Source organism: uncultured Bacteroides sp. (genome assembly GCF_937912035.1).
Lineage (GTDB): Bacteria > Bacteroidota > Bacteroidia > Bacteroidales > Bacteroidaceae > Phocaeicola.
Genome location: NZ_CALDPF010000051.1, coordinates 1 through 57,004 on the forward strand (window position 1 = coordinate 1; position 57,004 = coordinate 57,004).

A 57,004-nucleotide genomic window follows, 5' to 3' on the forward strand; every position below is an offset into this window, starting at 1 on the left:
GGATATTCCACACACTCGATGCTCTTGATGTTGTTCTGAGCAAGGATAGCTGCAGGACCACCGATAGAACCAAGATAGAAACCACCGTGTTTCTTACAAGCGTCTGTCACAGCCTGGCTACGGTTACCTTTAGCAAGCATAATCATGCTGCCTCCATGGCTCTGGAACAGATCAACGTATGGGTCCATACGTCCGGCTGTTGTAGGTCCCATAGAACCACAAGCCATACCTGCCGGAGTCTTGGCAGGACCGGCATAATAGATAGGATGATCTTTGATATACTGTGGAAGGTCTTCACCACGGTCAAGACGTTCTTTCAGTTTTGCGTGTGCGATGTCGCGACCTACGATGATAGTACCATTCAAAGAAAGACGAGTAGCTACTGGATACTTGTCAAGTTCTGCAAGGATTTCCGGCATAGGACGGTTCAAGTCAATCTTAACAGCGTTACCTTCACCTGCCTGACGCAATTCTTCAGGAATCAGTTCGCCCGGGTTTGAATCAAGTTTTTCAATCCAGATACCGTCTTTGTTGATTTTACAACGGATGTTACGGTCAGCCGAGCAAGAAACGCCAAGACCTACAGGGCAAGATGCTCCATGGCGTGGCAAACGGATGATACGTACATCGTGTGCATAGTATTTACCACCGAACTGTGCACCCAAACCGATACGGTGAGCTTCTTCCAATACCTGTTTTTCAAGTTCCACGTCGCGGAAAGCGCGTCCGTATTCATTACCTGTAGTAGGCAGATTATCGTAGAAACGAGTAGAAGCAAGTTTCACTGTCAGCAAGTTCTTTTCAGCTGAAGTACCACCGATTACGAATGCGATGTGATATGGAGGACAAGCTGCTGTACCCAAAGTCTTCATCTTTTCTACAAGGAAAGGAACAAGAGTAGCCGGGTTAAGGATAGCCTTAGTTTCCTGATAGAGGTAAGTCTTGTTTGCAGAGCCACCACCCTTAGTCACGCAGAGGAATTCGTATTCCATACCCTGAGTAGCTTCGATGTCAATCTGAGCAGGCAGGTTGCAACGTGTATTTACTTCTTCGTACATTGTAAGAGGAGCGTTCTGTGAGTAGCGCAGGTTCTCTTCAGTATATGTCTTGTAAACACCAAGTGACAGAGCCTCTTCATCGCAGTATCCTGTCCATACCTGCTGACCTTTTTCACCATGGATGATAGCAGTACCTGTATCCTGGCAGAAAGGAAGTACTCCCTTAGCCGCAACTTCAGCGTTACGAAGGAATGTCAAAGCTACGTATTTATCGTTGTCGCTGGCTTCCGGGTCAGTAAGGATTTTTGCAACCTGTTCGTTGTGCGAACGGCGAAGCATAAAAGATACATCGCGGAAAGCCGCATTAGCCATAGCTGTCAAACCTTCTTTTTCAATCTTCAAGATAGGTTTACCTTCAAACTCGCTTACTGATACATAGTCCTTAGTAAGCAGATAATACTCTGTATTGTCATGTCCATGTTCGAACATTGGCTGATACTTAAATTCTGGTGTTGCCATATTCTTTTAAGTTTTTGAGTTATTGAGTTTCTAGTTATTAGTTACTTTGTCTTATTCTTCGCTTTCGTATGTCTGATAGAGGAAGTCATTATAAGGATACTTCTGAACATGCAGTTCGCGTACCTTCTTGTACAGCATATTCTTGAAATCCTCCAGGTTCGACTTGTCCTTGGCAGAGATAAAGATACAGTTGTCGTCCATCTTTGCCATCCATGTATTCATCAGTTCCTCCAGCGTAATGTTTTCCTTCGTCTTCGGAGTCAGGTCATCCTCTGCCTTTTCCACATAGCTGTAGGCATCAATCTTGTTGAATACTATCATACTCTGCTTTCCTCCGGCACCTATATCTGATATGGTTTTCTCCACAACCTGTATCTGTTCTTCAAAATCAGGATGTGAGATATCTACCACATGTACCAGAAGGTCTGCCTCGCGCACCTCGTCAAGAGTCGATTTGAATGACTCTACCAGGTCGGTAGGCAACTTGCGTATGAAACCTACAGTATCGGAAAGCAGGAAAGGAAGATTTTCAATGATAACTTTTCTCACAGTAGTGTCAAGTGTGGCAAACAGTTTGTTTTCTGCAAACACTTCACTCTTTGCAAGAAGGTTCATTATTGTTGATTTTCCTACGTTGGTATATCCCACGAGCGCCACACGTATCATGCGTCCGCGGTTCTTTCGCTGTGTAGATTTCTGAGTGTCTATTTCTGCAAGTCTCTGTTTGAGCAACGCCATACGGTTAAGGATGATACGGCGGTCCATTTCCAGCTGGGTTTCACCAGGTCCACGAAGTCCCACAGAACCTTTACCACCTCCGGCACCGGAACCACCACCCTGACGTTCAAGGTGCGTCCACAGACGTTGCAGTCTTGGCAACATATATTTATACTGTGCCAGCTCTACCTGAGTCTTGGCATTTGCTGTCTGTGCCCTCATGGCAAATATATCAAGAATAAGCGAAGTACGGTCAAGAATCTTCACCTTCAGTTCGTTTTCAATGTTTCTGAGCTGCTTGGCGGAAAGTTCGTCATCGAATATCACCATACCTATCTCCGTTTCCTCGTCTTCATTCATCTGCAGAAGATATTCCTTTATCTCCTGAAGTTTTCCCTTACCCACGTATGTCACTGAGTTTGGAGTATCAAGCTTCTGGGTGAAACGTGTCACGACTTCTGCACCGGCAGTCTCTGCCAGGAATGCCAATTCGTCAAGATATTCATTTGTCTTTCTTTCGTTCTGGTTTTGGGTTATCAGGCCCACCAATACAGCCTTCTCGGTCTGTGCTTCGGATATTACAAATTCTTTCATTAATGATATATGTATATTCTGGATGCAAACTTAACTAAAAATCTCCGTTTATTTTCATTATAAAGATAAAATAACGCATCATAAAGCTGTTATTTTTTCATTCTTCCTTTTTATTCTATATCTTTTTTATTATCTTTATACCACAACAAACGTTTTAAAGCCTTAAATTATGAACAACATTTCCGACATTACAATCCTTGTGGCAGTCCTTGCATTAGCATTATGGCCGGCGATAATAGTTTACCTTTCATGGAGAAGGGAAAAGAAGATAATAAGTAGTTTAAAAAACGGATTTCCTGCTGCCGATACACCTAAAATATCTACAGAGGAACTTATTGTTTCCACACTGAAAAAAATGGGATGCAACCCCGAGAAGAATGAAGACGGTAATATAGGATTCATGTATCAGGGTGACGATTTCTACCTGTCGTTCCAGGATGAAGTACCTTTTGTAATGATATGGTATCCGTGGTGGGGAACAATTAATGCCGACAATCCTGTTCTGCCATATCTGAAAGAAGTCATCAATGCAGTGAACATAAGCTCGTTCATCACTACGGTTTTCATGGCCGAGAATGAAGGCGACAAAGAAATCGGTATTCACTCGCACTGCCATACATTCTTCACAGAAAGTGTTCTGGAGCCCGAAGAACATCTGAAACTGATACTTGACAGTTTCTTTGACACAAGAAACGCGATAAAAGAGAACATAGACAAACTAGGATCTGCCATTTCCGAAGAAGACGAAGGAGCGAAGAAGGAAAGGGTAATAGTGAAAGGGTTCTCTGCTTACAAGGAAAATTCCAAACCGATTGAGAAAAAGGAAATAAAAGAAGAGGAAAAACAGCAATAAATTATTATTGATCCAGACACAAAAAAAACGGGCTGTCATTCGATGTAAAACGGGCTGTCATTTTACATCGAATGACAGTTCATTTTTTTATAACGTATCATCAGCTGTTTTACGCATGCTGAACTCACACCCGCAATACTGCTGATTATAAAAATTATATTCCTTTATTATGGCAATTCGGCGCTCGCTCAAACCACCCTTACGCCAGTTCTGTTCCCACCAAACTACATCAGGATAAGGCTCTACAGCATAATGTCCGGCCTCGTTTATCTGTTCAAGGCTTTTCCATCGTGATGAAGCCAAAGTTGTGGTTATAACGGTAAAGCCATGCTCATGTGCATAACGTGCCGTATCACGCAAGCGCATCTTGAAACAGCGAAGGCAGCGTCCTCCCCTCTCAGGCTCATTCTCCATACCTTTTATACATTCCAGCCACTGCGGATGATCATAATCGGCATCTATGATATCGAGTCCCAACGACTTGGCATATCTGGTACACTCATCCTTGCGGATATTATACTCCTCAAGAGGATAAATGTTGGGATTGCAATAATATATGGTAGGACGCACTCCATGCTGCATCAGACATTCTATTATTGCTGACGAACATGGAGCACAACAGGTGTGAAGCAGAACCTTGTCCGCTCCTCCCGGCACCTCTATCTGAAACTTGTTTTTCTTCATAAACCGTTATTTATTATTGGTGTTCCTCTGATATGCTATCCGCGGTGTTCCGTTTGCAACATAAATTATTCCGCATCTCACAAAACCATTCTTCTCAAGAAGATGCTGCATTACCTTATTGTCATGATGAGTATCAACACGCAGACATGGGGATATTAAAGAGCTCCACTCTATACACATTGATGCTATACCCTTGACACTACCGTCCGATGCCAGACGATGTATGACATAATACGGTTCATTGTCAGGCCAATCACCATCTTCTATGTAGGAGTATGTAGGATCGGGACCTTTAATAAGACAGAACGTGGCAACAATATTTCCGTTTTCCTTATTTACACAGACGAAACAATGTCCGTCTGCTATTTCCTTACAGATAAATTCCTCTTGCGGATAACCGTTTATCCACTGATTAGGATTTCCGGAAGATTTCATAAACTCTCTGGCTATGGAAAATATCTGCATCAGCCTGTCAATATCAGCAGTAACGGCTTTTCTTATTTCTATGTTCATTATATCTGGATAAATTACGGATACAAAAGTAGTTTTTTAATACGTATTCACCTTTATATTTACCAACTATTTACTCAACCATATCAAAAAAAAATCACAAAAATAACTAATTATACTTTTTGAAACAAAAACATAAAGGTATCAGACATTTACATACATATATTTTTACGTTTATACAAAATTCTTTTGACATGTTTTATTATTTTTGCATCGAAAACAATTTATTGAAATGAATTTTACACATTTAAAAACTACCATTATGAAAAAAAATGTATTCTTTTGTCTAATCAGCCTTATGTTTCTTTCATTAAATTTCGCATTTGCACAAGAAAAAAGTGCTAAAGAAATTATGGAAGAAAGAAAGGAAATTGCAAAATTATCAAAAAAAGCATTAAGTGAAAGAGCATCAAAGGATGCAAGAAGTGAAGCTAAAAGACTAAAAAAACAAGGTTGGCAGATTGCTCCGGGAGCACTTCCACTTGACAAACAACTCGACAAATCATACTTGATGCAATATGAGTATGATGAAAACGGATATCAGAAATACCTCATGGGAGAAGCTATAAGTACAGGTGAAAACTATGACGGTGCGAAAATGCAGGCATTGGAACTCGCCAAACAAAATCTTGCAGCACAGGTTCAGACTGAAATTACCGCTCTTGTAGAGAATCAGGTTGCTAACTCACAATTGTCAGCAGAAGATGCTGCAACTGTTACAAAAAGTATCATGTCAAGCAAGAACCTCATTTCTCAAAGCATAGGAAGAACTATTACAGTAATGGAGGTTTACCGTACTTTAGAAAACAAGAATAAAGAGGTACTTATAAGAATAGCATACAATAGTGCAATGGCTAAGCAGGTTGCAAAAAATGCCGTAAGAAAATCTCTTGAAAGCGAAGGTGATGAAATGAGTAAAGATCTTGACAAACTGCTTAACTGGTAATTCATAATGAGAAAGTTCCTTTCAATATTTATATTGATATTTATACCGTGTACTTTTTTTGCCCAAAAGACAAAAAAGGTATGCGGTGAATATATATATTACGTTCCTTCAAACCAATCACTTGAACAAGCCAAAAACATAGCTTTGGACAGAGCAAAGCTGCAAGCCTTGGCCGATGAATTCGGAACAATAGTCAGTCAGACCAACTCAACAGTCATAACAAACGAAAATGGTAAAACCGACAACCGTTTCTTCTCTCTTAGTGGAAGTGAAGTCAAGGGAGAATGGCTTGAAAACGATGGAGAACCACAATATGAAATAACATACGAACAGAATATGCTCGTAGTGAAATGTAGCGTGTGTGGTAGAGCCAGAGAAATAAAGAATTCATCCATTGATTTCAAGGCTATGATTCTAAGAAACGGTACAAGCGAAAGATTCATAAGCAAGGAATTTCATGACAACGACTATATGTACCTTCTTTTCCAGGCACCAGTGGACGGATATGTAGCAGCATATCTTATTGATGAAACACCAACAGCATTTTGTCTTTTACCTTATCAGAATGACAGCGACGGACAACAAAAGGTAATACACGGTCAGCAGTACGTATTCTTCTCGCCGGAAATGGCAAAAGAAGAGATTAATCTGGTAGATCAGTATTCATTGGCTTGCTCAGGAACAGTAGAGCATAACCAGATATATGTAATTTTCTCGCCTACACCTTTCGTAAAAGCTGTAGACAACGTAGGAGGGAAATATATGCCAAGACAGCTTGATTATATGAAATTCAAAGAATGGCTGTCCAACTGTAAAAAGCTCGATCCTAAAATGAGTGTAAAGATATTACACATGGAAATCAGACCTTAACATTAGATTTAGATATGAAAAAGCCCGTTCTTATATTAGTATTAGGATTATGTTGCTTGTATCTTTCACCTGTAAAATCACAAAACCAAAGTCCGGATGAAATATACAAACAATTCAAACAACAGAAAGTAGAAGAATACATAGAATTCAGAAATGAAATAAACAAGAAATATTCTGAATTCATGAGAAACAGATGGGCCTGGTTTAATCCGGAAGAGTCAATAAAGGATAAAGAAAAGGATATTAAGCCTATGCCTGCTCCTGAGGCTCCGGATCAAAACGAACTTAAAAATCAGAAAAAGGAGATTTTAAATTATAAGAATATTATAAAAATAAAAGGGGAAAAAGGAAAAGAACAACCTAAACCGATATGTCCAATCAGGGAAGTCACACAAGACGAAACTTATTTCAAGTTTACCGCATACGGTACAGACATGAAAGTAAGATTCAAGGAAATGTCGAAATACAAACTTAAAGGTGCTGGAGAAAATGATGTAGCCGACATGTGGAACTATCTGTCAGGCAATGCATTCAACAATCTGATAAGAGACTGTCTGACATTGAGAATAAAACACAACCTGTGTGATTGGGCCTATCTTAATATTTTAAAAGAATTAAGCAGTCAGTATTATGGCGCTGAATCAAATGAAGCCGTAGTGTTACAGACATTCCTGTTCAACCAATCGGGATACAAGACAAGAATAGGAAGGTCTAAATCAAACAGACTATACATAATGATAGCAAGCGACAATACTATTTATGGCAAACGTTACTTCAATATACAAAATGAGATGTTCTATCCACTGGATTTTGAGGAAAACGGATTATTCATATTCGCAAAGGATTTTCCCGGAGAAACATCAATGAATCTGGATATCAAAAAAGAACAGAAGTTCGACGTAGCAATATCAGAATCACACCTGATAAAATCAAAAACAAAAGATTCTATCAGTGTTGACTTAAAATTCAATACCAACCTGATGAACTTCTATTTCTCTTATCCTCAATCTCATTCGAATAATGATGAAATGACAAAATGGATAGTATATGCTTCCACACCATTAAGTGAAGAGACTAAAGAACAATTATATCCTATACTTAAAGAAAAAATAAGCGGAAAGAACGAAGTTGAAGCAGCAAATGTATTGATAGGATTCGTACAAACAGCTTTCGAATATCAGCTGGACGACCTTGTATGGGGACAAGACAGACCATTTTTCCCTGAAGAGACATTATTCTATCCTTTCAGCGACTGTGAAGACAGATCAGCACTGTTTACCACACTGGTGAGAGATTTACTTGGACTGGAAACAGTACTATTATACTATCCGGGCCATCTTGCTTCGGCTGTGAAATTCAACGAAAAAGTTGAAGGAGAAACATTGGTAATCGACGATTGCGAATACACTTACTGTGAACCGACATGTAACAGTTATGTGCCAGTCGGATGGTGTCCGCCTAATCTTAAGAATTTAAAACCAACCGTAATAAAATATTAAAGATAAAATAAGAATATAGTATGAAAATCGATTTAACTTTTAAAGGCAAAAGCCTATTTGCCTGTATGCTTACTGCTACTTTAGGTATAAATGTAGCAAGTGCCCAGATTAATTACAAGAAGGAATTTCCGTCACAGTATGAAATAAAAATGTTTGATAATACAACTTATTGTATTGCATACCTGTCAAACGGTGAATTGCTTGCATTGAGAGACAATCCTATCACCACATACACTAAACTGAACAACATGGTATTCAATCCAACCGGAAGTTCCATAGCTGTTTCAAGACCAGGTAAAGATATAATGATTTTCTCTTTCTATAAAAAAGACAGAAAACTGTTTACTCTAAAAGAGAAGAGAAAAGAATATAAAAAGGCTGAAACAACAAGTATGTGCTATTCGGACAACGCAAGACATTTCATCGAAGGTACATCTGCTAATGAAATTATCATTTACGATACTAAAGAATACCTGCCTCAGGCATATATAAAGACAAGTTCACCAGCAACATCTCTTGAGATGAGTTCGAATAATTATTTCATTGCTTCAAGCCATGGAAATGAAATAAACATTTGGAATTTCAATACTAAAGAACTTAGAAAAAACATAAAGACAGGCGCTACTTTAACAGGTAGTTGCTTTAATAAAGACGCATCTCAATTTGCTGTTACCACAAAAGAAAAAGGGCTGGAAATATTCGACACCAAGACATGGACAGTGTGTCACACTTTCGACAGTATTGGAGGAACATTGAGAAATCCATATTTTCACCCGGACGGCAAGTATATAGCAGTAGTAAAAGACGATAGCAAAGTGATTGTTATCAACCTGAAGAACAACAAAATAGAGCAAGAAATTGATGAAGCCGACAAAGGAATTTCAAGACTGAAATTCTTTATGGATAATCAGAGCAAAGACGTTTTCATGATTTCAGGAAGAAAGAAATCCATATCTTTCTGGGATGCTAACGGACTAAATCCATTCTATGGAAAATTGGTAAACAGCGAAGTTGATGCCAAAATGAATGAATGGATGAAGATGATGCAAGGCGAAACAATGGAAGAATATGCTATCCGTGTGAACGACGAAACACGCCTCAAGCAACAGATTTTATTTGAAAATGAGGCTGCAACAAAACTTGCCGGCGACAGAATCTCTTTGGAAAATCCGTTCATAGGTAATTATGACACAACAAACGGAATGCTTAACGTAGGGTTCAACACTATGTCGTCTATCGCACTTGAGGTGCCTATGGAAGATCTGGACTCATTCAAAGACAGTAAAGACCTGAAATTTGAAAATGCAGTTTACTACCTGAATGAGAATGATGAATTCGAACTGGCATACGTGGAAGTTAAAAACGAAACTACTAACAAAGTTTATATTTATGATAATCTTGGAAGACAAAAAATGTCTGCTATACAAGATGACAGTAATTTCGTTCCTCTGGAAATCATACAACAAGCCAGCCAGGAAGAAGCCAAACTGGAAGCAATCAAAGAGAATGTTGTAGCTGAAAACAAGCAGGATGAACTGATTACAGATAATACACAGATTAATGTCAAGACAGAAGTCGTACCTGATGTTAATGCCAACGGAGAAAAAATTCTGAACTACAAGGTCGGCTACCAGTATGAGGTTATAAATAAGGAGTTCTCCGCAAAAGAAGACTTCCCGTCAGGTGGATATGACATACAAAACTCAAATGCGGCAATGTCATTGATGAAGATTATCAAGAACGCCTTTGAAGGCGAATTTGCAAACTATCTGGGTGAAGGAAAACAGGTTAAAATCATAATTACCGGTTCTGCAGATGCAAGCCCAATACGAAGCAAGATTGCATATAAAGGACAATATGGTGAATTCGTCGATGAGCCATACTACAAAGACGGTAATCTTGATAACATAACAGTGACAAAAGAAAGCGGAATTACAAGAAACGAACAGTTGGCGCTTCTTAGAGCTGCCGGAGTTATGGACTATATAAAGAACAATGTCAACACACTGAAAACTACGAAAAACGAATTTGAATATCACGTTGAAGTAGCAAAAGAAAGAGGTGGTGAATTCAGACGTATAAATATCGAGTTCCTTATTGTGGATGCTTTCCCTAACGCTAAAAAATAATTATTGATTAATATCACATGACATACTAAAGAAGGGCTGATAATATTCATTACAGTCCTTCTATTTTAATTTCTTTATATTATGGTTAAATTAATTTTTTCATTCTTACTGCTGGTATCTTGTTCGATATGTACATTTGCCCAAGATGCAGGCAGCTTATACAAGAAAGCAAATCAGCAATATGTTCTTTTTGAAAGTGAAAAGGACAAAGGCAACAACATGAACAGCATGTATGCTTATTTATGGGAATCATACAGAGACTTTGCCGAACTTACAAGAACAGACAATAATTCAAGCTATATTAACGGTACAAAAAACAGATTGCGCTCAATGTATCCGTTCCTTTTGAATGCCGCACTGTATTATTATGAGCAGAAGGAAACATCAAAAGCTTTTGACTTTGCTTCGGCTTATATCGATGTAAGATACATGCCAATTTTCAGAAGCGAGATGCTTCCAAAGGATGACAGATACAATTCAATAGTATATTTTGCAGCCGTTTCGGCTTATAATCTGCAAAAACTGGAAATAGCAAAAAAGTATTTCAATCTATATCTTGAGACTGGAGACCAGACACAGGAAAAAGACTGTTACGTTTATCTGAACATGATTTATATGAATCAGAAAAACTATGCAGAACAGGAAAAGATACTGGAAAAAGCAATTCAAAAGTACCCTGTTTCACTTGATTTCCTATACAATCTTGTCAATGTACATATTGCCACAAACAATATGCCTAAACTACTGAATGCTATTGACAGAATTCTTACTATAGATCCAAACAACTTACAGGTTCTGCCTATTAAAGCCAGAATATTGGAAAAACAGGGAAACAACATAGAAGCCCTTGACATATATAAAAGACTATATGCACTTGCTCCTAACAATTTCGAATTACTGACAGGACTGGCACGTGCCAACTTTAATGTTGCAACAAAAATAGTAAACGACGGAGCAACTATAGCCAGCGACACGGAATATGCACTGGTAAGACAAAAGGCAGCTACATACCTGCTTGAAGCCCAGAAACTGTTCCTGCAGATTTTGAAACAGAAACCTGAATCAAAGATGTATATGCAAGGACTTGCCGGAGTATATCAATATATGGATATGAAGAGTGAATATGAAGTACTAAATAAAATAATAGCCGACGGTGCTTCGTTTACTACATTTGAACCAAGATTGATGGCTTATAATGAAGCATTAAAGAAAGTTGAAAACGTAGCAGACAATACAACTTCAACACCTGTTCCTTTAGATCCGGCACAGCTTGTAATCAGAGTGGACAGTTTCATCGATGGAAATAACAATAGGGTTATTGATGCAGGTGAAAGCTTTGCTGTTAAATTTACCATAGAAAATAAAGGTAAAGGCGATGCTTATAGTATTAGGTTAAGACTTTCAGAGCAACAGGGATATGACCAATATTTTGAAGGTCCGAGAGAAATTGACGGTGGAAACATAGAAGCCGGAAAGTCGAAAGAATACACTTTCAGATATCTTGTAAAGAAAGAAATGCCAACTGTTCTTACAAAAATCAACATCTATGCTTTCGAGGCCAACGGATTCGACGCAGATCCTTCGGAACTGATTGTAAACGCTCAGGAATATGCCATGCCAAGACTTAAAATTGCCGACCATCAGTTCTTTGCTTCTAACGGTTCTTCAATCACTCTAGGTTCCAACGGTAAACTGACTATTGCTTTACAAAACTTCGGTACGAAGACTGCTAAGAATGTAAAAGTAAACTTCAGACTTCCAAAGAATGTATATACTACAGATTCACCTGAAATGATAATAGACAGTATAGCTCCTGGAGATGTGGCTACATTGGATTATGGATTTATTGTAAACAAAAGATTCGCAGAAGACTCTGTAGCCGTAATGCTGACTGCTGTAGAAGAAACCCAATCGTCACATATCAACGAAGCATATAAAGTTAAAGTCGGAGAATATCTTACAGCTGCAAACTCTATAAAGATAAACGGTAAGATTGCCAACAGAAAAGTAAATGTACAGGATTTCCAACTGTCGTTCAAGAGCGAACTTCTTGAAGACATTCCAGAAGGAGCTGTAAACAATCACAGATATGCCTTGATTATCGGTAATGAAGACTACAGTATGACAGGAGCAAATGCTGAAATCAATGTACCATACGCTGTAAATGATGCCATGATATTCAGAGAATACTGTGTAAGAACATTTGGTATCCCGACAGGACAAATTAAGGTAATACCAAATGCCACTGCCGGTATGATGCATGAACAGCTCGACTGGTTGCTCAACATGGCAAGTACAGACCCAGAGGCTGAACTATTCTTCTACTACTCCGGACACGGAAACAATGATGAAGCGACAAAACAGGCATATCTCCTGCCAGTAGATATCACCGGTAAGAACATACACCTTGGTATTTCTCTTGCCGACCTGTATCAAAGACTGGCTACATATCCTGTAAAAGGTGCGTATGTATTCCTTGACGCATGTTTCAGCGGTGGTTACAAGAGTGCTGCTCCTCTGATAGCACAAAAGGGTGTTCGTGTCGTTCCTAAATTAGGAATGCCACAGGGAAATACAATCAGTTTCTCTTCAAGTAGCGGTGACCAGACATCCAGTGTATATCATGACAAGAAACAGGGATATTACACTTACTACCTGTTAAAGACAATTAAAGATGCAAAGGGCGATATCACTATGCAGGAACTATTTGAAAGAACAAATGCCGAAGTGAAGAAAGCTACAGCTCTATTGGGTAAAATGCAGGAGCCACAATATATTGTATCTCCTACATGGAAAGACTGGAGTAATATCCAACTAAAAACTCCGGAAACATTATCTATACCTGTAAATAATTCACCTGCAAATTAATATATCAACTTTAATATTATATGAAACTCGGCCGCTCTTGTAGCAGCCGAGTTTTTTTATGGTATAAAAAAAGGACAGCCTTAACTATCACAGATAGTCAAGACTGCCCTCATAATTATTTCAGAACGGAATGTTACCGCTAAAACTGTAGTCTAAAATTATTTACCGCTCAACTGTTTGTCCATTGCCGCTGCGGCACGACGACCGTCACCCATGGCAAGGATAACTGTAGCACCACCGCGAACGATGTCACCACCTGCGTAAATTGTAGGAATTGAAGACTGCATATCTTCATTTACTGCAATTGTACCTTTACGTCCAAGTTCCAAGCCAGGAATAGAATTTGGAACGATAGGATTAGGAGATACACCTACGCTGACGATAGCCATATCGATATCTATTGTTTCGATAGCTCCAGGTATGGCAACAGGACTGCGACGACCTGAAGCGTCAGGTTCGCCAAGTTCCATCTTCTGAAGAACAACCTGTTTCACACGACCTTTTTCGTCGGCAATATATTCAATAGGGTTATGCAGTGTAAGGAACTCTACTCCTTCTTCCTTGGCATGCTTAACTTCTTCAAGACGTGCAGGCATTTCAGCTTCCGAACGGCGATAGATTATCATTGCCTTTTCTGCACCGAGACGGCGTGCTGTACGGACAGAGTCCATAGCAGTGTTACCACCACCGATTACAGCTACTCGCTTACCGAATGTGACAGGAGTATCAGAATCTTCGCTTGCAGCATCCATCAGGTTGACACGTGTCAGGTACTCATTCGATGACATGATATTGATAGAGTTCTCACCCGGAATATTCATAAAGTTAGGCAGACCGGCACCTGATGCAACAAAGACACCTTTGAATCCTTCTTTCTCGAGGTCTTCCACACTTACAGTCTTACCGATAATACAGTCCTTAACGAATTCCACACCCATCTTAGAAAGGTTGTCTATTTCTACGTCAACAATCTTGTTAGGAAGACGGAATTCAGGAATACCGTATTTCAACACACCACCAATTTCATGCAAAGCCTCGAACACCGTTACATCGTAACCCATCTTTGCCATATCGCCAGCAAATGAAAGACCTGCAGGACCAGAACCAACAACTGCTACTTTGATTCCTTTCTTTTCAGCTATTTCAGGTACAGAAATCTGTCCGCTTTCGCGTTCATAATCGGCAGCGAAACGTTCAAGATAGCCGATGGCTACAGCCTCGTGTCCCATCTTCAGGTGGATACATTTAGACTCGCACTGTTTTTCCTGTGGACATACACGACCGCAAACAGCCGGAAGTGCACTAGTCTGTTTCAATACACGTGCAGCTTCAAGGAACTCACCACGCTCTATATTCTTTATAAATGTCGGTATATTGATTCCTACAGGACAACCTTCCATACATGAAGGATTGGCACAGTCAAGACAACGTTTAGCTTCTGTCAGAGCCTGTTCTTCATTCAAGCCCAGGTTAACTTCTTCCTTACGGCTGTGTGAACGGTATTCAGGATCAAGCTCGTTCATATGTACACGTGGGATAAGCGTACGTTCTTTCGGTTTCATACTCTTACGCAATTCTTCACGCCACTGTGCAGAACGGTCGTCAGCCGGTTTTACAGCCTCGCATGTATCCGGTTTAGGATCGAGCTTGTGGATTTCCTCTACTTCAATATCCTTGAACGCCCCCATACGTTTCAACATTTCATCGAAATCAACCTGATGTCCATCGAACTCAGGACCATCCACACAAACGAACTTAGTCTTGCCTCCTACAGTGATACGGCATGCACCACACATACCTGTACCGTCAACCATGATAGTATTCAAAGATACATCTGTAGGAATTTCGTATTTCTTTGTGAGCAGACAAACGAACTTCATCATGATGGCAGGACCAATGGCAAAACACTTATCTACCTTTTCGCGCTTGATTACTTCTTCAATACCTTCTGTAACCAGACCTTTCTTTCCATATGAACCATCGTCAGTCATGATAATTACTTCGTCAGAACTTGCACGCATCTCGTTTTCCAGAATGATAAGTTCCTTTGAACGTCCGGCCAGTACTGTAATAACCTTATTCCCGGCAGCCTTCAGAGCCTGAACGATAGGAAGCATAGGAGCTACTCCTACTCCACCTCCGGCACAAACTACAGTACCAAAGTTTTCAATGTGTGTAGCTTTACCCAAAGGTCCTACTACGTCTGTGATATAATCTCCCTCGTTCAACTCACAAAGACGAGTTGAAGACAATCCCACTTTCTGAACCACCAATGTAATTGTACCTTTCACAGGATCTGCTTCGGCTATGGTAAGAGGCATACGTTCACCCTTATCGCCTACACGTACAATGACAAAATGACCTGCTTTACGAGATTTTGCAATCAGAGGAGCTTCAATAACAAGCTTAAAAACTTTCTCTGAAAAATGTTCTTTTGAAATAATTTTGTTCATTTTAAACTCTTAAAGTTAGTTATATTTCAGATTCTCATTCTTTTTGTTTCAACCTCGCAAAGGTATAACAAATAAAAATACTTACAAAAGAAATATATAAAATAACAACAATACACACAAAAAAAGGACAATCGATGACTATTTATTCTTAAAAAAAAGACTTTGATATTAAATAAAATGTATCTTTGCATACGTCTTAACATTTTGTATTTTGATGAATAATATACTGGAGAACATAAAAATAATGATTAAAGACGGCCGTATAGCCGAAGCCAAGGAAGCTCTGGACAGAATTATTGAACAGAACACAGAATACGCTGACAGAGCTTATTATCTTAAAGGAAATGCATGTAGAAAACTTGGTGACTGGCAAGGCGCGCTCAACAATTATCAGGAAGCCATAAACATCAATCCGGAAAGCCCGGCAAAAGATGCCAGAGCCATGATGATGGATATCCTGAATTTCTATAATAAAGATATGTTTAATCAATAAAACTCTAAATACGTATATATATGGCTAAAATGAAAGGAGTGGTGGTAGTAAACACCGAGCGATGCAAAGGATGTAACCTTTGTGTTGTTGCTTGCCCGCTTAAAGTATTGGCTCTTACTCCAAAAGTAAATCAAAAAGGATATAATTATGTACAGCAGGTGGTAGAAGACACTTGCAACGGTTGTTCATCATGCGCTATCGTATGTCCAGACGGTTGCCTGACTGTTTACAGAGCAAAATGTGAATAACCATACTATTAAGAATAAACGATAAATAAAGAAAAATATGGCAGAAGAAGTAGTTCTAATGAAAGGTAACGAAGCCATAGCACACGCCGCAATACGTATCGGTGTGGACGGATACTTCGGTTACCCTATCACTCCGCAATCAGAAGTGCTTGAAACACTGGCTGAACAGAAGCCATGGGAAACAACCGGAATGGTGGTTCTGCAGGCAGAGAGTGAAGTTGCCGCAATAAACATGGTATATGGTGGTGCGGGAACAGGAAAAATGGTAATGACATCATCATCAAGTCCCGGAGTCAGCCTTAAACAGGAAGGTATATCTTATATAGCAGGAGCAGAATTGCCTTGTCTTATCGTAAACGTAATGCGTGGAGGTCCGGGACTGGGAACAATACAGCCAAGTCAGGCAGACTATTTCCAGACTACAAAGGGAGGAGGACACGGTGACTATCGCCTGATAGCACTTGCACCGGCATCAGTTCAGGAAATGGCTGATTTCGTAAAACTAGGTTTTGACCTGGCATTCAAATACCGTAATCCGGCAATGATACTTGCAGACGGTGTAATAGGTCAGATGATGGAAAAGGTGGTATTGCCTGAGCCACGCCCAAGACGTACAGATGAAGAAATAATCGAACAGTGTCCTTGGGCATCGACAGGATGTAAAGGACGCAAACCTATCGTAATCACTTCTCTGGAACTTGATCCTGCCGTAATGGAACAGAGAAACTTACATCTGCAGAACAAATATGCGGAAATAGAAGCCAACGAAAGACGTTATGAGGAAATAGAATGCGAAGATGCAGAATACCTGATAGTAGCATTCGGTTCATGCGCTCGTATAGCACAAAAGGCAATGGAACATGCACGCGAGGAAGGTATAAAGGTAGGTCTGTTCCGTCCTATAACATTATGGCCGTTCCCATCTCCGGAAATTGCAGAAAGAGCAAAACAAGTCAAAGGTATATTGGTGGTAGAACTCAACAGCGGACAAATGATTGAAGATGTAAAACTGGCTGTAGAGTGCAACGTACCTGTACACCATTTCGGCCGTTTGGGCGGTATCGTACCTGATCCGGACGAAGTGGTAGATGCTTTGAAAGAAAAACTCATTAAATAACCCCAGTAAGAAGAAATAATGGACAACGACAAGATAAGAAACATATTGAACATTCTGTTCATGCTTGGAGCACTGGCATCTATTATCCTATATTTCACTTTAGGCGATGACAAAACCGTATTCTTTTATGTGTGCGGCGCTTCACTGTTCCTGAAGATGATAGAATTCGTGTTCCGCTTCTTACTATGACAATTACGGAGGAAAATAATATGACAAAAGAAGAAATAATGAAGCCGGAAAATCTGGTTTACCAGAAGCCGAAACTGCTTAACGATAATCCGATGCACTACTGCCCGGGATGTAGCCACGGTGTGGTACACAAGCTTATTGCCGAAGTAATAGAAGAAATGGGAATGAGCGAAAAGGCTATAGGAGTCAGCCCTGTGGGATGTGCAGTATTCATGTATAACTACCTTGACATTGACTGTCAGGAAGCGGCCCACGGACGTGCGCCTGCACTAGCCACTGCAATAAAGAGACTATGGCCTGACAGACTGGTATTTACATATCAGGGAGACGGCGACCTGGCATGTATAGGTACAGCAGAAACAATACACGCACTCAACAGGGGTGAAAATATTACCATTATCTTCATAAACAACGCAATATACGGTATGACAGGCGGACAGATGGCTCCTACTACACTGGTGGGAATGAAAACAGCTACTTGTCCTTACGGACGTGATCCTGAAATACACGGATATCCGCTTAAAATGACTGAAATTGCCGCCACACTGCAAGGAACCTGTTATGTTACAAGACAGTCAGTTCATACTGTCGCAGCCATCCGCAAGGCAAAGAAAGCCATAAGAAAAGCATTCGAAAACTCTATGCAGGGAAAAGGCTCGAACCTGGTGGAAATAGTATCTACATGTAACTCCGGTTGGAAAATGTCACCGGAAAAAGCCAACAAATGGATGGAAGAGAACATGTTCCCATTCTACCCGCTAGGCGACCTGAAGGACACTACTTTATAATATTCAATCACTCTATTATTCAAAAAGAAAATGAAGCATGAAATAATTATAGCCGGATTTGGAGGACAGGGAGTTTTGTCCATGGGTAAAATTCTTGCTTACTCCGGATTGATGGAAAACAAGGAAGTGACCTGGATGCCGGCATACGGACCTGAACAGAGAGGTGGAACTGCAAACGTAACGGTTATTGTGAGCGACGAAAGAATATCATCTCCTATATTAAGCAAATATGACTGCGCCATAATATTGAACCAGCCATCACTTGCAAAATTTGAGAGTAAGGTAAAACCTGGTGGAATACTTATCTACGACGGATATGGAATTATCAATCCTCCTACCAGAAAAGATATAAAAGTTTACCGTATTGATGCCATGGATGAAGCAAACGAACGCAACATGGCGAAGACTTTCAACATGATAGTACTTGGCGGATTGCTGAAACTGATGCCGGTAGTATCAACAGAAAGTGTAGTAAAAGCATTGCGAAAGACTTTGCCTGAACGTCACCACCACCTCATACCGATGAACGAAGAAGCTATACGCATTGGTATGGAAATAATAAAAGAAGCATAAAAAATCATTATTATATCCTATATGTTAAAAAGGAGGAATAATCTCTTAACGATTATCCTCCTTTTTTCGTTTTTATATTGTATCTTTGAATAAGATAGACTGAACCTCGGATTTACAAACCGAAAACTATATTTTCGTTTTGTACTTCTCTCGTTTTGCACTATCTTTGCCACGATATGAGAAAGATACTTATTACAGCTATATTTATACTTGCGTGCATAAGCATGTTTGCACAGGCACAGAACATGATGCAAAACCAATACGGTTCTTCTGCGTCAGGGGTTAGCAGTAATCGTTTCGACAGAAACGGTAATCCCATAGACACAACTGCTGTTAACGACGCAAGCACTATACCTGTGGGACTCAGCTCATGGGTTATCGAAGAACGCTTTGGAAATAAAACCACAATACCTGTGGACACTCTTCAATTCGGATTCCAAAACACAAACGACAATGGCGGACCTACAGGACACTATACATATCTTGGAAATCTTGGTTCACCACGTATTTCACACGTATTTTTTGAAAGAGCAGAGACTACACAGGAATTCTTCACAGACCCGTATGACTTTGCATACCTTACTCCTGAAAAAATAATATATACAAATACAAAATCACCATTTACAAATCTAACATACTACAAACATGGTTCAGGTAGAAGAGCTGAGGAAAGATTCAAGGCTTATTTCGCAGTAAATGCCAACAAAAGACTCGGATTCGGTTTCAACATTGACTATATTTACGGTAGAGGTAAATACCTAAACCAGTCTACCGCACTTTTCAATGGGAACCTGTTCGCTTATTATCATGGTGACAAATACGAGATGCACTTCAGCTTCTTGAATGATAATATGAAGATCACTGAAAACGGAGGTATCGCTGATGACAGATATGTGACACAACCTATAGAAATGGCTGAGGGAGGAAGAGTTTTCAAGTCATACGAAATACCGACAAACTTGCAGGATATATGGAATAAAAACACTGGCTATCATGCATTTCTGACACACAGATACAATTTAGGTTTTTATAAAGATGAAACAAACGAAAATGATACAATAGCGAAAGAGATTTTTGTTCCGGTGACCAGCTTCATACATACCGTAAAGGTAGATATGAACACACGCCGTTATATTTCTTATAATGATACACAAAACAGAGAGTATTTCCAAAATCATTATCTAGGGAATGACTCTACAGACATTACCAAATACATGTCTGTAAAGAACACTGTAGGAATATCCTTGAGAGAGGGATTCAACAAATGGGCGAAAGCAGGGCTGACAGCTTTCGTCAGTTTCGAACATAGAAGATTCTCGATGACTGACAGTATAGAAGGGAAAGCCGGACAGTTCATGAGAGATTACAAGGAGAATGTCCTATCAGTAGGAGGACAGCTTATAAAATCACAGGGTAAGACATTGCATTATGATGTGCTTGGCGAGATAGCTGTACTTGGAGAAGACATAGGACAATTTAATATTGAAGGAAAAGGTGACTTGAACTTCAAGCTGTTCAATGATACCGTAAGACTTGACGCTAAAGCATACATAAAGAATCAGAACCCTGCATTCTACTATCGTCATTTCCACTCAAAACATTATTGGTGGGACAATGACTTGTCAATGATTACACGAACTAAGATTGAAGGCAAACTGAGTATTGACAAATGGAAAACCCAATTACATGCAGGTGTGGAGAATATAACAAACTACACTTATCTAGACAATACTTCGGTGGCATACACAGGTGGTGAAGGAGAGGCTACGACCTACAAAAACGACATAGCTGTGAAACAACATTCGGGTAACATACAGGTGTTCAGTGCAAAACTGAGACAGGACTTTAAATTTGGAATATTGCATCTGGACAATGAAGTAATTTATCAGAAGAGCAGCAACAGCAACATATTACCACTACCTGAACTGGTTCTTTACCATAACCTATATATCAGAGCCGGACTTGCCAAGAAAGTTCTGACTGTAGAGTTGGGTGCGGATGTCAGGTATTTCACACAATACTATGCTCCTGATTATGCACCAGCAATTGGTCAATTCTATCTACAGAACAAAGACACAAGATATAAGTTGGGAGGATATCCGCTAGTAAACGGATACATAAATCTACATCTTAAACGTACACGTTTTTTTGTAATGATGTATAATCTTGTTCAGGGCACAGGAGAAAGAAGTTATTTCCTTGCTCCACATTATCCCCTAAACCCAAGAGGCCTGAAACTAGGTATTTCATGGAATTTCTTCGATTAATTTCAAATAAAGACAGTTTGATTATATGGTAAGAAAACTTCTGAAATATATAATATCCATAATAGTCGTATCGACTGTTATAATACTATTGTTCTCCAGAAAAAAGCCGGAAGAGAAATTCTACTCTAGAGACTATCCCGGAATAATGGAATCAGGAGTTATAAAGGCTGTAACTGAATATAATGCCCTAAGTTTTTATATATTTAAAGGAGAGACCTATGGGTTTGATTATGAAATCTTAAATGCTTTTGCAAAAGAAAAAGGACTAAAACTTGAAATGACGCCTGAAATGAGTTATGAGAAAAGAATCAAAGGTGTCATTGAAGGAAGGTACGATATGATTGCATTGGGAACAGCTACAACCTCAGAACTTAAAGACAGTATTTTATTTACAAATCCTTTCGCTATAGGAAAACAAATTCTTATTCAGAGAAAGGATGAAAACAATCATATTGACAGTCCTCTTAAACTTGCAGGAAAGACTATAAATATAATAAAGGATTCACCCGCACTGATGAGAATAAATAATCTAATGGACGAAATAGGTGATTCCATATATATAAAAGAAATAACCGATTATGGTCCTGAACAACTCTTGGCTATGGTATCAGCAGGAGACATTGATTATGCGGTGTGCGATGAGAGGACAGCAAAAATGTATGCCAAAAGATTTAAGAATCTTGATCTGAACACAAACATAAGCTTTAACCAATTTTACTCATGGGGAATTAACAGAAATGCACCAATACTGCTGGACAGTATAAACTGTTGGCTGGAAAGATATATCAAAACTAAAGAATATAAAGATTTATATAAAGAATACTTTAACCGAAATTATTAGCTCCGTTATGATGAAATTTGACAAGGTAAATTGGGGTTTCATAGGATGCGGTGAAGTAACAGAAAAAAAGAGTGGCCCCGCATTCAATATGGTAGAAGGATCCAAAGTAGTTGCAGTGATGAGCCGCGACGAAGAAAAGGTAAAATCGTATGCAGAAAGACATAACATACCCAAATGGTATACTGATGCACAGGAACTTATTGGAGATGAAGAAGTAAATGCCATCTATATAGCCACACCTCCTTCATCACATGCCACATTTGCAATAATGGCGATGAAAGCCGGTAAACCTGTTTATATAGAAAAACCAATGGCTGCATCGTACGAAGACTGTGCCAGAATAAACAGAATATCGAAAGAAACAGGCATTCCATGTTTCGTTGCATACTACAGACGATACCTTCCTTACTTCCAGAAAGTCAAAGAGCTGGTAAAATCAGGAGAAATAGGTAATGTAATAAACGTTCAGATAAGGTTTGCACAGCCTCCAAGAGCATTGGACTATAACACCAAGAATCTTCCATGGCGTGTACAACCTGTAATATCGGGAGGTGGATATTTCTATGACCTGGCTCCTCATCAACTTGATTTACTCCAAGACATGTTCGGTTGTATACTTGAAGCCGAAGGTTATAAAAGCAACAGAGGAGGGCTTTACGAAGCCGAAGATACTATAAGTGCATGCTTCAAATTTGACTCAGGATTGCCTGGTTCAGGATCATGGTGTTTCGTAGCTCATGAATCAGCAAAAGAGGACAGAATAGAAATTATAGGTGACAAAGGTATGATATGTTTCTCAATATTCACATACGACCCTATAGCGCTTCATACGGAAAGAGGACGTGAGGAAATTGTTCTCCAGAACCCGCCACACGTACAGTTACCTTTGATAAAAGCAGTAGTGGAACATCTGCAAGGAAAATCTATCTGTACATGTGATGGAGTAAGTGCAACACCTACAAACTGGGTTATGGACAGGATTTTAAATAAACTATAAAAGTGCGAATTAGAGCTCGTGTAACAATATTAACATTATTATACCTCATTCCAAGCTTTCTTTTCGCTCAGGAAATGAGGAAGGATTTAGTGCGAATACACGATTCTATTCCTACAGAAACAATATTGAAGAAACAATCATCAGCTCAGACTAAGAATTTTATAAACAAAGCCGTAGACTGGTTTAATAAAACCGACACATCTTACATCCTACCCAATAAGTATAACCTTACTTTTATGCTGGAACAAAGTACATGGTTTGAACATTATCACTTAGGAAGTACAAATAATGATGGTAACAAGATACTAGGATTTGCTCCCAAAGTAAATACAAAACTGGGATTTTATTTCGGTTGGAGATGGATTTTTCTGGGATATTCATTCGATTTAGGTAGCTTATTCAACAATAAAAAAGACCAAAAAAGGACAGAGACAGTTTTCAATCTCTATAGTGCAAAATTTGGTCTGGACCTATATTACAGAAAAACAGGCAGTAATTTCAAAATCACAAAATGTAAGAATTTCAACTTGTCACAAGACTACATTGGAGTTGATTTCGATGGTTTCAACAGTAGTATAAAAGGATTGAACGCATATTACATATTCAAAAGCGACAAATACTCTTATCCTGCAGCATACAGCCAGTCCACTAACCAAAAGAAAAGTTGCGGTTCACCAATGGTGGGATTTGCTTATTCACAACATAAGATATCGTTTGACAATACAAAATTGCCACAGGAAATACAAAATCAGATAACTCCTTCACTCAATTTTAAAAGTTTGAGCTACACCGATTTTAATCTAAGTGTAGGATATGGATATAACTGGGTTTTCGCAAAAAACTGTCTTCTAAACATATCTCTCCTTCCGGCTATAGGATATAAAAAAGCTAAAATAAACGGCATACCTACTAACTTATACTCCGACTGGACACAATGGGTAAAAGATATAAACTTTGACCTTATCACCAGGGCCGGTATAACATGGAACAACAGTAAATACTACGTTGGAGCCACATTTCTTCTGCATACTTACGACTATAGAAAAGACAATATTTCCATGACAAACTCTTTCGGAAGCCTAAAAATATATGCAGGATTCAATTTTTGGAAAAGAAAACAGTATCGCCGTTCTGAATAAATCGTTCAAGAAACAAAAACAATATTCAAATCATGCTCATCTCAATTCAACTTAAAGACTATAGGTCATTATATTGAATTTTCGAACAACTTTTATTAATTTTGCAACCGATTATACATTTCGTAAAAACAAATAATAATTATATATAAATCATGGAATTAGCAAGTAAGTACAATCCCGCAGATGTGGAAGGAAAATGGTACCAGTATTGGCTGGACAACAAACTTTTCAGTTCTAAACCGGACGGACGAGAACCATATACCGTCGTAATCCCACCACCAAATGTGACCGGAGTACTCCACATGGGACACATGCTTAACAATACTATACAGGACATCCTCGTACGTCGTGCCCGTATGATGGGTAAGAACGCATGCTGGGTTCCTGGTACAGACCACGCATCTATCGCTACAGAAGCGAAGGTTGTGAACAAACTGGCTCAGCAGGGTATAAAGAAAACTGACCTCACAAGAGAGGAATTCCTGAAACATGCCTGGGAATGGACCCACGAACACGGAGGCATCATCCTGAAGCAGTTGCGTAAACTTGGAGCCTCATGCGACTGGGACCGTACTGCTTTCACTATGGACGAAGAAAGAAGCAAGAGTGTGATAAAGGTGTTTGTTGATCTTTACAACAAGGGACTTATCTACCGCGGTGTACGTATGGTTAACTGGGACCCTAAAGCCCTGACAGCTCTTTCGGACGAAGAAGTCATATATAAGGAAGAACACAGCAAGCTATACTACCTAAGATATAAGGTTGAAGGTGATGCTGAGGGACGTTACGCTATAGTCGCCACTACACGTCCTGAAACAATCATGGGTGATACAGCAATGTGTATCAATCCTAATGACCCTAAAAACGAATGGCTGAAGGGTAAAAAGGTGATTGTTCCGCTAGTGAACAGAGTAATACCTGTTATCGAAGACGACTATGTAGATATAGAGTTTGGTACTGGATGCTTGAAGGTTACTCCCGCACACGATGTGAACGACTATATGCTGGGCGAAAAATATAACCTCCAGTCAATAGATATTTTCAATGACAACGGTACTATCAGCGAGGCTGCAGGAATGTATGTAGGCATGGACCGTTTCGACGTTCGCGAACAGATTGAAAAAGATCTTGCTGCAGCAGGTCTGCTTGAAAAAGTTGAAGCATACAACAACAAGGTCGGTTTCTCTGAACGTACAAACGTTGCCATCGAACCTAAACTGTCAATGCAGTGGTTCCTCAAGATGAAACACTTTGCAGACATGGCATTGCCACCTGTAATGAATGATGAACTGAAATTCTATCCTGCCAAATACAAGAACACTTACAAGTATTGGATGGAAAACATCAAGGACTGGTGTATAAGCCGTCAGTTGTGGTGGGGACACAGAATTCCTGCTTACTTTTTGCCTCAGGGTGGATTTGTTGTAGCAGAAACAGCTGAAGAAGCTTTGAAACTTGCCATTGAGAAAACAGGCAACAAGGATATGAAGATTGAAGACCTACGTCAGGATGAAGACTGTCTGGACACATGGTTCTCTTCATGGTTGTGGCCTATCTCTCTGTTCGACGGAATCAACAATCCGGGCAACGAGGAAATAAAATACTACTACCCTACTGCCGACCTTGTAACAGGACCGGACATCATATTCTTCTGGGTGGCACGTATGATTATGGCAGGATATGAATATATGGGCGACATGCCTTTCAAGAATGTTTACTTCACCGGTATCGTACGCGATAAAATCGGCCGTAAGATGTCCAAGTCACTGGGTAACTCACCAGACCCACTTGAACTGATAGACAAATATGGTGCCGACGGTGTACGTATGGGTATGATGCTTGCTGCACCTGCAGGAAACGATATCCTGTTTGACGACGCTCTCTGCGAACAGGGACGTAACTTCAACAACAAGATATGGAACGCATTCCGTCTGGTTAAGGGATGGAACGTAGAAGGCAACGAACAGCCTGAATACGCACGCCTGGCAACTGAATGGTTCGAAGCTATGCTTGCCAAAACTACAGCTGAAGTAAACGACCTATTTAGCAAATACCGTCTGAGCGAGGCTCTTATGGTGGTTTACAAGCTGTTCTGGGACGAATTTTCAAGCTGGTATCTTGAAATGGTGAAACCTGCATACGGACAACCTATTGACAGTGTGACTTACGAAAAGACTTTGAGCTTCTTCGATACATTGCTCAAGCTTCTGCATCCGTTCATGCCATTCATTACTGAAGAGTTGTGGCAGCACATCTATGACCGCAAGGATGGTGAAAGCATCATGACTCAGACTCTTAATATGACAGAGACTTACGATGAAACTATCATAAACAAATTTGAAGCTGTAAAAGAAGTTATCGGTGGCATCCGTACTATCAGACTTCAGAAGAACATTGCTCAGAAAGAGGCTTTGAATCTTGAAGTGGTTGGAGAAAGCCCTGTAGCAGACTTCAATGCTGTGATAGAGAAATTGTGTAACCTGTCTGAAATAGCACAGGTAGATGCAAAGGCAGAAGGTGCAGCTTCGTTCATGGTTGGTACAACTGAATATGCAGTTCCTCTGGGCAACCTTATCAACGTGGAAGAAGAGCTGAAGAAACTTGAAGCAGACCTGAAATATCAGGAAGGATTCCTCATGAGCGTAATGAAGAAGCTAAGCAACGAGAAGTTTGTAAGCAAGGCTCCGGCTAACGTTATTGAAATGGAACGCAAGAAACAGGCTGATGCAGAAACCAAGATTGCAGCACTGAAAGAAAGCATCGCTGCCTTGAAAAAATAATCAACCGAATATATTTCTATAAACAAAAAATGAACAGTCCGAAAGGCTGTTCATTTTTTGTTTATAGAGGTGTATCCCGTTTTTCCAAGAAAACAGATTCTATCTGATATGATGTAATTTAACCACTTCACCCAATTCAGGAATCATGACATCCATATTCCTTTTTCTGGCCTCAGCAGCAAATACATGAGGCGGATCAAATAAAGGTTCATCTGAAAGGTCGAAAGTGCCATAATGCATCGGTATAGTCATTCGTGCACCCATCTCAGCAGAAGCAGTAAGGGCATCGTATGGAGATATGTGGTTGGGTTTCATAAACCATCGTGGCTTATATGCACCTATTCCAATCATACAATAGTCAATGTGTGGGAAAATATCAGATAACTCCTTAAAATGGTGAGCGTATCCCGTATCACCGCTATTATAAATAGTTATTCCGTCTGCCTGTATCATAAAAGCTCCCCAAAGGCGCTCACCGCCATCACTCACTCCTCTTTTGCTCCAGTGCTGTGCCGGAAGGAAGGTCAGACAAAGACCGTCATCCTTATGCTGCTGGTACCATCCGGCTTCGATTACCTCCATTTCAGGAAACCATCCTTTTATCAGTTGTCCGGTACCGATACCACAAAACAATTTCATTCCGGGATTTTCGGAAACCAGACGAGCCACACTCGGTTTGTCAAGATGATCGAAATGGTCATGACTGATAAGCAAATAATCTATATTCCTGAATATTGAAGGATCGGCAGGAAAAGTACTCCTTCTCTTCACAAAAGGTATGCTTCCGAAAACAGGATCAATCATGAAACGTTTTCCACCTAATTGAAGAAAGAAAGAATTATGCCCCAACCAAATCAGCGAATTACCTGTTACCGAATCAAGATTATGGAGATACCTAACATTAGGATTCCACTTTATCCTACGCTTTTCTTTCCTTTGCGGATTAGGCGAGAATCTCCACTTCAATATACTTCCCATTCCAGGACGCCATCTATGCTGACGGTTAAAGAATTTACCTTTAACGGAAGGATTGCCACGCCAACGTGGATTCACAGTATGTAATTGTTCATTCTTTCTAAATGAAATCCTTTCTCCCATAAGCTTTGTTTAAGATAAAAAAAAGGGGAAAGATTATATCTACAAGTATATAATCTTACCCCGATTATCAAAATATCCTCATTATTTTTCCAAAAGGTCTTTCAAGAATGCGTCTAGTTCCTCATCAAGTCCTTTCAATAGTTCATCATTAAGCAATAAAGTATCTTCATCATCAACTAACATCAATTCAGCCACAGTCTCTTTGTCCTCATCTACCAAAACAAAAGAATATGGCTTAAGCAAAGACAGTTTTTCAAAATATCCCTGATCACTCAATGCTGCGATTTCTGAACGCAGAACAGGTTCGATGTCTTTCATAAAATCCTCAGATTCACATTCCACCCATTCATCTATAATAGTACGAGCCAATTCTTCATCATCGTCATTGAATATCAATAGTTCTCCACTATCCTGCTTCGGTTGCAAATGTATATCTGTAACAACAGTATTCTCATCGCCCGAAACATATCTGCATAATGCTTCTCTTATAGATGACGATATAGCTGCACGTGTTTTTTCACTAACATTCATAGGCATAAAATATTTATTACCTCAAAATTACTAAAAATTATAAAGTTTCAAAACAAACAGCTCAGAAATTGTTATTAAAACGACCCATTTGGACATTCAAGTTACCCAATTCATTTTTTCTCTTATTGAACTGAGCAGTATAATACTTTAGAACCATCTCCTCTTCAGAACCCGTAGCCACGCAATCAGCTGCTTTTTTCAACCACTCTTCCGCCTTTTCCATATCTCCTGTCATCTCAAACGAAAGCGACAGGTTATATGCTGCCCTAAACTTTGTATTTCCTTTTTTCTGACGATTATAAACCTTTGTCCACAATTCTCTGGCTGAACTCCAATCATCCTCTCTTACGTAAACACCGGCATCCCTCATTTCGACACATCCCCCGTCAAAATAAATTCTGTTAACAGTCTGCCAATAAGGAACTATTTTATTACAAATAACAGATGAAGCATGTCTGGTACATTCATCAATAAGCTCCTTCTCTGATATTTTATTTACAAGATCGAAATACAAAGTATCTTTAGAAACTAGTTCAGCAACCGGTTTTTGTCTCTGAGGAATATATAACCGTACAACAGGTACAACCTGCGCCTGCAAAACAGGAATGGAAACATCCCAACCAGGATTAGTGAGCTCTTTCTTTTGTACATCTAAAAATAATCTTTCAAATGAAATTATCATATCAACTCCCAACATTGAAGAAAGTCTGCTTACTTCATCAGTTGAAAGACTTACAGAATGAGAATCTGAACAAAGAGCCGAGTCACAAATTATGACTTGATTAAAATACTTACTGTCAGCCAAATAACTGGATAGTGTTTCTGCGGCTTGCTTTCCTTCAGCTTCTATTTGTCCCAATGTGAGAATATTCTTTTTGGGTGCGGGACGCGATGGCATGTTGTTTACCACTCCAACTACCGAGATTTGATACGGAAAATTAACCTCAGCTGGTGATAACTGATCGAAAGTAAGTGTTTTTACAGTACTGCATGATGAAAGAAAAGCACTTACAAGGCCAATAATATATAAAGCATATTTCTTCATAATATGTTTAGTTTTAATCTGTACAAAATTAATATATTTCTGAATATTATGAAGTTAAAAGGTAATAAAGGTATAATAATAAAGGCCGTCCCTTTGTTAAGAGACGACCTTTAAAAGGTGGGTTTTATTAAAATTCTTATACTTTACCGTGACAATTTTTGTATTTTAAACCACTTCCACAAGGACATGGATCGTTTCTTCCAACAGTTTTATCTGCCTTGTAAGGTTCGTTTTTCACTTCACGAGTATCCTTACCAGCAGCATTCTGCTGAGCCTGATCATTTAAATCAACTTTTTCTTCCTTGTATTGCTGTTTTCTTGGAGCTGGTTCTGGTGCAGCCTCACGTACCTGTTCTGGTTCCTGCACCGGTATCTGACCACGCATAAGAACAGAAATTGTATTATTATTGATCTTCGAAACCATATTATCGAACAGTTTCACTGACTCAAGCTTAAAAATCAATAATGGATCTTTCTGTTCGTAGCTTGCGTTTTGTACAGAATGTTTAAGCTCATCAAGTTCACGAAGATTCTCCTTCCAAGCCTCATCAATAGTATGAAGAAGTATAGCCTTTTCGAAAGCCTTCACAATCTCTTTTGATTCTGATTCGTATGCAGCCTTCAGGTTTACAGGAATATTATACATACGTTTTCCGTCAGTAATAGGAATCATGATGTTTTCGTACATCTGTCCCTGATTTTCATATACCTGCTTGATTACAGGATTAGCTATTTGTGCCATACGTTCAGTTTTACGCTTGAAGATTTCCATAGCAGCATCGAATGTCTTTTCAGTAAGTACATTCTTATCCTTAGATGTGAATTCTTCTTCCGTAAACGGAGTTTCCATTGCTAATGTCTGTAGAATTTCCATCTTAGCTTCATGATATGTTGCCATATCCAAGGCATTGGCACAGCGTTCCCAAATCATATTTACGATATCCATACCGATACGCTCACCCATAAGAGCATGACGACGTTTAGTATAAACTACATTACGTTGCTTATTCATCACGTCATCATATTCAAGCAGACGCTTACGGATACCAAAATTGTTTTCTTCGACTTTCTTCTGTGCACGTTCGATAGAATTAGAAATCATCTTGTGTTCTATCATCTCGCCTTCCTTGAATCCCAACTTGTCCATTACAGATGCTATACGGTCAGAAGAGAACAGACGCATCAAATCGTCTTCGAGTGAAACGAAGAATACAGAAGAACCCGGGTCTCCCTGACGTCCGGCACGACCACGCAACTGACGGTCAACACGACGAGATTCATGACGCTCAGTACCAATAATAGCCAAACCTCCGGCTGCTTTTACTTCATCGCTTAACTTGATATCGGTACCACGACCTGCCATGTTTGTGGCAATAGTAACGGTACGTCCCAAACCGGCTTTAGCAACAATATCAGCTTCTTTCTGATGTAATTTGGCATTAAGTACGTTATGTTCAATCTTACGGAGAGTAAGCATCTTGCTCAACATTTCAGAGATTTCTACAGATGTAGTACCGACCAATACAGGACGTCCCATTTCAACCATCTTTTCAATCTCTTCGATTACAGCCTTATATTTTTCACGCTTAGTCTTATAAACACGGTCGTTCATATCCTTACGCGCGATAGGACGGTTAGTAGGGATAGTCACAACATCAAGTTTATAGATATCCCAGAATTCGCCTGCTTCTGTTTCTGCAGTACCTGTCATACCTGACAGTTTGTGATACATACGGAAATAGTTCTGAAGAGTGATTGTAGCGAATGTCTGTGTAGCTGCTTCTACCTTTACACCTTCCTTGGCTTCGACAGCCTGATGCAAACCGTCGCTCCAACGACGACCATCCATTATACGTCCAGTCTGTTCGTCAACGATTTTAACCTGACCATCCATTACCACATAGTCAGTATCTTTTTCGAACATTGTATATGCCTTAAGCAACTGGTTGATAGTATGAACTCGTTCAGACTTGATAGCGTAATTGGTCATCAATTCATCCTTCTTAGCCAACTTTTCTTCGTCAGACAAGGAAGTTTCGTTTTCAAGTTCTGACAATTGTGCCGCTATATCAGGAAGAACAAAGAGCGTAGGATCCTGAGAATTACCTGTAATAAGTTCAATTCCCTTATCAGTAAGGTCTGCACTCTTCATCTTTTCATCAATAACGAAATAGAGAGGTTCTACAGCCTCAGGCATACGCTTGTTGTTTGCTTCCATATAAATGGCCTCTGTCTTCAACATACCAGCCTTGATACCCGGTTCGCTGAGGAATTTGATAAGAGGTTTGTTCTTTGGAAGAGCCTTATGGCTACGGAACAAAGAAAGGAATCCTTCTTCCACCTCTTCCTTCTTGTCTGAAGCTATAAGACGTTTTGCATCAGCCAGATATTGTGTAGCAAGTTTACGCTGAGCCTCTACCAGACGTTCTACCAACGGACGAAGAACTTCGAACAACTGCTGGTCGCCTTTAGGAACAGGACCTGATATAATAAGAGGAGTACGTGCATCGTCAATCAAAACCGAGTCAACCTCATCGACAATAGCATAGTTATGTTTGCGCTGTACAAGATCCTTAGGGCTGTTTGCCATATTGTCACGCAGATAGTCGAAACCGAATTCGTTGTTTGTACCGAATGTGATATCTGCCATATATGCACGACGACGTGCAGCAGAGTTCGGCTGATGCTTGTCAATACAGTCAACGCTCAATCCATGGAACATATAGAGAGGACCCATCCATTCAGAGTCACGTTTTGCTAGGTAGTCATTGACTGTAACCACATGAACACCGTTACCTGTCAATGCATTAAGGAATACAGGCAATGTAGCCACAAGAGTCTTACCTTCACCTGTTGCCATTTCCGCGATCTTGCCCTGATGAAGAACTACACCACCAAAGAGCTGTACATCGTAGTGTATCATACTCCATTTCATATCGTTACCGCCTGCAACCCAATGGTTCTTCCATATAGCCTTGTCACCTTCAATGCGGACAAAGTCTTTTCCCATTGCTGCCAGTTCGCGGTCGAAATCAGTAGCAGTAACTTCTATCTCTTCGTTTTGGGTGAAACGTCTTGCTGTATCTTTTACTATAGCAAAAGCTACAGGAAGCACATCATTAAGTGCTTTTTCATATTTGTCAAGAACTTCTTTCTCCAGTTTATCTATCTGTGCGAATATAGGCTCACGCTTTTCGATGTCTGTAGATTCGATTGTAGCTTTAAGCTCTTCAATTTTCTTGTTTTCCTCTACGGCAGAATCTTTGATATATTTTTTCAATTCTTCCGTTTTGGCACGCAACTCATCATTACTCAGCTTCTCTATTTCAGGGTATGCAGCTTTAATTTTTTCTACCCATGGCTGAATTTCCTTCATGTCACGAGAAGCTTTGTTCCCGAACAACTTGCTTATAAATTCATTAAATCCCATTATATATTTTATTTTTTATTTACCGATTAATGCCGTTAAATAAATTCAACGGCGTACAAAGATAATTAAAAACCGTCAAAATGCGGTAATTGCAAAGATTTATTTACGTATTCCTGTCAAAGGAGCCACTACACTGGCGTTAGGAGCCCTTATACGCATGAAATGTGCCAGCGTTGGAGCAACAGCTGCCACTTTTACAGGTGAATATAGAATTTCTGGTTTTATATTATATCCAAAAAAGAATACAGGAACCGAAGTATATGCTTCACGTTCAACTCTAATAGTATTAGTATATTCATCTACAACTTTCCAACCCGGTAATATTTCTATATATAAATCTCCGGAACATTCTCTGGTAAATGAATTCCTAATCTTTTCAATTTTAGGATCCCATGCCCCAAGCAAAAGACGCTGTGAAGAGTATGCAGAACGTATGCCGCTCATCTGTATAATAAATTCGGATGAACGCGTCATTACCTCAGCAAGATTCAAATTCTTTTCTTCAATGAACTTATGATTAAGATATATCTGATTGCCATAACTCGTTTCTACATACTGTCCCTGGCCATAAATGGCCATGAGATACATATTCAGTAAAGCAGAGCATCGTTTAAGATGAAATTCACCAGTTGGTATCTTATATTGAGGCAAATCTTCGGGTTCTGGAGAACGATAACCTGTAGAAGTAATAAAAATAAGGGTATTCTTCAGACCAACCTTTTTATCGACCATATCAAGTAAATCCCCAATACTATTATCCAAACGGACATACATATCCTGAATCTGCATAGCATATTCTGTATCAGGCTTACCATCGTAATTCCCGGCATAATAGCCTAGCGTCAGCAAATCCGGAGTATCATCCAACCCAGCATTAGTATTATTAAGAAAGACATTAACAAGTTTATTAACCTCATCGTTTACGTAAGGACTGGTCTTAAATTTCTTATATTTGTACAGACGTTCATCTGTAAAACTATGTTTAAATGTCAGTTGTTTTGCTTCTGTAGTGATATATTTATAAGCCGTAACAGGTAAATATGGCCCCCACGTTATTTGGTCTATTCTGAAATCAAGTCCATTACGGTCGTTAAAGTTAGTCACCCATTCAGGAAATGCCCCATAATAAGTTGTTCCACTCCATTTTCCATTTTCATCATTAATCCAAAAGGCTCCCTTTGCAGCATGACCTGCTCCCATTATTGCCATTTCTTTAGTTGGAGCAATGGAATATACATGAGACTGTCCGTGAGTTGAGACCATCAGTTCATCAGCGAGATTTGAAACAGAAAGATGTTGCGGAGATGTATTTTCTGATGTATATATGCCCATATATGCCTTGTCGTCGACACTCTTGACTACGCAAAGCGTATTTCTGTCCATCCAATTATTTCCTACAACACCATTATAATAAGGAGTTGTACCTGTATAGATAGAAGCTACAGATGAAGTCTGATCAGGTTTTATGAAATCATACTCACCATTCATATATACACGTCCTTCCTTAAAAAGACGTTTGAAACCTCTTTCACCATACATGGATGAAAAAGCCTCAATATAATCTGTACGCAACTGATCAATAGTCAGACCTATTACCAATTTAGGAACAGCCGGAACATCCTGTGCATTAATTCCGGAAATAACTATAGCAGTAATTAAAGATGTTATAAATCGTTCTCTCATTTTTATTTTCTATAAACTATCTGATGGCTCACAGCATTAAACAACAAACTAAGTGCCAAAAGTAATACCGATAAATCAATTTCTTGCGGTATTAGCGGTAATATCACTATAAAAAATGTTAAATACACAGAATTTATTAAATGCCACCTATCATTTCGACGTTTTATGTCGTTATAAATCATTAACGGCAAATAAAATAATGGTATAGGATTAAATAACATAATAAGCCAATTGGAATCCACAGTAGGGTGTATTGAAAAGAAGAATAAGAAAGCAATTATACATCCTGCCAGCCCCTGAGACAAATAAAGAATCAAATCCCACACCCAGTAGATTTTCTTCTTAATAATCTGAACAAACGCTATTATGATGTTCAAGAAAAGGAAAAATGTAGCACAAGAAATCGGACTAAATGGAAAAGAATTCTCGTAATCAACTGACGGATCAGCATCAACTATCACCTCTTCCTTTAATACCAAAGGCCTGACCTCTCCATTAACACATTTGATATATGCACTATCAGCAAAGGAACGCATATAAAAAGGAGAAAACATTTGTTGACGAATATCTATAGTTTTATCCGCACCAGCACCTAAACACAGGTCTATACCGAATCTCTCCCAATTAAATCCTATTGTAAATTCATGTATAATGCCTCGGAATGTCTTTTCGGGGAACGATACTGGATATTCAACTTCTCCATTTATACACTTTTCGATCTGATCTCTGGCTCTAGTTGTACAATTATCATAAAAATAATTATACCTATAAACTCTGTTTTGTGGAAGATAGTTTGTAAAAAGAAGATTCTGGAGTTTGATTTTCTCATCATAAGTAAGATTCAATACTTGTTGATATACAGCAGAGCCTCTAAACATATATTCTGCTTTGAAAGACCTTATATCATTTACACCTAACTGGTAATCGGTTTCACCTTTGATAAAACGATAAATAAAATTAGGTGAAGAAAAACTGAACATTCCGTAATTAAATACTAAATCTTTGTTTTGAGTAAAATTCTGATATCTTATTGCCGTATGTCCAAACAAAGAATATATTTCAGTTCCGGGGGAACATGTAAGCAAACTAAACTGTATGCTGTCACGTTTTTGCGAGTATGACTGCATTACTCCCCAAATAGCTAACAGAGAGACAAGTACTCTTAATTTATTGAGAAACATAGTTTATTAAAGTGCATATTTGTAATTTCGGACACAAAAATAAGACTAATTATCTATAAATATAAAACAAAACATCTATTTTATTGCAATTATTACCCATTTTTTCCTTTACTTTGCATGCAATACTAAATTATGCATTGTGAATTTAATAATAGACATTGGTAATACTGTTGCCAAACTTGCGGTTTTCGATGGAGATGAACAAATAGAAGTACTTAGAGGTTCGAACCATTCATTGGACTGTATGAAAATACTTTGTCATAAATACAAAATTGATAAATGTATTATAGCATCAGTCATTACGTTAAGTAATACAATAAAAAGACAATTGTCAGGAGTTGATTTTCCGGTATTGGAATTAACACACGAAACACCAGTACCTATAATCAATAAATACAAAACCCCTTCAACACTAGGAATGGATAGATTGGCCGCAGTTGTTGGAGCAAACTATCTGAAGCCTGATAGAGATATATTAGTGATTGACGCAGGAACAGCATTGACTTTTGAATTTATAGATGCCAATGCAACATATTGGGGTGGAAACATATCACCTGGGATTTATACAAGATTCAAATCATTAAGTGCATGCTGTGATAAATTGCCTTTGATAGAAAAAGGAGGAGAAATTCCTGATATAGGATATAACACAGAAACTGCCATAAGAGCAGGTGTTATTAAAGGTATAGAATTTGAGATTAAAGGATATATATCACAAATGCAGAAAAAATATCCCGACCTTTTAGTTTTTTTAACTGGCGGAGATAAATTTTCTTTTGATACAAAATTAAAAAGTATCATCTTTGCAGATAGATTTTTAGTTTTAAAAGGTTTAAATAGAATATTAAATTATAATGTTAAGTAAAAAGGTACTTATTAGCGCTATATTTGCTACTGCATCAATATATGCAGCAGCTCAATCCAGCACTAACTCTCCATATACAAGATTCGGATTTGGAGACTTGTCTGACCAAGTCTTTACAAGTAATGCAGCAATGGGAGGAGTGGGTCATGCACTTCGTTCAAACAAACATATAAATACTATGAATCCGGCATCTTATACGTCTGTAGACTCACTTTCATTCATGTTTGACATTGGTTTCAGTATGAAAAGTTCGAACTATGAAGAAAACAGTATAAAATCCAATGCCAGAAATTCTAGTTTTGATTATTTGGCAATACAATTCCGTCTACACCCAAGAATTGGCATGGTAATAGGATTCACACCTTTTTCAACTATAGGATATAAATTCAGTTCAAGCGAATACGTTGCTAACAGCAATAATGTCAGTGTAACGAATACATTTTACGGAGATGGAGGAACTAATACCATTTTTGCAGGTTTAGGATTCAAAGTTCTCAAGAATTTGTCTGTGGGTGCCAATATTGGATATTTATACGGAAACCAAGAATACAGTACGACAGCAACTTTAAGTAATGGTGGTGATTATACCATAAATTATAGAAACCTCAACGTAAAAAGCTACAAACTTGATATTGGACTGCAATACACACAGCCTTTAAATAAGAACAACAACATTACACTTGGATTAACATACGGACTTGGCCATAATCTGAATACTACAGAGGTTATCGGTACCCAAGTAACAGACGGAAGCAGTTATACTTCAACCAACGAAAATACGTATTTTGATGGTTACGGAATTCCTTCTACATACGGCATAGGACTTGCATACCAATATAAAAATAATCTGACCGTCAGTATGGACTACACCTTACAACAATGGTCAAAAGTAAAACTATCTAATGTTTCTGGAATGTATAATGACAGAAATAAGATTGCAGCCGGTATAGAATATATTCCAAATCAGATTGGACGAAATTTCTTTGAAAGAATATCATATAGAGCAGGAGCTTATTATACTTCTCCCTATATCAAAATTCCAAATGATATAAACGAGACTTCATATTCTGACGGCGCAAAAGAAATTGGAGTGAGTGCTGGATTCGGATTTCCTCTTACTCTTTTCCAGCGCAAAACAGTTTTGAGCATTACAGGACAATATATAAACCTATCGCCAAGTAACAAAAATCTGATGTCGGAAAACAGATTTGTTCTTAAATTAGGTTTAACGCTAAACGAACCATGGTTCATGAAATGGAGAGTTAATTAAACAAGTACACAATAAACAATTAAATTAATATACGATGAGAATGAAGATGTTTACAATGCTGTGTGCTTTAACCTTAGGTACTACAGCTTCTTTTGCTCAAAAAGGAGTAGAAGATGGTTCTAGATTTGGACATGGAGAAGATAGTATCCGTTGTCTTCAGAACATAAGTATTTATACTGAATATGTAAAAACAGACAATTTCAAGGATGCTTACAAACCTTGGAAAGCAGTGTTCACAGAAGCACCTTTCGCACAAGTAGGAACTTATACAAATGGTGCAAAGATTCTTCGCGGATTAATTCAAAGTACTAAAGACGCCGCTCAGCAGAAAGCATATCTGGATGAACTGTTAGCTGTACACGATCAACGTATCAAATATCTTGACCAACTTAACAAATTGGTAAAGAGCAAAGCAACTGAGGGATCTATTATAGGTATGAAAGTGCACGATTATATCGTATTCTCTGGAAAGAATATCGATGTAAACAAGGCATACGAATGGGCTAAGCAAGGTATTGACATGGAAAAAGATAAATCTGATTATTTCATGTTCCTTGATATGATGGATATGTCATCTCGTAAATTAAAAGCAGATGACACCCACAAAGAACAGTTTATTCAGGATTATCTGACTGTCTCTGGATATGCTGATGCCGCATTTAAAGCAGAAAAGAAAGAAAAGATGAAAGAATTGCTTAAAACTACAAAAGATAATGTTGACGCATATTTCATAAATAGTGGTGCAGCTTCATGCGAAAATCTACAGGCAATCTATGGTCCAAAAGTTGCACAGAACAAAACAAATCTTGATTACCTGAAACAGGTTATCACTGTAATGCAACTTCTGAAATGTACTGAAGAAGAAGCTTACTTCGAAGCTTCTGAAGCTGCTCATGCAATAGAACCGACTGCTGCTACTGCTGCTGGATGTGGTTACATGTATTATAAGAAAGGTGACTTAGACAAGAGTATAAGCTACTTTGACCAGGCTATCGAACTTGAACAAGATCCATTGAAAAAAGCAGAATACTGCTACAATGCGGGAGTCATCCTGTTCAGCAAAAAACAGTTGAGTCGCGCTAAACAATATTGCAATAAAGCAATTTCATTCAACAATAATTATGGAGATGCCTATATTCTTATAGCACAAATGTATGCATCAAGTCCAAACTGGAGTGATGAAGCTGCTCTCAACAAATGTACTTTCTTCGCTGTTATCGACAAATTACAGCGTGCTAAGAGTGTAGATCCAAGTGTTACTGAAAAAGCTAACGAACTTATCAGAACATATTCTGCTTACACTCCTAAAGACGAAGATTTGTTCTTCCTTGGACTGAGCAAAGGCCACACTGTAACTATCGGTGGATGGATAGGAGAAACAACAACAATCAGATAATAATATATGTCATATAGACAAAGTATTTTCAATATCAGAAATTACATAAGCATAACAGTTGCCGCATGGGCAACTGTTATGTTTCTTTTTTTTCCTTCATGCGGAGGAAAAGAAAAAAAACTGGCTGAAGCAATTGATGAAAATGATTCTTTACCAGATATGCACAGTACCGGTATCGTTTCATACGTTTCGGACTCCGGTATGATCAGATACAAGATAATAACTGACGAATGGCTTGTGTTCAGCAAGAAGAATCCACCATACTGGGCATTTGAAAAAGGCTTGTATCTTGAAAAGTTCGACACCCTTTTCAGAGTAGATGCCAGTATAAAAGCTGACACAGCTTACTACCATGAAAAAAAAGAAACATGGGAACTGAGAGGCAATGTACACATACAAAATCAGTTGGGTGATAAATTTGATACTGAACTTCTGTTTTGGGATCAGGCAAAAGAACGTATATATTCTGACAAATTCATAAAGATAGAGCAAGAAGACAAAATTCTAACAGGTTATGGATTTGAATCAAATCAAGAAATGACTGAATATGAAATATTTACCCCAACAGGTATTTTTACAGTAGAAGACACAACTCCTGCTGATTCAACTAATATACAGACCAATAACAGACAGTAATTCATATAATATTCAAATACATTTCTTTCCTAATAAATATCAATTAGAATAATGGGTATAATTCTTGAACTAATTATAACAATGGCTTTTTCTGCATTCTTCTCTGGAATGGAAATAGCTTTCGTTTCATCGAACAAGTTAAGGTTTGAGATGGAGAAAACAAACAATTTCTCAACTAAAATATTAACTATATTCTACAAAAACCCAAACAACTTCATATCTACTATGCTAGTGGGAAACAATATTGCCTTGGTAATATATGGTATTCTCATGGCTGAAATTATTGAAAAACATATATTGTCAGGAATTATAACAAACGAAGCGGTGCTTGTCGTAACACAGACTATTATCTCAACATTGATAATACTTATAACAGGCGAGTTTCTTCCCAAGACTCTATTTAAAATAAATCCAAATCTAACTCTTAAAATTTTCTGTGTTCCAACTTATATATGTTATCTAGTACTGTATCCCATAAGTAAATTTTCCGCATTCATATCTACGTCAATATTAAGACTTGCTGGAAAGAAAATAAAAAAAGAGGATAGTGAAAAAGCATTTTCAAAAGTAGATTTAGACTATCTGATTGAAAGTAGTATAGACGACACTGTAAAAGAAAATGAAATAGAGCCTGAGATACAGATATTCCGTAACGTACTTGACTTCTCGAACATCAAAGTAAAGGATTGTATGATACCTAGAACGGAAATCATAGCTGTGGAAACCGGTACGAAAAAAGAAGAAATAATGAAAGTATTCATCGACAGCGGTTTAAGTAAAATTATAGTTTTCAAAGATAACATAGATAATATTATAGGATACATACATTCGTCCGAAATGTTCAATACAAGAGATGAATGGGAAAGTAATATTAAATCGATACCAGTAGTTCCTGAAAGCATGAGTGCCAACAAGCTTATGCAACTTCTGATGCAACAAAAAAAATCTCTTGCAGTAATAGTAGATGAATTTGGAGGAACGTCAGGAATTATTGCATTAGAAGACCTTGTTGAAGAGTTGCTTGGCGACATTGAGGACGAACATGACAACAAAAATATTATAGCAAAAGCCATAAACGAAAATGAATACATATTGTCAGGAAGATTGGAGATAGAAGAAATAAACGAAAAATTCAACCTTAATCTTCCGGAAAGCGATGAATATCAAACACTGGGCGGATTAATAATCAATGAATTTCAAAGGATTCCAAAACCTCACGAGAACATCGTTGTTGACAAGTTTCAATTCAATATAATAAAGGCTACAAGCACCAAAATAGAGTTGGTTAAACTGAAATTACAGAAATAAGCATTTTTTTCTACAGAAAATAGCAACTCAAAAACATTTTTCGTATCTTCGTGCGCTAATTACAGAAAAACAATAAACAAAAAATAATAATTTTAAATGGCAACTTTACAAACAATTAGAAGCAAAGGACCATTATTGGTCATTGTTATCGGTATTGCCCTCTTCGCCTTTATTGCAGGCGACGCATGGAAAATATTCCAGCCACATCAAGGAAGGCAAGACATCGGAGAAATTAATGGAGAAACAGTCTCCGCAGAAGATTATCAAAAGCTGGTTGATGAATACACAGAAGTAATCAAACTTACTAACGGATTAGCTTCACTCAATGAGACACAATTGGCCAGTGTAAAAGATCAAGTATGGCAATCATACGTGAACAACAAACTCATTGCTGAACAAGCAGAAGAGCTGGGACTTACTGTTACTGATGCTGAAATTCAAGCAATAATTGACGAAGGTACACATCCCATGCTGATGAATACTCCTTTCAGAAATCCTCAAACAGGAGCTTTCGACAAAGATATGTTGAAAAAATTCCTAGTAGACTATTCAAATTTAAGTTCAAGCCAAATGCCTGCACAGTATGTTGAATATTATCAGACAATGGGTAATTTCTGGAACTTTATTGAAAAGACACTCAGACAGTCTACATTGGCTGAAAAATATCAGAATCTGATTGCTAAGTCTTTGATTTCAAATCCAGCGTCTGCTGAAGATGCCTTCAAGGCTCGCAATGAACAAAGCGATCTGCTTATGGCTGCAGTCCCATATTCAGCTGTAAATGATTCATTGGTGAAAGTATCTGACGACGAAATAAAGAAACTTTACAACGAAAGAAAAGAACAGTTTAAGCAATTGGCTGAAACACGCAACATCCTTTTTGTTGACATCCAGGTACTTCCATCTGATGCAGACAGAAAAGCAGTATTGGACGAAGTTACTGAATATTCTGAACAACTAGACAATACAACATCGGATTATGGAACATTCGTACGTTCTACAGGTTCTACAGTATCATATTCAGATATACCTGTAAATAAATCTGTTCTTCCTTCTGATGTAGTTGCTCGTCTTGATTCAATCGGTATTAACGAAGTATTCGGACCTTACTATAGCCAGACTGATGATTCATATAACGCATTTAAAATCATAGAAAAAGTAAATGCACCTGATTCTATTCAATTCCGCCAGATACAGGTATATGCTGATACTGAAGACAAGACAAAAACACTTACAGACAGTATCTATAATGCCATTAAGAATGGAGCTGATTTTGAAGAAGTGGCAAAAATCTATGGTCAAACAGGCGAATCAAATTGGGTAAGTGCAACTTCTTGGGAAGGAGGACAGCTTAACTCTGAAAATGAAACATTCATCAAGACTCTGATAAACCAACCTGTAAAAGAACTTGCCAAATTAAATATTGGTCAAGCAAACATTATTTTGCAGGTTATGAACAAAAAGAGTATGCAAAATAAATATAAAGTTGCTGTCATAAAGCGTAATGTTGAATTCAGCAATGATACTTACAATGATGCATATAACAAGTTCAGCCAGTTTGTAGCACAAAGCAATACAATAGAAGAACTTGAAAAAAATGCAGAAGAATATGGTTATACTGTTATTCCAAGAACAGACTTCTCTTCGTCAGAACACTATGTTGGTGGGGTTCCATCTACAAAAGAAGTCATCCGCTGGATTTTCAGTGCAAAAGAAGGTGATGTTTCGCCATTGTACGAATGCGGAAACAATGACCACATAATGGTAGCAGCACTTGAAAGAATTAATCCTGTAGGATACAGAAACATAAATTCTGTAGCAGATATGCTTCGCAGCGAAATCCGCCGTGACAAGAAAGCAGAAATGATTATGGCAGACATGAAAGCTTGTACATCAATAGATCAGGCTAAAGCTATTAAGAATGCAGTAAGCGACACTGTTAAACACGTAACATTCTCTGCACCAGCATATATATCAATGACTAGAGGAAGCGAACCAGTAATCGGTGCTGTAGCATCAAAAACAGCAGTAAACACAACAAGTGCACCTGTAAAAGGTAACGCTGGAGTTTATATGGTTCAAGTATTGAACAAAGAAAACAGTACAGAAAAAATGGACATTAAGTCTGAAGAAGCAACTCTGACAAATATGTATGCAAGATTTGCAACACAATTCATAAATGATTTATATCAGAAAGCTGAAGTAACAGATAACCGTTACTTATATTTCTAAGCAATATAAATCAATAAAAAAATAATAGGATATGTTCTTTATGAAGATCATATCCTATTATTTTTTATTAAGTAGACACATTCATCAAGCCAAAAAATTACAATTATTTTTAGCATCGGAAAGTTATCAAGATAAAAAAAATCCAAGAAGATTCATGTAATATTACAATGATTCTTTTCCTTGTTACAAGAACTCACAGATAAGACTATGACATAGGATATAAGCTAATCTGATTTTCAATAAATATTATTACTGAAAAACAATGTTTTAAAGAAAAAAACGTACTGAAATATTGATTATATAAAGTATTTGAAGTATCTTTGCAGCCGATTTTAGTCCGTGTAGGTAAACAAGTGATTGCAAGAATCAATCCACCTTACGGAAGAAACCCGTTTAATAATTATAATAAAATGTACGTAATCGTAGAAATTAACGGTCAGCAGTTCAAGGCTGAAGAAGGCAAGAAACTGTTTGTACACCACATTCAGAACGCTGAAAACGGCGCAACTGTTGAATTTGACAAAGTTTTGTTGGTTGACAACAATGGTACTGTAACTGTAGGTGCTCCTACTGTAGAAGGTGCGAAAGTGGTATGCGAAGTTAAATCAAACCTTGTAAAAGGTGACAAAGTATTAGTATTCCACAAGAAGAGAAGAAAAGGTTATAGAAAACTGAACGGTCACCGTCAGCAGTTTACAGAATTGACAATCAAACAAGTTATTGCTTAATCATTAAAACGTAGAAGAAAATGGCACATAAAAAAGGTGTAGGTAGTTCTAAGAACGGTCGTGAATCAGAAAGCAAAAGATTAGGCGTAAAGATATTTGGTGGTTCAGCTTGCAAAGCTGGTAACATTATTGTTCGTCAAAGAGGAACAGTTCACAACCCAGGTAACAATGTAGGTATGGGTAGCGATCACACTCTTTACGCATTAGTAGATGGTACAGTATGTTTCAAGAAAGGTCGTGAAAACAGAAGCTATGTTTCTGTAATTCCTTGCGCTGAAGCATAAAAAACTCTATTTTGAAGATTTTAAAAAAGGTACGTCAATAAAAAGGCGTACCTTTTCTTTTTTTATAGAACGAACATACGAAACAATCATATACATCAATACTTAATTAAAATAAAGAATTTTCTATCCATTATAAGTAAAATAACGGATACGACTTATTATTTAAATGTTTTAAAATGATTCTTTTTTCGGATCAACGTAAAAACCTGAAGAGTTAATTCAATAAAATATTATCTTTGCCCACAAGAATAAAATACAATGAAAACAAACAGTTATCATTTCTTTCTTCGCGAAGGAATTCTTGATTAATTCAACATATCAGATGCAAAGGAAAGCAGTACAGAAATAGTAATTTATCTTGAAGAGAAGAATGAAGCTCCACGAGAGCGCTCTTTTCCATGTACAGAAACTTGCTCATGAAGCAGTTCAGGACATGAGAGTTAAATCCAGCAAGGAAGCACTTAATGAAGAGTCCGTACAGATAGAGCATGCAAAGGCATGTGGAAAGATATATCATGCTCCGGTATTTGAAAATTGAGACTCAAGGAAACTGTTGTTGACCAGAAGTATATATAAGAAAGAATCATTATGGACAGAATCACAACGTATACGTGCCAATATTCTGTTCAGACAAGTATCCGGATATAAAGAAAGCGTACTATCTTTCCATGAGACTAGGATTTATTTATCACCAGTTCAGACATAAGGATGTAGCCTTGACAAAGCTTGCCAGGTGATATGACAAAGTGAACAAATCAGAATTCCTTGCCTTTGGAAGAGTAGCAAGGTTAATACAAACACATTATCTTGAAATAATAATCTACTTCGAGAAACGTTCCACGAACACAGCTTCTGAGTCCTTTAACGCTAAAATAAAGAACTTTCGCTCACAGGTCAGGGGAGTGAAGGATAGAACTTTCTGTTTAGACTGTCGAAAATTTATGCGTAATTTGAGAATTCCTCAGTTTTTTACGTTGATCCATTTTAAGGACATTTACTGAATACCCTATATAAACAAAAAAAAGACATTTAAGAAGTATACACTCCTAAATGTCTTTTATCAAATTATTATACTTAGTAGCGGGAACCGGGATTGAACCGGTGACCTCATGATTATGAAACGCGTATAACACGTTTTCTTTCTATTTCTTATAATGCTATTATATAGCACATTACGTGTATTTTCGAGAGCAAATATAATATTTATTTTCATCCGTAATCATACTGTTTCTTCTATTTTCCCCTCTATTTGTGCAATTCTTGTGCAAATTATTTTTGTTTGATTAATAATTGAATATCATTAATGATTATATTTATATTATTCTGTTCCTCATCAGGTATAGAATTTAGTTCCATTAAAGCAGATAAAGATTGTCCAAGTGTACTAAGTTGAGATTTAGCACTTCCCAATTTAAGACCTTTACCGGCTTGTTTTAATAATCGCAGGTCATATAAGCTTATCATTTCAGAATAAAAATCAAAATACTTTTCCAAAAATGGTTTATCTTTAAATGAAATATCCCATTCATCCATATCAATTATTTTACTATCTGATAAATATGCAATTACAACTAATTGCCTATAACTCAACTGTTCAATAACTTTCAATAAGATATTCGCTTTTTCAAAACTGATATCTACATTAAAACAGATATTTACCAATAGATTGGAATAATATTTTAACTTCTTTTCTTCGTATTCATCCCTAGATTTTAGTAAAGTCCCTTCAAGGAGCTTTTGAGCAGAAGAACTATCACTATTGTCACTAGTCCAAAAATTATCATTTCTAGGATATTCTCCTTGCTGTAATTTTATTTGTATTTTGTCTATTGCATATGAGAACGTATTTTTTACTCTATTTGACTCCTTCTCACTCAACATACGTTTAGCAAAGTCTTTTATTGTCGTAGATAATGCAGGAGCAATTAAAGCTCCTCCAATAGCTCCTAATGGTCCTGTTGCAATAAGACCAATAGCTACAGATGCAGCTCCAGCAAACGTATCTGAAGCTACATCAATAATTTTGTCTTTATTCTTAATATCCATAAATCATTATATTATAACACTTATCTTCATTTTATATAAATATCATAATTCTATATACTTAACACTTAAAGCACCATAATAAAGTTATTCTTTTTATCTAAATTCATATATGCATTAATAAATTAATAAAATATTCTTCATGTTTTTCTCTATCTAAATCAAATACATTACATTCTTTTGTATTAAAAGCATAATTCATTACCTTTCTACAGATTTCATCTGTTTCTTGTACTATCATTGTCAATTCCTTTATTTTGTCTGTTTTAAATCTATCTCCGTGTACAACCTTTGACCGAAACGAATAAGCCTGTTTTAAAATCTTAAAGATGTGTATTCTCTCCTCCTTATTTTTTGATAAAAATAATGCAACACGTTCCGAAAGTTTATGTGACAGTTCTGTACTATCATTTAAAAATAAACACTCTAAGCATGAACAATAACTTGTTATTTTTAAACCTAAATCGCTACAATTTCTTGCGTTTTGAATATAATAATTAGCAATTGTAATTCTATGGTGATTTTGAATATTTACAGATTGAATTCTTTCTGTTTCTATTTTCATATTATTTCTTAAGAATATTGCGGCTTGATTCAATTCTTTTGTTGAAAATGTAACATTTGAACATTCTCCTTTACAATCATATCTAGTAACACAGATTCTATTACTTGAATAGTGTGTTGTATAACCATAATTTCTTTGATATTGTAAAAATCCTAATTCAAAATCAACAGCATTATCCTTTATACTCCATAATCCAAATAAGAATGAAGATAATATACAAAGATGTTCATCTAAATATTCAATTGGAGATATTACATTTTCATCGAAACAACTTTCACAGAATGCAATTAAAGGTGCTTTTTGTGTCAAATATTCATATTCTATATTTCCTATAGCCTCCTTTAGACCTCTATTAAGATAGGTTTTAATATCACTCAGTTTATTCGTTATTTTCAATATTGGAAACGATTCATTTATTTCATTCAAATTTAAAGTAATAGCTTTTGACAAATCGTTACATGCTATATTATTTAACGCACATAAAAAAACAGACTTCATCATAAAATAAATAATTTATTTGTTTCAAGAATAAATAGTTTTTAATGACAAACAAATATATAATCAAAATTATAAAAAGTAATATTTTAACAAACAGATTTTCAAGAACAATATTCATTTAAATATCCTAATAATTTTCATTTCAAATTTGTCAGTTTAATTTCAAACATCATGTAAAAAACACTTAAAAATCCGTCAACATTTCATTCAACTTATATTTTCCAAAAATAGAGGATATATAACAGGTAAGCAATTCCGCTTACAATTAAACTATTGAAGCATGATTAAAGTAGTAAAAAACGGAGTTGTTGTATCTGTATTGCTTGATACACGAACAGTAAACAAAGAAGGAACTTATCCTGTAAAAATAAAGGTATATTTTCAGGGAAAACCAAAGTATTATCCAACAGGAATCTGTATGAGCACTAAAGAAGAGCTTGAAGAGGTTCTTGAAAGTAAGTCAAAAAAGAATATTGAAATACAGGATATAATCGGTAAAGAGTTGAGCAGGATTTTAAAGAATGTTGATATTCTTGTAGAACGTGGAACTTTCTCATTCAGCAATCTAAATAACATGCTTGGAAAAAATATTGGGGGAACTTTGAATGAAATGATTTCCGCAAAAATTAAAGAGCTTGAGAATGAAGAAAAATTTGGAACTTCCGCATTTTATAAAGGAACTCTTTCGCTGCTCAAACGTTACATGAAACACGATGTTCCTATAAATGAAGTTACAGTTGAATGGTTAAACGATCTTGAGAAATTCATATTGAAAACAGCAAATCAGACAACTGTAGCGATGAACATGAGAAACATTCGTGCCACTATGAATATAGCTAAACAGGTGGGAGTTATCAGAGAATCAGATTATCCTTTCGGCAGGGGCAAATACCAGATTAAAGAAGGTTCTGGAAAAAAGAAAGCACTCAACAAGAAACAGCTTAAAGCCATTGCTGAATATAGTGATGGAAGCATGACTACTGAATTTTATCGTGATTTATGGCTGTTTATTTATTTCTGCAATGGACTGAATGTCGCTGACTTGATAAGTCTTAAATTCTCAGATATTCAAAACGGTGAAATATCATTTATCAGAAAGAAGACAAAAGACAGAACACGTGATGTAAAACGTATCTATGCAGCGATAACACCTGAAATGTATTCAATAATCAATAAATGGGGGAATGACCCTAAAAAAAGTGTCTATATTTTCCCGTTTTTAAAACCTGGTGACAGTGCGTGGGAACATGAGAAGAAAAAGAAGAATCTCACAAAACTGATAAATAAAAGAATGAAAATGATAGGTGAGAAACTAAATTTGGGAAAGATAACAACCTACGTTGCAAGACATACCTATGCAACTGTATTAAGAAATGAAGGTGTTCCTATTTCAATAATATCACCAATGTTGGGACATAGCAGTGTTACAACAACAGAGATATACCTTGCAGATTTGGAATCTGAATACAGAGCCAAAAATGCAAGCCTATTGAGCTTCTAAAGCCACATATAAGCTCTATACGAGCCATATTTTGATTTTCAGCCCGATACTCCTGATTGCAGAGGAATCGGGCCTTTTCATTGTTAAATTACTGGTACGAGGGATTGAAACATATCTTGAACGGTTAAAGTCATGTTAAAATTTGGAAATCGTTTATATTTTGGGAAAAAAGAGGATATATGTAATGTCTGATGATTCAATGACTAATGAAATTATAAACATCAAATATAAAAGACTTATGACACAGAAGAAAAAGAATCAGAATGAACAAGAAGTGAAAACCAAAGCCACTAAATCCAAAAGGAAATCAAGTAAGAAAGAAATCAATCTTCAAAAAGTAGATTTATCTGTTCAAGAAGAACCTGTACAGGAAAATCCTATTGATGAGAATATAGAAGATGAAAAAAAGGACTATACGGTCGAAGAAATTCTTGACACTATAAAACCAGATGATGATTGCGAAGAAGAATCCAATTCTGGGTATGATGCAATACTTGCAAAGTTTGACAAGACACTTGAAGAAATTGATGAACGTTTCAAATCAAACGAAGAACTTACAGAAAGATTGCTTAAAGAGCATCAAGAATGTGAATCTTTTATAGATGAATTTCTTAATGAGGATGATTGACTAAATTTGTAACCGCAACAGTCTCTTTATGAGATGAAACATTTGTAATGTACCTTATTTTTCGTAATTTTGTATCGTCATGCAAAACATGACAGACATATTAGAAATTTAAGGTACACGAAAGTGTTTAACTGATTCTCCGGAATAAAGTCTGGTAAACTATTAACGAACGAGAATGAGTAAACATCTCTCGCGTCATATCCGTATATGGCGTGGGGAGACTGTTGCTTGTTTTAGTTCAAGGGTTTTACCAGAGCCTTTTCCGTAAAATGAGTTAACAGCCCTCACGCTTTCTTTATTTATAAACTTCTTCTTTTGTGGGCTGGGAAGAACGGAATAAATACTGGTATATGAAAAAGTTTTTATTAATGCTTGGTGCGGTAGCTTTTATGACTGCATGTAAAGATGATGGTTCCGGTAATGGTGGTTCTATTAATTATGAGGAGGGATATAAATATCTGACAAGTCTTAATGTCAGTGATGCAAAAATGATTTATCAGAAAACAGCTACAGGAAGAACAAGAGCTGAAACTGGAAATACTTATTACAAAGTTGATTTATCTGGAAATGAAGTAAAATTGTCAATTAGAGGTGAAGATGGTCAAGACCATAACATTGGTATTCATAAGGTTTTGAAATTGAGTAATAAGGTAATTCTTGTAAATCCAGTATCACAAGATATTGTTGATTTAATCTATAAACCAGGTCCAAATGATATAAATATTAGTGTTATGAATGGTGATACGAAATATCTTTCTCTTGTTGATATCCAATCAGAAAAGATATACCATTGGCCTGAGGAAATGGAAATATATTTATATGATGATATCGAATTAAAAACTATAGATAATCAAGAAAACATATATTTAGCTTACTCTATTTCTAAATATCCAGAATATAGTCAAATATATAAATTGAACACTTCTGATTTTACTTTACAAAAGATGTTGCCAGATAATGTGGTATGCAATGGGTTTACAGTAACAGATAATGGATTTATTGTATATTGGAATGGAGTGGAACAACAACAAAATTGTCGTGTCAAATGTCCAGGTGGTAAGATTTATCCTATTAAAGATACCTATACATTTATTCTCAATGGTATTTTGTATTCGATTCGTGGTAAAGAGATTATTAGATATGAAACGATTGGTGATAATGAATTAAAAGAAAAAAATGTCTGTACAATACCTTATGATAATACATATTGGGAATTTATACCAAACTATGTACGAAATACTATGGTGATAAATGGTAATTTAGAATTTGACGGAGAAAAATGTATTGAATTTGATAGGCAAATATCTATTGGAAATCTGCATACAAGCAAAGCATGGTATTCTTACAGCAATACAATTTTCTCTAAAATAGCAATGCTGGATTATAAAGAGTCTCAGTTTGAAATTTCGAATTATGAAATACAAACTCTTTCTGTCAATTCAGAGAGTCCTAACATTACATTTACCGGATTTAGGTATTCAGATGGTGCAAATGTGGTGGGAACTATTACAGAATCAGACGAAATAGTTATCGACAATGTTGCTGAAAATGGCAACAAAATCATCAATCTTATTCCGTTGAACTAATTATCATATAAATAAAAAATCCTTCTTTTGCTCGTGCAATGGGAGGATTTTTTGTTTTATACATATCATTATGGCAATAAAAATAGAATTTTACCAACTGATAACTCCTATACATATAGCAAAGAAATATTTTCCGAAACAATATGAAAATGATTCTTGCTGGAATGATGTAGTTATATGTACACCAATGGGAGCAATGAATTCCTTTGACATAAACTCCATTATCAGAGAATGTGAAAAATTGGGATTAAGAAGATTCAAAGAAAAAAACAGAGAAAGAATCATCGGAGATTATTATATAGGTACTCAATCCGGACTTGACGATACATTCCAATATAAGAAAAGCAACTGGATTAGAGTTCATAATGGTGTAGCATGGAATCCATATTTTCCTTATGGGAAAAATATTCCAGAAGAGTTTCCATGTTTCTATGGTGGTTTTTACTATGAATCAAAACAGGTATGGGAAGAATCAAAAACAGCGTTATTATGTTTTAATGACATACTTGATAAATATAATTTGAAACGACAGCCCATAAAAGAAGAAAATCTTCTTTCTGAGATAATATCAAGTATTCCGGAGAAAACACCTTATGATAACTTCTTCTATGAACTCTCACAAAGAACGCTTGAACAGGAATTTATCGAATATCAAAAACATAACAATATCTAACCAATATTTATCCTCTTATTTCTGGGAATCATTGTTCTTCATATATCTTCGTACCGGGTAGATGTTTTTCCTTGGTATTAACAGAAACATATACTCAATCCCAAATGAGGCAGTTTTCGTCTCCCGTATCGAGCTTTTTTCCTCTCCCCTATACCCAATATAAGAAAGCAAGAACTATCTCAAATATGGAAGAATAAATTCAAAGTAAAATAATTTTACATAATGAATAAAATGAACTATTTTATATAAAAAGTTTTTATATGAAGAACTATTTAAAATATAATATAGAAATATAGTTTGTAGTAAAAACAGTTCATTTTATTCATTCTTAATATTTAACTATATGTCAAGAATGAAATAGAGTCTTCCATATCTGAGGTGTGTTCTGGCTTAGTTTTGATAAAGATAGTCGGATAAAGGGGATAACCTTCAACGTATGTATCTTTACCATTCTTTAGTTTATCGATATGGGGAGTATAACTAATTCCACAACCGTAGATCGTTAAAATATTTCCTTTCCTATGCCGCTTTCTTAAATTATAAGAATGTGATATAACCTTGAATTTATAATCTCCAAGATACTTTAAATCAATAAAATAACGTGGAAACCACCCGATTCTATAAGTCTCTCCTTTTTTCATTTTCTCTACTACAAAGTCTTTCGGATTAAATAGTGTGTCTTCTGTGATTACTTCTCTTCTAAGAATCCTGCAAAAGTCACTCCAACATTCATATCCCAAAGCTATACAGATTATATCTAATGTACTTTCATTGGGAGGATTTCCTTTTATTTCTTTATTTGTTATACCTTCTTCTTTCCAATAATATCTAAGAGTACGTTCTGATATAGTAGGAAGTTTTCCATTTTCATCCAGTTCCTCAGTTTTATATTTTCTTTTACGAGCATATTCATTATCAATTATATTCTTTGCTCGAGTAACGTTATATAGGTGTACTCCGTAGTTATCAAAAAAATAATTATCCAGTTCTTTTATTAAATCCCAAAAATCTTCTGATATACTTCTTTTCATGATAAATGTTAAAAGCAAGTTAATATTACTGATGAGAACAAGTCTGCACAACTCTGCACTCACATTCAATTTACTTTGCTACCATAATCAAAAACATTAGTATTATGAATGAAAAAGTAACATTTGAGACATTACCGTCAGCTATTATGGAACTGACAGAAAAGGTAGATTTGCTAATCAGTATGTTTAGCACAAAAATAGAAAAAAGGGAGGAAATTCCAAAGTATATGAATACGGAAACCGCTCTTAAATATTTGAGAAAGACTGGTCTAAATATAAGCAAGTCAAAACTGTATAAGTTAACTGCTTCCAATAGCATACCTGTCTATAAAGAAGGAAACAGCTTGTTCTTTACTCAACAAGAGCTTGACAAATGGTGTGAGGAGAATATTCAAATCAAATTGAATAAAGAAAGATTTTTATCAACAATTAAAAAATTCAATTATGGGAAATGATTTATTTTTAAGCAAAATTGAAAGTAACGATGAAATTTTAGAAGGTAATGCAGTAGATAGTTTTGTATATTATACTACGGCATACAGAAAACAGATAGATAAGTATTTCATGTTGAAAGACGTTCTTGATTCTATTTTTACAATTGATTTCTTGCTTGCTTATTATAAAAATAATGAAGAGAAGAGAAAACTTATCTATCATTTGAGAAAGGACATCGAAGAAAAAACGGAAAATGCCCAAAATGCTAAGGACATATTAAAAAATTTAGACCCTACAACAGAATGTAAAATATCTATTATCATTGAATATCTACTTCGCCTTTTTGAAAAGAAAAATTCAGGATTGGCTGTAATTAATGGCAAAGTGTATTTTTACAATGGATGTTATTGGGAAATAATGGAAGATGATTTTGTAAAGCACTTTCTGTCTTTTGTAGCTGAAAAAAGTGGCTTGCCTCATTTCCAGGTAACTAAGGTTAGATTTATGGAAGCTTTATTCAAACAGCTTCTGTCTTCCTCTGTATCACCTGTTCCGGAAAAAACGAAAGAAGTAAAAATAAATCTGCAAAATGGAACTTTTGTATGTAATGATGGAAGTTTTGAAATTCGTTCATTTTCTCCAGATGATATGCTTACATATCAGTTACCATTTGATTATAACCCAAATGCCAAAGCCGAAAAGTTTACTGAATTTCTGGAATATGTTGTTCCTGAAAAAGAAGCAAGAATGGTAATTGCAGAGTATATTGCTTATGTCTTTGCAAAACATCTAAGGTGGGAAAAATGTATGGTACTTTATGGAAGCGGATGTAATGGAAAATCAGTTTTGATTGATGTTATATCAGCTCTACTTGGAAAACAGAACGTATGTAATATACCATTGGGCAGATTATGTGAAGCAAATGGGTATTATCGTGCTGAAATGGGAAATTATCTGCTAAATGCCTGTTCGGAAATGGGAAGCAAAGACAGTGACCCGGAAATGGTAAAGCAATTATTCAGTAACGACCCTGTAAGTGCACGTTCACCATACGGAAAGCCTATTACAGTTTCTAATTATTGCCGTTTTCTGTTCAGTACAAACTACATATCAAATAAAGATATGGAACAGACAAACGGGTTTTTCAGAAGGTTTTTATTTGTCATGTTTGAAGTGACAATTCCGGAATGGAAAAAGAATCCGAACTTAGCTAAAGAAATAATAGAAGATGAACTAAGCGGAGTATTCAATTGGGTGCTTGAAGGTTTGCAAAGGATATTAGAACCTGGAAGACAAGGATTCACATATTCCGCACAAATAGATAAGGCAAACAGAGACTTTGAAAGAAACAGTAACAGTGTTGCTCTGTTTATGTCAGAAAAATATCTACAGCCTTCAAGTACAAAACATAGAGACGCAAAAGATTTGTATAATGAATACAAGTTTTTCTGTGAGGAAAACCGCTATGGTGCAGTAAGCAAACAGGAGTTTTTAAGAAGGCTTGAAACTCAATTAAAATATTTCATCAAAAGGAAAGCAACAAACAACGCTACATGGGTATATTGTGAAGAAATCAAGAATACCGAAAAAGAGGACAACACTCTTGTTGGCAAATTAGAAGCAGAAGGTATTATAAACTCTAATAAAAGGAAATATTTATGATACAGAATTTAAAAGTTTCATTGTTTAGCCGTAAGGATATTATAGTTCCTACAAGAACTGTCAATATTGGGGAATGGTTGTTACATAAAAATGAATATACTCCTATAGTCGAGAAGTTGAGAAATACCTCAAATGATAAGGAGAGGAAACACTTGAAAAATTCATTGCCAGCTATAACGGTAAGCGGAATATTTTCAAAACGTAGAGCAGATTGTATGATAAGTCCTTCTAATTTAATCTGTATTGATATTGACGGGAAAGATAACCCGTCAGTATCAGATATGGAAGTCTTAAAAGCGAGATTGGCTAAACTGCCATACGTTATGTATTGTGGACTTTCCGCAAGTGGTAAAGGGGTGTTCTGTATTATTCAATACGATGATTTTGGCAAGCACAAACTTCATTTCAATGCTTTGCAACAGGAGTTTAAAGAAATGGGAATTATCATTGATTCAAGTTGCAGTGACATTTGTAGGTTGCGTTTCTATTCGTATGACGAACACCCTTATATAAATTGGAGCGCAGAAGTATATACACATACTTTGGAAAAATCCAATACAGCATTGAAAGCAAAGGAAATCATTCCAAAGAACAGTCCCGACAGACAAATTTCAAATGAAACTCCCCAATACCTATCTCTTGAAGAAGAATTGTTACAACCATCCAACCTTGATTTTGCAAGTGCCACGCCATTGTGTAAGACAGAAGAGGCAGAAAGATTGCTGAATCTGGTTATTGAAAGGAAGATTGATATAACTCAAATTTATAACGATTGGATTAAAATAGGTCTTGTAATAAAAAATCTGTTTGGAGAGAAAGGACTTGATTTATTTTTGAATGTAAGTAGCTTTTATCCCAATTATTGCCAGGAAGAAGCTGAAAATAAATACTTTGAACTAAATGAGAAAAGATATAGAGCTAATACTCAAAGTCTGTTTGATATAGCGGCGAAATATGGAATACATAGATAACCATTTAAAACAATATTATTATGAACAAGAAAGTAAAAGATAAAAAAGAAAGTAAGTTCTCATTTGATAAGGAATTTCCTAAAATGACAGATACTATTTATTTAATTAACAACAACTCTGGTCATGGTATAAGTCAAATATGGTACATCTTAAAGAATATGAAAATCATAAAATCGTGATGAGAACACTACTCATTCAAATTTATTGCGATATGGAGGGATAACTACCGGTGTGTAGATTATCCCTTTTATTATACTCATTTGTGCAATTTTTTGTGCAAGAAGATTCGTTCTCATACAATAATATATAATCTAAGCCTCATCATCGGACATCTTCAAGCAGTGTACAGAACATACCGTTAAGAAAGAACAAGTAAATTGAAGAAAAGCAAAGAAAGATATTTTTGAGGTAGTTTTTTCTTACGATTTCATTGATTATCACCATTTTACCTCAACTTTTGTGCAAAATCTGTGCAAGGAGCTATATAAACAAAAAAAGACATCTAAGAAATATACATTCTTAAATGCCTGATAATTAATCTGTTATATCTTGTAGCGGGAACCGGGATTGAACCGGTGACCTCATGATTATGAATCATGCGCTCTAACCAGCTGAGCTATCCCGCCATTGTTTCTCGATTGCGGGTGCAAAG

47 protein-coding genes, 1 tRNA gene and 1 pseudogene are annotated in these 57,004 nt (G+C 36.8%); 34 read left to right on the forward strand and 15 right to left on the reverse strand.

Features of this window, described 5'->3' with window-relative positions; translation table 11 throughout:
* Together Q0486_RS14240 and hflX are read right to left on the reverse strand one after the other, a co-directional pair.
* On the reverse strand, window positions 1-1,517 hold a 1,517-nt coding region (locus Q0486_RS14240), incomplete at its 3' end, for a fumarate hydratase (protein ID WP_299234765.1).
* A gap of 51 nt (window positions 1,518-1,568) precedes the next feature.
* Complete coding sequence (gene hflX, locus Q0486_RS14245; protein WP_299234767.1) at window positions 1,569-2,828, reverse strand: GTPase HflX; 1,260 nt, start codon at window positions 2,826-2,828, stop codon at window positions 1,569-1,571.
* Window positions 2,829-3,006: 178 nt separating this feature from the next.
* On the opposite strand from hflX, the gene Q0486_RS14250 reads away from it, so the two are divergent.
* Window positions 3,007-3,681, forward strand: a complete 675-nt coding sequence (locus Q0486_RS14250; RefSeq protein ID WP_299234896.1) for a hypothetical protein — start codon at window positions 3,007-3,009, stop codon at window positions 3,679-3,681.
* A gap of 87 nt (window positions 3,682-3,768) precedes the next feature.
* On the opposite strand, the gene Q0486_RS14255 is transcribed toward Q0486_RS14250, so the two are convergent.
* Window positions 3,769-4,365 (reverse strand): epoxyqueuosine reductase QueH, encoded by a 597-nt coding sequence (locus Q0486_RS14255; protein WP_299234768.1) that lies wholly within the window; start codon window positions 4,363-4,365, stop codon window positions 3,769-3,771.
* Between the two features lie 6 nt (window positions 4,366-4,371).
* A complete protein-coding gene (locus tag Q0486_RS14260; protein ID WP_299234770.1) occupies window positions 4,372-4,878 on the reverse strand; it encodes a GNAT family N-acetyltransferase in 507 nt (168 codons plus the stop codon).
* 259 nt (window positions 4,879-5,137) lie between these two features.
* Between Q0486_RS14260 and Q0486_RS14265 the strand changes: the two genes are divergently transcribed.
* From Q0486_RS14265 to Q0486_RS14285, 5 genes are all read left to right on the forward strand, one after another.
* Window positions 5,138-5,821: a hypothetical protein gene (locus Q0486_RS14265; protein ID WP_299234773.1), complete on the forward strand. Its 684-nt coding sequence runs from the start codon at window positions 5,138-5,140 to the stop codon at window positions 5,819-5,821.
* A gap of 6 nt (window positions 5,822-5,827) precedes the next feature.
* A complete protein-coding gene (locus tag Q0486_RS14270; protein ID WP_299234776.1) occupies window positions 5,828-6,691 on the forward strand; it encodes a DUF4384 domain-containing protein in 864 nt (287 codons plus the stop codon).
* Between the two features lie 14 nt (window positions 6,692-6,705).
* Window positions 6,706-8,190 carry a hypothetical protein gene (locus tag Q0486_RS14275; protein WP_299234779.1) on the forward strand — a complete coding sequence of 495 codons (1,485 nt, stop codon included), beginning with the start codon at window positions 6,706-6,708 and terminating at the stop codon, window positions 8,188-8,190.
* 65 nt (window positions 8,191-8,255) lie between these two features.
* The gene (locus Q0486_RS14280) at window positions 8,256-10,319 is read left to right on the forward strand and encodes a WD40 repeat domain-containing protein (RefSeq protein ID WP_299234899.1); all 2,064 of its coding nucleotides are present in this window, start codon (window positions 8,256-8,258) and stop codon (window positions 10,317-10,319) included.
* 81 nt (window positions 10,320-10,400) lie between these two features.
* Window positions 10,401-13,187, forward strand: coding sequence for a caspase family protein (locus tag Q0486_RS14285; RefSeq protein WP_299234783.1), 2,787 nt, complete (start codon window positions 10,401-10,403; stop codon window positions 13,185-13,187).
* Window positions 13,188-13,345: 158 nt separating this feature from the next.
* On the opposite strand, the gene Q0486_RS14290 is transcribed toward Q0486_RS14285, so the two are convergent.
* On the reverse strand, window positions 13,346-15,640 hold the full coding sequence (locus tag Q0486_RS14290; RefSeq protein WP_204393512.1) for a bifunctional dihydroorotate dehydrogenase B NAD binding subunit/NADPH-dependent glutamate synthase: 2,295 nt from the start codon (window positions 15,638-15,640) through the stop codon (window positions 13,346-13,348).
* 214 nt (window positions 15,641-15,854) lie between these two features.
* Here Q0486_RS14290 and Q0486_RS14295 point away from each other — a divergent pair, with 214 nt between their 5' ends.
* The 11 genes from Q0486_RS14295 (at window position 15,855) to Q0486_RS14345 (ending at window position 27,072) form a co-directional block, all read left to right on the forward strand.
* On the forward strand, window positions 15,855-16,133 hold the full coding sequence (locus tag Q0486_RS14295) for a tetratricopeptide repeat protein (protein WP_299234902.1): 279 nt from the start codon (window positions 15,855-15,857) through the stop codon (window positions 16,131-16,133).
* A gap of 20 nt (window positions 16,134-16,153) precedes the next feature.
* Entirely contained in the window at window positions 16,154-16,381 is a 228-nt protein-coding gene (locus Q0486_RS14300) for a 4Fe-4S binding protein (RefSeq protein ID WP_154044972.1), read from the forward strand.
* A gap of 37 nt (window positions 16,382-16,418) precedes the next feature.
* Window positions 16,419-17,498 (forward strand): 3-methyl-2-oxobutanoate dehydrogenase subunit VorB, encoded by a 1,080-nt coding sequence (locus tag Q0486_RS14305; protein ID WP_204393510.1) that lies wholly within the window; start codon window positions 16,419-16,421, stop codon window positions 17,496-17,498.
* An 18-nt stretch (window positions 17,499-17,516) separates the two neighbouring features.
* Entirely contained in the window at window positions 17,517-17,687 is a 171-nt protein-coding gene (locus tag Q0486_RS14310; protein ID WP_262543777.1) for a hypothetical protein, read from the forward strand.
* Window positions 17,688-17,707: 20 nt separating this feature from the next.
* Window positions 17,708-18,475 carry a thiamine pyrophosphate-dependent enzyme gene (locus Q0486_RS14315; protein ID WP_154044974.1) on the forward strand — a complete coding sequence of 256 codons (768 nt, stop codon included), beginning with the start codon at window positions 17,708-17,710 and terminating at the stop codon, window positions 18,473-18,475.
* Between the two features lie 30 nt (window positions 18,476-18,505).
* The gene (locus Q0486_RS14320; protein ID WP_154044975.1) at window positions 18,506-19,048 is read left to right on the forward strand and encodes a 2-oxoacid:acceptor oxidoreductase family protein; all 543 of its coding nucleotides are present in this window, start codon (window positions 18,506-18,508) and stop codon (window positions 19,046-19,048) included.
* Window positions 19,049-19,224: 176 nt separating this feature from the next.
* Window positions 19,225-21,315, forward strand: a complete 2,091-nt coding sequence (locus Q0486_RS14325; RefSeq protein WP_299234812.1) for a putative porin — start codon at window positions 19,225-19,227, stop codon at window positions 21,313-21,315.
* A gap of 25 nt (window positions 21,316-21,340) precedes the next feature.
* Window positions 21,341-22,156 carry a transporter substrate-binding domain-containing protein gene (locus Q0486_RS14330; protein ID WP_299234814.1) on the forward strand — a complete coding sequence of 272 codons (816 nt, stop codon included), beginning with the start codon at window positions 21,341-21,343 and terminating at the stop codon, window positions 22,154-22,156.
* A 7-nt stretch (window positions 22,157-22,163) separates the two neighbouring features.
* The gene (locus Q0486_RS14335) at window positions 22,164-23,153 is read left to right on the forward strand and encodes a Gfo/Idh/MocA family oxidoreductase (RefSeq protein ID WP_299234817.1); all 990 of its coding nucleotides are present in this window, start codon (window positions 22,164-22,166) and stop codon (window positions 23,151-23,153) included.
* Window positions 23,154-23,155: 2 nt separating this feature from the next.
* Entirely contained in the window at window positions 23,156-24,292 is a 1,137-nt protein-coding gene (locus Q0486_RS14340) for a DUF4421 domain-containing protein (RefSeq protein WP_299234820.1), read from the forward strand.
* A 152-nt stretch (window positions 24,293-24,444) separates the two neighbouring features.
* Window positions 24,445-27,072 (forward strand): valine--tRNA ligase, encoded by a 2,628-nt coding sequence (locus tag Q0486_RS14345; RefSeq protein ID WP_299234823.1) that lies wholly within the window; start codon window positions 24,445-24,447, stop codon window positions 27,070-27,072.
* A 99-nt stretch (window positions 27,073-27,171) separates the two neighbouring features.
* Here the strand turns inward: Q0486_RS14345 and Q0486_RS14350 are convergent, their stop codons facing one another.
* From Q0486_RS14350 to Q0486_RS14375, 6 genes are all read right to left on the reverse strand, one after another.
* Entirely contained in the window at window positions 27,172-28,170 is a 999-nt protein-coding gene (locus tag Q0486_RS14350) for an MBL fold metallo-hydrolase (RefSeq protein WP_299234826.1), read from the reverse strand.
* Between the two features lie 81 nt (window positions 28,171-28,251).
* Window positions 28,252-28,701 carry a hypothetical protein gene (locus Q0486_RS14355; RefSeq protein ID WP_299234829.1) on the reverse strand — a complete coding sequence of 150 codons (450 nt, stop codon included), beginning with the start codon at window positions 28,699-28,701 and terminating at the stop codon, window positions 28,252-28,254.
* A gap of 61 nt (window positions 28,702-28,762) precedes the next feature.
* On the reverse strand, window positions 28,763-29,746 hold the full coding sequence (locus tag Q0486_RS14360; protein ID WP_299234832.1) for a DUF6340 family protein: 984 nt from the start codon (window positions 29,744-29,746) through the stop codon (window positions 28,763-28,765).
* Between the two features lie 136 nt (window positions 29,747-29,882).
* The gene (gene secA, locus Q0486_RS14365) at window positions 29,883-33,176 is read right to left on the reverse strand and encodes a preprotein translocase subunit SecA (protein ID WP_299234835.1); all 3,294 of its coding nucleotides are present in this window, start codon (window positions 33,174-33,176) and stop codon (window positions 29,883-29,885) included.
* 99 nt (window positions 33,177-33,275) lie between these two features.
* Window positions 33,276-34,859: an alkaline phosphatase family protein gene (locus tag Q0486_RS14370; RefSeq protein ID WP_299234838.1), complete on the reverse strand. Its 1,584-nt coding sequence runs from the start codon at window positions 34,857-34,859 to the stop codon at window positions 33,276-33,278.
* A gap of 2 nt (window positions 34,860-34,861) precedes the next feature.
* Window positions 34,862-36,040, reverse strand: coding sequence for a DUF4105 domain-containing protein (locus tag Q0486_RS14375; protein WP_299234841.1), 1,179 nt, complete (start codon window positions 36,038-36,040; stop codon window positions 34,862-34,864).
* A gap of 139 nt (window positions 36,041-36,179) precedes the next feature.
* Here Q0486_RS14375 and Q0486_RS14380 point away from each other — a divergent pair, with 139 nt between their 5' ends.
* From Q0486_RS14380 to Q0486_RS14420, 9 genes and pseudogenes are all read left to right on the forward strand, one after another.
* Window positions 36,180-36,905: a type III pantothenate kinase gene (locus tag Q0486_RS14380; protein WP_299234843.1), complete on the forward strand. Its 726-nt coding sequence runs from the start codon at window positions 36,180-36,182 to the stop codon at window positions 36,903-36,905.
* Entirely contained in the window at window positions 36,895-38,175 is a 1,281-nt protein-coding gene (locus Q0486_RS14385) for a hypothetical protein (protein ID WP_299234846.1), read from the forward strand. Before Q0486_RS14380 ends, Q0486_RS14385 begins: the two co-directional genes overlap by 11 nt.
* 34 nt (window positions 38,176-38,209) lie before the next feature.
* Window positions 38,210-39,571 (forward strand): hypothetical protein, encoded by a 1,362-nt coding sequence (locus Q0486_RS14390; RefSeq protein WP_299234848.1) that lies wholly within the window; start codon window positions 38,210-38,212, stop codon window positions 39,569-39,571.
* 6 nt (window positions 39,572-39,577) lie between these two features.
* Window positions 39,578-40,207 carry an LPS export ABC transporter periplasmic protein LptC gene (gene lptC, locus Q0486_RS14395; protein WP_299234851.1) on the forward strand — a complete coding sequence of 210 codons (630 nt, stop codon included), beginning with the start codon at window positions 39,578-39,580 and terminating at the stop codon, window positions 40,205-40,207.
* A 51-nt stretch (window positions 40,208-40,258) separates the two neighbouring features.
* A complete protein-coding gene (locus tag Q0486_RS14400) occupies window positions 40,259-41,515 on the forward strand; it encodes a hemolysin family protein (RefSeq protein ID WP_299234854.1) in 1,257 nt (418 codons plus the stop codon).
* 96 nt (window positions 41,516-41,611) lie between these two features.
* A complete protein-coding gene (locus Q0486_RS14405) occupies window positions 41,612-43,747 on the forward strand; it encodes a peptidylprolyl isomerase (RefSeq protein ID WP_299234857.1) in 2,136 nt (711 codons plus the stop codon).
* Between the two features lie 410 nt (window positions 43,748-44,157).
* Window positions 44,158-44,475, forward strand: a complete 318-nt coding sequence (gene rplU / locus Q0486_RS14410) for a 50S ribosomal protein L21 (RefSeq protein ID WP_204443597.1) — start codon at window positions 44,158-44,160, stop codon at window positions 44,473-44,475.
* A gap of 20 nt (window positions 44,476-44,495) precedes the next feature.
* Window positions 44,496-44,759: a 50S ribosomal protein L27 gene (gene rpmA, locus Q0486_RS14415; RefSeq protein ID WP_235326011.1), complete on the forward strand. Its 264-nt coding sequence runs from the start codon at window positions 44,496-44,498 to the stop codon at window positions 44,757-44,759.
* Window positions 44,760-45,153: 394 nt separating this feature from the next.
* Window positions 45,154-45,708, forward strand: a pseudogene (locus Q0486_RS14420) (transposase); the annotation flags it as partial.
* A gap of 320 nt (window positions 45,709-46,028) precedes the next feature.
* Here the strand turns inward: Q0486_RS14420 and Q0486_RS14425 are convergent.
* Window positions 46,029-46,805, reverse strand: a complete 777-nt coding sequence (locus Q0486_RS14425; protein WP_299234865.1) for a hypothetical protein — start codon at window positions 46,803-46,805, stop codon at window positions 46,029-46,031.
* A gap of 103 nt (window positions 46,806-46,908) precedes the next feature.
* Window positions 46,909-47,868: a HEPN domain-containing protein gene (locus tag Q0486_RS14430; RefSeq protein ID WP_299234868.1), complete on the reverse strand. Its 960-nt coding sequence runs from the start codon at window positions 47,866-47,868 to the stop codon at window positions 46,909-46,911.
* A gap of 277 nt (window positions 47,869-48,145) precedes the next feature.
* Here Q0486_RS14430 and Q0486_RS14435 point away from each other — a divergent pair, with 277 nt between their 5' ends.
* The 4 genes from Q0486_RS14435 to Q0486_RS14450 all read left to right on the forward strand — a co-directional run bounded on the left by Q0486_RS14435 (window position 48,146) and on the right by Q0486_RS14450 (window position 52,253).
* A complete protein-coding gene (locus tag Q0486_RS14435) occupies window positions 48,146-49,366 on the forward strand; it encodes a site-specific integrase (RefSeq protein ID WP_299234871.1) in 1,221 nt (406 codons plus the stop codon).
* A gap of 160 nt (window positions 49,367-49,526) precedes the next feature.
* On the forward strand, window positions 49,527-49,994 hold the full coding sequence (locus Q0486_RS14440; protein WP_299234873.1) for a hypothetical protein: 468 nt from the start codon (window positions 49,527-49,529) through the stop codon (window positions 49,992-49,994).
* A 350-nt stretch (window positions 49,995-50,344) separates the two neighbouring features.
* Window positions 50,345-51,580 (forward strand): hypothetical protein, encoded by a 1,236-nt coding sequence (locus Q0486_RS14445; protein ID WP_299234876.1) that lies wholly within the window; start codon window positions 50,345-50,347, stop codon window positions 51,578-51,580.
* A gap of 70 nt (window positions 51,581-51,650) precedes the next feature.
* Complete coding sequence (locus Q0486_RS14450) at window positions 51,651-52,253, forward strand: hypothetical protein (RefSeq protein ID WP_299234879.1); 603 nt, start codon at window positions 51,651-51,653, stop codon at window positions 52,251-52,253.
* A 335-nt stretch (window positions 52,254-52,588) separates the two neighbouring features.
* Here the strand turns inward: Q0486_RS14450 and Q0486_RS14455 are convergent, their stop codons facing one another.
* Window positions 52,589-53,284, reverse strand: coding sequence for a hypothetical protein (locus Q0486_RS14455; RefSeq protein WP_299234882.1), 696 nt, complete (start codon window positions 53,282-53,284; stop codon window positions 52,589-52,591).
* A 104-nt stretch (window positions 53,285-53,388) separates the two neighbouring features.
* Here Q0486_RS14455 and Q0486_RS14460 point away from each other — a divergent pair, with 104 nt between their 5' ends.
* From Q0486_RS14460 to Q0486_RS14475, 4 genes are read left to right on the forward strand one after another with little or no spacing between them, the layout of a single operon-like run.
* Window positions 53,389-53,739 carry a helix-turn-helix domain-containing protein gene (locus Q0486_RS14460; protein ID WP_299234885.1) on the forward strand — a complete coding sequence of 117 codons (351 nt, stop codon included), beginning with the start codon at window positions 53,389-53,391 and terminating at the stop codon, window positions 53,737-53,739.
* Complete coding sequence (locus Q0486_RS14465; protein ID WP_299234888.1) at window positions 53,729-55,381, forward strand: phage/plasmid primase, P4 family; 1,653 nt, start codon at window positions 53,729-53,731, stop codon at window positions 55,379-55,381. The genes Q0486_RS14460 and Q0486_RS14465 overlap by 11 nt, the downstream gene beginning before the upstream one ends.
* Entirely contained in the window at window positions 55,378-56,352 is a 975-nt protein-coding gene (locus tag Q0486_RS14470) for a BT4734/BF3469 family protein (RefSeq protein ID WP_299234891.1), read from the forward strand. Before Q0486_RS14465 ends, Q0486_RS14470 begins: the two co-directional genes overlap by 4 nt.
* A gap of 20 nt (window positions 56,353-56,372) precedes the next feature.
* Window positions 56,373-56,531, forward strand: a complete 159-nt coding sequence (locus tag Q0486_RS14475; RefSeq protein WP_299234893.1) for a hypothetical protein — start codon at window positions 56,373-56,375, stop codon at window positions 56,529-56,531.
* Between the two features lie 373 nt (window positions 56,532-56,904).
* On the opposite strand, the gene Q0486_RS14480 is transcribed toward Q0486_RS14475, so the two are convergent.
* Window positions 56,905-56,978 (reverse strand) — tRNA-Met (locus tag Q0486_RS14480).
* Window positions 56,979-57,004: the final 26 nt, after the last annotated feature.

Coding starts and splice junctions, on each gene's coding strand:
- hflX (WP_299234767.1), bottom strand. CDS start 2,828: ATGAAAGAATTTGTAATATCCGAAGCACAGACCGAGAAGGCTGTATTG.
- Q0486_RS14255 (WP_299234768.1), bottom strand. CDS start 4,365: ATGAAGAAAAACAAGTTTCAGATAGAGGTGCCGGGAGGAGCGGACAAG.
- Q0486_RS14260 (WP_299234770.1), bottom strand. CDS start 4,878: ATGAACATAGAAATAAGAAAAGCCGTTACTGCTGATATTGACAGGCTG.
- Q0486_RS14265 (WP_299234773.1), top strand. CDS start 5,138: ATGAAAAAAAATGTATTCTTTTGTCTAATCAGCCTTATGTTTCTTTCA.
- Q0486_RS14270 (WP_299234776.1), top strand. CDS start 5,828: ATGAGAAAGTTCCTTTCAATATTTATATTGATATTTATACCGTGTACT.
- Q0486_RS14275 (WP_299234779.1), top strand. CDS start 6,706: ATGAAAAAGCCCGTTCTTATATTAGTATTAGGATTATGTTGCTTGTAT.
- Q0486_RS14280 (WP_299234899.1), top strand. CDS start 8,256: ATGCTTACTGCTACTTTAGGTATAAATGTAGCAAGTGCCCAGATTAAT.
- Q0486_RS14285 (WP_299234783.1), top strand. CDS start 10,401: ATGGTTAAATTAATTTTTTCATTCTTACTGCTGGTATCTTGTTCGATA.
- Q0486_RS14290 (WP_204393512.1), bottom strand. CDS start 15,640: ATGAACAAAATTATTTCAAAAGAACATTTTTCAGAGAAAGTTTTTAAG.
- Q0486_RS14295 (WP_299234902.1), top strand. CDS start 15,855: ATGAATAATATACTGGAGAACATAAAAATAATGATTAAAGACGGCCGT.
- Q0486_RS14300 (WP_154044972.1), top strand. CDS start 16,154: ATGGCTAAAATGAAAGGAGTGGTGGTAGTAAACACCGAGCGATGCAAA.
- Q0486_RS14305 (WP_204393510.1), top strand. CDS start 16,419: ATGGCAGAAGAAGTAGTTCTAATGAAAGGTAACGAAGCCATAGCACAC.
- Q0486_RS14310 (WP_262543777.1), top strand. CDS start 17,517: ATGGACAACGACAAGATAAGAAACATATTGAACATTCTGTTCATGCTT.
- Q0486_RS14315 (WP_154044974.1), top strand. CDS start 17,708: ATGACAAAAGAAGAAATAATGAAGCCGGAAAATCTGGTTTACCAGAAG.
- Q0486_RS14320 (WP_154044975.1), top strand. CDS start 18,506: ATGAAGCATGAAATAATTATAGCCGGATTTGGAGGACAGGGAGTTTTG.
- Q0486_RS14325 (WP_299234812.1), top strand. CDS start 19,225: ATGAGAAAGATACTTATTACAGCTATATTTATACTTGCGTGCATAAGC.
- Q0486_RS14330 (WP_299234814.1), top strand. CDS start 21,341: ATGGTAAGAAAACTTCTGAAATATATAATATCCATAATAGTCGTATCG.
- Q0486_RS14335 (WP_299234817.1), top strand. CDS start 22,164: ATGATGAAATTTGACAAGGTAAATTGGGGTTTCATAGGATGCGGTGAA.
- Q0486_RS14345 (WP_299234823.1), top strand. CDS start 24,445: ATGGAATTAGCAAGTAAGTACAATCCCGCAGATGTGGAAGGAAAATGG.
- Q0486_RS14350 (WP_299234826.1), bottom strand. CDS start 28,170: ATGGGAGAAAGGATTTCATTTAGAAAGAATGAACAATTACATACTGTG.
- Q0486_RS14355 (WP_299234829.1), bottom strand. CDS start 28,701: ATGAATGTTAGTGAAAAAACACGTGCAGCTATATCGTCATCTATAAGA.
- Q0486_RS14360 (WP_299234832.1), bottom strand. CDS start 29,746: ATGAAGAAATATGCTTTATATATTATTGGCCTTGTAAGTGCTTTTCTT.
- secA (WP_299234835.1), bottom strand. CDS start 33,176: ATGGGATTTAATGAATTTATAAGCAAGTTGTTCGGGAACAAAGCTTCT.
- Q0486_RS14370 (WP_299234838.1), bottom strand. CDS start 34,859: ATGAGAGAACGATTTATAACATCTTTAATTACTGCTATAGTTATTTCC.
- Q0486_RS14375 (WP_299234841.1), bottom strand. CDS start 36,040: ATGTTTCTCAATAAATTAAGAGTACTTGTCTCTCTGTTAGCTATTTGG.
- Q0486_RS14385 (WP_299234846.1), top strand. CDS start 36,895: ATGTTAAGTAAAAAGGTACTTATTAGCGCTATATTTGCTACTGCATCA.
- Q0486_RS14390 (WP_299234848.1), top strand. CDS start 38,210: ATGAGAATGAAGATGTTTACAATGCTGTGTGCTTTAACCTTAGGTACT.
- lptC (WP_299234851.1), top strand. CDS start 39,578: ATGTCATATAGACAAAGTATTTTCAATATCAGAAATTACATAAGCATA.
- Q0486_RS14400 (WP_299234854.1), top strand. CDS start 40,259: ATGGGTATAATTCTTGAACTAATTATAACAATGGCTTTTTCTGCATTC.
- Q0486_RS14405 (WP_299234857.1), top strand. CDS start 41,612: ATGGCAACTTTACAAACAATTAGAAGCAAAGGACCATTATTGGTCATT.
- rplU (WP_204443597.1), top strand. CDS start 44,158: ATGTACGTAATCGTAGAAATTAACGGTCAGCAGTTCAAGGCTGAAGAA.
- rpmA (WP_235326011.1), top strand. CDS start 44,496: ATGGCACATAAAAAAGGTGTAGGTAGTTCTAAGAACGGTCGTGAATCA.
- Q0486_RS14425 (WP_299234865.1), bottom strand. CDS start 46,805: ATGGATATTAAGAATAAAGACAAAATTATTGATGTAGCTTCAGATACG.
- Q0486_RS14430 (WP_299234868.1), bottom strand. CDS start 47,868: ATGATGAAGTCTGTTTTTTTATGTGCGTTAAATAATATAGCATGTAAC.
- Q0486_RS14435 (WP_299234871.1), top strand. CDS start 48,146: ATGATTAAAGTAGTAAAAAACGGAGTTGTTGTATCTGTATTGCTTGAT.
- Q0486_RS14445 (WP_299234876.1), top strand. CDS start 50,345: ATGAAAAAGTTTTTATTAATGCTTGGTGCGGTAGCTTTTATGACTGCA.
- Q0486_RS14450 (WP_299234879.1), top strand. CDS start 51,651: ATGGCAATAAAAATAGAATTTTACCAACTGATAACTCCTATACATATA.
- Q0486_RS14455 (WP_299234882.1), bottom strand. CDS start 53,284: ATGAAAAGAAGTATATCAGAAGATTTTTGGGATTTAATAAAAGAACTG.
- Q0486_RS14460 (WP_299234885.1), top strand. CDS start 53,389: ATGAATGAAAAAGTAACATTTGAGACATTACCGTCAGCTATTATGGAA.
- Q0486_RS14465 (WP_299234888.1), top strand. CDS start 53,729: ATGGGAAATGATTTATTTTTAAGCAAAATTGAAAGTAACGATGAAATT.
- Q0486_RS14470 (WP_299234891.1), top strand. CDS start 55,378: ATGATACAGAATTTAAAAGTTTCATTGTTTAGCCGTAAGGATATTATA.
- Q0486_RS14475 (WP_299234893.1), top strand. CDS start 56,373: ATGAACAAGAAAGTAAAAGATAAAAAAGAAAGTAAGTTCTCATTTGAT.